The organism is Kitasatospora sp. NPDC056138 (assembly GCF_042264695.1).
Classification (GTDB): domain Bacteria; phylum Actinomycetota; class Actinomycetes; order Streptomycetales; family Streptomycetaceae; genus Kitasatospora.
The window spans coordinates 13,766-71,436 of the sequence record NZ_JBHJVK010000038.1 but is presented as its reverse complement, the minus strand read 5'-3'; the positions used below and the strand labels follow the sequence as shown (position 1 = coordinate 71,436).

At 68.5% G+C, this 57,671-nt stretch carries 28 protein-coding genes and 2 pseudogenes; 12 read left to right on the top strand and 18 right to left on the bottom strand.

Annotated elements, in window-relative coordinates; translation table 11 throughout:
* Positions 1-92: 92 nt before the first annotated feature.
* From ACFC1R_RS22670 to ACFC1R_RS22645, 6 genes are all read right to left on the bottom strand, one after another.
* Positions 93-6,434, bottom strand: a complete 6,342-nt coding sequence (locus ACFC1R_RS22670; protein WP_375941305.1) for an SDR family NAD(P)-dependent oxidoreductase — start codon at positions 6,432-6,434, stop codon at positions 93-95.
* The gene (locus ACFC1R_RS22665) at positions 6,427-7,851 is read right to left on the bottom strand and encodes a cytochrome P450 (RefSeq protein ID WP_375941303.1); all 1,425 of its coding nucleotides are present in this window, start codon (positions 7,849-7,851) and stop codon (positions 6,427-6,429) included. Before ACFC1R_RS22665 ends, ACFC1R_RS22670 begins: the two co-directional genes overlap by 8 nt.
* A gap of 31 nt (positions 7,852-7,882) precedes the next feature.
* A complete protein-coding gene (locus ACFC1R_RS22660) occupies positions 7,883-8,113 on the bottom strand; it encodes a hypothetical protein (protein ID WP_375941301.1) in 231 nt (76 codons plus the stop codon).
* A gap of 426 nt (positions 8,114-8,539) precedes the next feature.
* Positions 8,540-9,241, bottom strand: a complete 702-nt coding sequence (locus tag ACFC1R_RS22655) for a transposase (RefSeq protein WP_375941299.1) — start codon at positions 9,239-9,241, stop codon at positions 8,540-8,542.
* A 444-nt stretch (positions 9,242-9,685) separates the two neighbouring features.
* The gene (locus tag ACFC1R_RS22650) at positions 9,686-10,582 is read right to left on the bottom strand and encodes a hypothetical protein (protein ID WP_375941297.1); all 897 of its coding nucleotides are present in this window, start codon (positions 10,580-10,582) and stop codon (positions 9,686-9,688) included.
* 940 nt (positions 10,583-11,522) lie between these two features.
* Complete coding sequence (locus ACFC1R_RS22645) at positions 11,523-12,575, bottom strand: LuxR C-terminal-related transcriptional regulator (protein ID WP_375941295.1); 1,053 nt, start codon at positions 12,573-12,575, stop codon at positions 11,523-11,525.
* 906 nt (positions 12,576-13,481) lie between these two features.
* Here ACFC1R_RS22645 and ACFC1R_RS22640 point away from each other — a divergent pair.
* Together ACFC1R_RS22640 and ACFC1R_RS22635 are read left to right on the top strand one after the other, a co-directional pair.
* Positions 13,482-13,829, top strand: a complete 348-nt coding sequence (locus ACFC1R_RS22640; protein WP_375941293.1) for an RNase A-like domain-containing protein — start codon at positions 13,482-13,484, stop codon at positions 13,827-13,829.
* 82 nt (positions 13,830-13,911) lie between these two features.
* Positions 13,912-14,571: a hypothetical protein gene (locus tag ACFC1R_RS22635; protein ID WP_375941291.1), complete on the top strand. Its 660-nt coding sequence runs from the start codon at positions 13,912-13,914 to the stop codon at positions 14,569-14,571.
* A gap of 234 nt (positions 14,572-14,805) precedes the next feature.
* Here ACFC1R_RS22635 and ACFC1R_RS22630 read toward each other — a convergent pair whose 3' ends face one another.
* Entirely contained in the window at positions 14,806-16,008 is a 1,203-nt protein-coding gene (locus tag ACFC1R_RS22630) for an amidohydrolase family protein (RefSeq protein ID WP_375941289.1), read from the bottom strand.
* A 336-nt stretch (positions 16,009-16,344) separates the two neighbouring features.
* Here ACFC1R_RS22630 and ACFC1R_RS22625 point away from each other — a divergent pair, with 336 nt between their 5' ends.
* The 3 genes from ACFC1R_RS22625 to ACFC1R_RS22615 all read left to right on the top strand — a co-directional run bounded on the left by ACFC1R_RS22625 (position 16,345) and on the right by ACFC1R_RS22615 (position 21,227).
* A complete protein-coding gene (locus tag ACFC1R_RS22625) occupies positions 16,345-16,884 on the top strand; it encodes a hypothetical protein (RefSeq protein WP_375941287.1) in 540 nt (179 codons plus the stop codon).
* A gap of 1,441 nt (positions 16,885-18,325) precedes the next feature.
* The gene (locus tag ACFC1R_RS22620) at positions 18,326-18,904 is read left to right on the top strand and encodes a sigma-70 family RNA polymerase sigma factor (RefSeq protein WP_375941285.1); all 579 of its coding nucleotides are present in this window, start codon (positions 18,326-18,328) and stop codon (positions 18,902-18,904) included.
* A 112-nt stretch (positions 18,905-19,016) separates the two neighbouring features.
* Positions 19,017-21,227, top strand: coding sequence for an MMPL family transporter (locus ACFC1R_RS22615; RefSeq protein ID WP_375941283.1), 2,211 nt, complete (start codon positions 19,017-19,019; stop codon positions 21,225-21,227).
* 128 nt (positions 21,228-21,355) lie between these two features.
* On the opposite strand, the gene ACFC1R_RS22610 is transcribed toward ACFC1R_RS22615, so the two are convergent.
* The gene (locus tag ACFC1R_RS22610) at positions 21,356-21,772 is read right to left on the bottom strand and encodes a response regulator transcription factor (RefSeq protein ID WP_375941333.1); all 417 of its coding nucleotides are present in this window, start codon (positions 21,770-21,772) and stop codon (positions 21,356-21,358) included.
* On the opposite strand from ACFC1R_RS22610, the gene ACFC1R_RS22605 reads away from it, so the two are divergent.
* Both ACFC1R_RS22605 and ACFC1R_RS22600 read left to right on the top strand, forming a co-directional pair.
* The gene (locus tag ACFC1R_RS22605) at positions 21,735-21,932 is read left to right on the top strand and encodes a response regulator transcription factor (RefSeq protein WP_375941331.1); all 198 of its coding nucleotides are present in this window, start codon (positions 21,735-21,737) and stop codon (positions 21,930-21,932) included. The genes ACFC1R_RS22610 and ACFC1R_RS22605 overlap by 38 nt on opposite strands.
* 162 nt (positions 21,933-22,094) lie before the next feature.
* Entirely contained in the window at positions 22,095-23,885 is a 1,791-nt protein-coding gene (locus ACFC1R_RS22600) for an aminotransferase class V-fold PLP-dependent enzyme (protein WP_375941281.1), read from the top strand.
* A 76-nt stretch (positions 23,886-23,961) separates the two neighbouring features.
* Here the strand turns inward: ACFC1R_RS22600 and ACFC1R_RS22595 are convergent, their stop codons facing one another.
* Positions 23,962-26,808 (bottom strand): helix-turn-helix transcriptional regulator, encoded by a 2,847-nt coding sequence (locus ACFC1R_RS22595; RefSeq protein ID WP_375941279.1) that lies wholly within the window; start codon positions 26,806-26,808, stop codon positions 23,962-23,964.
* A 209-nt stretch (positions 26,809-27,017) separates the two neighbouring features.
* Here ACFC1R_RS22595 and ACFC1R_RS22590 point away from each other — a divergent pair, with 209 nt between their 5' ends.
* The 3 genes from ACFC1R_RS22590 to ACFC1R_RS22580 all read left to right on the top strand — a co-directional run bounded on the left by ACFC1R_RS22590 (position 27,018) and on the right by ACFC1R_RS22580 (position 33,898).
* Positions 27,018-29,810 carry an AAA family ATPase gene (locus ACFC1R_RS22590; RefSeq protein ID WP_375941277.1) on the top strand — a complete coding sequence of 931 codons (2,793 nt, stop codon included), beginning with the start codon at positions 27,018-27,020 and terminating at the stop codon, positions 29,808-29,810.
* A gap of 204 nt (positions 29,811-30,014) precedes the next feature.
* Positions 30,015-31,325, top strand: coding sequence for a threonine/serine exporter ThrE family protein (locus ACFC1R_RS22585; RefSeq protein WP_375941275.1), 1,311 nt, complete (start codon positions 30,015-30,017; stop codon positions 31,323-31,325).
* A gap of 1,604 nt (positions 31,326-32,929) precedes the next feature.
* Positions 32,930-33,898: a tyrosine-type recombinase/integrase gene (locus ACFC1R_RS22580; RefSeq protein ID WP_375941329.1), complete on the top strand. Its 969-nt coding sequence runs from the start codon at positions 32,930-32,932 to the stop codon at positions 33,896-33,898.
* A gap of 554 nt (positions 33,899-34,452) precedes the next feature.
* Here the strand turns inward: ACFC1R_RS22580 and ACFC1R_RS22575 are convergent.
* From ACFC1R_RS22575 to ACFC1R_RS22540, 8 genes and pseudogenes are all read right to left on the bottom strand, one after another.
* Positions 34,453-35,111: pseudogene (locus ACFC1R_RS22575) on the bottom strand (IS630 family transposase); the annotation flags it as partial.
* Positions 35,112-35,689: 578 nt separating this feature from the next.
* Complete coding sequence (locus ACFC1R_RS22570) at positions 35,690-36,259, bottom strand: hypothetical protein (RefSeq protein ID WP_375941274.1); 570 nt, start codon at positions 36,257-36,259, stop codon at positions 35,690-35,692.
* 125 nt (positions 36,260-36,384) lie between these two features.
* Positions 36,385-42,045 carry an ATP-binding protein gene (locus ACFC1R_RS22565; RefSeq protein ID WP_375941272.1) on the bottom strand — a complete coding sequence of 1,887 codons (5,661 nt, stop codon included), beginning with the start codon at positions 42,043-42,045 and terminating at the stop codon, positions 36,385-36,387.
* The gene (locus ACFC1R_RS22560; protein WP_375941270.1) at positions 42,042-43,709 is read right to left on the bottom strand and encodes a hypothetical protein; all 1,668 of its coding nucleotides are present in this window, start codon (positions 43,707-43,709) and stop codon (positions 42,042-42,044) included. Before ACFC1R_RS22560 ends, ACFC1R_RS22565 begins: the two co-directional genes overlap by 4 nt.
* Positions 43,700-48,019 (bottom strand): protein kinase, encoded by a 4,320-nt coding sequence (locus ACFC1R_RS22555; protein ID WP_375941268.1) that lies wholly within the window; start codon positions 48,017-48,019, stop codon positions 43,700-43,702. Before ACFC1R_RS22555 ends, ACFC1R_RS22560 begins: the two co-directional genes overlap by 10 nt.
* Positions 48,019-49,449, bottom strand: coding sequence for a restriction endonuclease subunit S (locus tag ACFC1R_RS22550; RefSeq protein WP_375941266.1), 1,431 nt, complete (start codon positions 49,447-49,449; stop codon positions 48,019-48,021). Before ACFC1R_RS22550 ends, ACFC1R_RS22555 begins: the two co-directional genes overlap by 1 nt.
* Positions 49,446-51,671 (bottom strand): restriction endonuclease subunit M, encoded by a 2,226-nt coding sequence (locus tag ACFC1R_RS22545; protein ID WP_375941264.1) that lies wholly within the window; start codon positions 51,669-51,671, stop codon positions 49,446-49,448. Before ACFC1R_RS22545 ends, ACFC1R_RS22550 begins: the two co-directional genes overlap by 4 nt.
* A 161-nt stretch (positions 51,672-51,832) precedes the next feature.
* Positions 51,833-53,953: an AIPR family protein gene (locus ACFC1R_RS22540; protein WP_375941262.1), complete on the bottom strand. Its 2,121-nt coding sequence runs from the start codon at positions 53,951-53,953 to the stop codon at positions 51,833-51,835.
* Between the two features lie 312 nt (positions 53,954-54,265).
* Between ACFC1R_RS22540 and ACFC1R_RS22535 the strand changes: the two are divergent.
* A pseudogene (locus tag ACFC1R_RS22535) lies at positions 54,266-54,870 on the top strand (winged helix-turn-helix domain-containing protein); the annotation flags it as partial.
* A 121-nt stretch (positions 54,871-54,991) separates the two neighbouring features.
* Here the strand turns inward: ACFC1R_RS22535 and ACFC1R_RS22530 are convergent.
* Positions 54,992-56,113 carry a Fic family protein gene (locus ACFC1R_RS22530; protein WP_375941260.1) on the bottom strand — a complete coding sequence of 374 codons (1,122 nt, stop codon included), beginning with the start codon at positions 56,111-56,113 and terminating at the stop codon, positions 54,992-54,994.
* Positions 56,114-56,184: 71 nt separating this feature from the next.
* On the opposite strand from ACFC1R_RS22530, the gene ACFC1R_RS22525 reads away from it, so the two are divergent.
* Positions 56,185-57,453 carry a tyrosine-type recombinase/integrase gene (locus tag ACFC1R_RS22525; protein WP_375941258.1) on the top strand — a complete coding sequence of 423 codons (1,269 nt, stop codon included), beginning with the start codon at positions 56,185-56,187 and terminating at the stop codon, positions 57,451-57,453.
* The last annotated feature ends 218 nt before the right edge of the window (positions 57,454-57,671 follow it).

The window sequence follows — 57,671 nt, the reverse complement described above, 5'->3', positions numbered from 1 at the left end:
CTCCGATGTGCGCTCGGGTGACGATCCCGGTCGGCGGGGGTGGGAGGCCGAAGGACCCCGCCGACCGGGATCAGCGACGGTGGAGCGTCGGGCTACTGAGCCGTTCCGAGGTTGAGCCGGTCGAGGATGCGAGCGGCCAGGGCGGCCAGGGTGGAGTCCTGGCGCATCTGCTTGGGAGTGATGCGCACGTCGAATTCCCTGCCGATGCGGGTGCTCAGCTGGAGCGCCATCAGGGAGTCGAGGCCGTAGTCGGTCAGGGACAGGTCCGGGTCCAGACCGGCCGGGTTGACCCGCAGGATCTCGGCCGCCTGTCCGGTGAGGTGCCGCTCGAGGAAGACCTGCCGGCCGGCCGGGTCGGTGAGCCGCAGCTCGGCCAGGACGGCCTGCTGGGCGGCGTCCGCAGTGGCCTCGGTCGTGTCGGCGGCCGGGATGGCCGCGAAGAAGGGCGAGGTGCGCATCTTCTGCGCGAACATCTGCTGCCAGCCCCGGTCCAGGATGGCCAGGTAGCCGGCCCGGGCCCGGTCGTGGCGCAGCAGGCTGTCGCAGGCCTTGATGCCCTCGTCGGGCTCGATCATGGCGTGGCCGTCGTCCGCAAAGAAGGTGCCGCGCCCGACTTCGGCCCAGGCCCCCCAGTTGACGCTGAGTGCGGGGCTTCCGTGGCCGCGCCGCCAGATGGTGAGGCCGTCGAGGAGGGCGTTGGCGGCGGCGTAGGCGGCCTGACCGGGGAACCCGAGCATCGACGAGGCGGAGGAGAAGCCGAACCACCAGTCGAGCTCGCTGTCCCGGCAGGCGGCGTGCAGCCGCAGGGCGCCGCGCGCCTTGGGGGCCCAGACGCGCTCGACCTGGGCCGCGTCGAGGCCGGCGATCGCGGCGTCGGCGATCACCGCCGCGCCGTGGACGACGCCGCGCAGTGCGAGACCGGTCGCGGTGGCCGCTCCCACGAGCTGCTCCGCGGTGCCGGCCGCGGCGATGTCGCCGCGCACCACCTCGATGTCCGCTCCGCCGGCCCGCAGCTCCGCCAGGGCCGCCTGGACGTCGGGGGAAGGCGCGGAACGGCCGTTGAGGACGATCCGGCCCGCACCCGCCCCGGCGAGCCACCGGGCGAGCAGGATGCCGAGTCCGCCGAGTCCGCCGGTGACGACGTAGGCACCGTCGCCGCGGACCACGGGGACCTCGTCCGGCCGGACGACGGCCCGGCCGTCACCCTCCTGCGGGACGGCGAGGACGACCTTGCCGATGTGGTCCCCGGCGGCCAGCGTGCGGAAGGCCGTGCTGACCTCGTGGATCGGGTGCACCGTGTGCGGTGTGGGCTCCAACGCGCCGGTGGCGAGGAGGTCGTGGACCTCGCGGAGCACACCGCCCAGGTAGTCGTAGTCCAGCACGCCGAGGTCGACGCTGTGCAGCGAGATGTTCCGGCGGAACGGGAAGAGCCCGATGCGCGCGTCGGCGTAGATGTCCTTCTTGCCGAGCTCGACGAAGCGGCCGCCGATCCGGAGCAGATCCAGTCCGGCGCGCTGGGCGGCTCCGGTGAGGGAGTTGAGCACCACGTCGACGCCCTCGCCGTCGGTGAGCTCGCGGATCTGGTCGGCGAACCGGGTGGACCGGGAGTCGAAGACGTGCTCGATGCCGAGGTCGCGCAGGTACTGCCGCTTGGTCTCGGAGCCGGCGGTGGCGAAGATCTCGGCACCGAAGTGCTTGGCGATGGAGATCGCGGCGAGCCCGACACCACCGGTAGCGGAGTGGATCAGCACGCGTTCCCCGGCGCTCAGCCGGCTCAGCCGGTGCAGGGCGTACCAGGTGGTCGCGTACACACTGGGCCGAGCGGCGGCCTCCTCGAAGGTGACGTCGTCGGGGACCGGAACCGCCTTGACGGCGGGCACGATCGCGAAGGAGTGGAACGCCCCGGGGTGCAGGGCCGCCACGCGGTCGCCGACCCGGTGCAAGGTGACACCGTCACCGACGGCGGTCACCACTCCGGCGCAGTCGAACCCGAAGGGCATCGGCCGGCCGTCGAAGGTCTTGTACAGACCCATCGCATTGAGCACGTCGGCGTAGTTCAGGCCGAACGCCGAGGCCTGGATCTCGATCTCCCCCGGGCCGGGCCCGCGCCGCTCGGAGGCGACGAGTTCGAGGCTGCCCAGGTCGCCCGCGTGCCGCCACCCGAGAGCGAAGCGGTCGTGGCCGAAGCGGATCGGCCGGACCTTGCGCTCGTCCTCCTGGAGCGGCGCCACCTTGAGCCGCGCGACGTAGGTGTCGCCGCCGCGCACGGCGATCTCGTCGGCGCTCCCGGTGGAGCGGAGCGCGGCGGCCAGCTGCTCGGCGGTGGTGTCGGTGTCGATGTCGACGCAGCACACCTGAAGTTCGGGGTGCTCGTGGCCGATCACGCGGCACAGGCCGCGCAGCGGCGTCTGCTCCAGGTTCATGCCGTCGCCGCCGTGCACCGCCTGGGCGTCCCGGGTGACCACCCACAGGCGGGGCGGCTGCGCCTCGGAGCGTTCGGCCAGCAGGCGCACCAGCTCGACCAGCCGGTTGACGCGGTGCTCGGCCCGGTCGACGGCTGCTTCGTCGGCCGTCCCGGTGGGGGGCGGGCAGAGCAGCACCAGGCCGTGCAACGGCTCTCCGGTCGCCCGGTCGTCGAGCGCGGCCGCCAGGGCCTGGACGCTGTCGGGGGTCGCGCCGAGGGCCGCCTCGGCGCAGCCGCTGTCGCCGGCCAGCGCCGCGGTGAGGTCGTCGACGAACGCCTCGGGCTCCGCGTCGTCCTCGGTGACGACCAGCCACCGTCCGGTGGACTGCGGCTCGGCGGGCTCGACGCGGTCCCAGCCGATGGTCAGCAGTCGCTCGGCGAGCCGGCGGTCCTGGGTGGCCAGACGCACCCGCTCGATCTCGGCGAGGACGGTGCCGTCCTCGTCCAGGAGCGTGATGTCACCCACGGCCAGGTGGTCGTCGAGGTGACGGAGCCGGGTCAGGCAGTAGCGCCCGCGGTGCGGATCGCCGTGCACGCGCAGGGTGCCGGCGCCGATCGGGAGGGCGTCCCGGGTCAGGGCGGGATGCGCGGCCAGGGCCTGCAGGCAGCCGTCGATCAGCACCGGGTGCATCCCGTAGGAGTTCAGGTGCGAGCGCACCGCGGTGGGAAGCCGGAGCTCGGCGAGGATCGTCTGGTCGATCCCGGTGCCCTCGGACAGGTGCAGGGCGCCGAGGGCGGCGAACGCCTCGCCGTGGTGGACGCCCACCGCCTGGAACTTGGCGTAGACCTCGCGCGGTTCGAGCGTCCCGGGGTGCCGGTCGAGGAGCTCGGCCGGCTCACGGCGCTCCTGCGGGACGGCCGTCGCACGGCGCAGCGATCCGGTGGCGAGGGTGGTCGGCTCGTCGCCGTCGCGACGGGTCATGACCTCGAACCGGACGACGTCCTCGCTGACGGGACGGACCCGGGTGGACACCACGGTGTTCTCGTCCAGGGGCAGCACCTCGTGGATGGTCAGGTCGGTCGCCTCGACGGTGTCCGTACCGAAGACGTCGCGTCCCGCGCTCAGGGCCATCTCGCAGTAGCCGGCACCGGGCATGACCGCCTGTCCGTGGACGCGGTGGTCGCTCAGCCAGCGCAGCTCGCGACCGCTGATGCGGGCCTGCCAGTGGTGCTCCTCCTCGGTGTCCACCGGCGTCAGGTGGGCGCCGAGCAGCGGGTGGGTGGCCACGCTCGATCCGTCCGGCCGCTGCACGGACAGGGCGAGGACCCCGAGGTCGCGCCCCGCCCACGCCGGGAGGGGGACGTCGGCCAGGCTGCCGGTGGGGAACTCGCGCTCCCAGTCGACGGGGACGCCGATGCAGTGCAGGCCGGCCAGCTGCGGCAGGAGACCGAACTGCGTGTCCTGGTCGCGGCGGAGCGTGGGCACGGTGACCGTGTCCCGGCCGATCGCGTGGGCGGTCTCGGTGACCGCGTGGGTGAGCAGCGGGTGCGGGGAGACCTCGACGAACACCCGGTGCCCGTCCAGCACCGCTGCGGTGACGGCGTCGGCGAACCGCACGGGCCGGCGGAGGTTGCCCGCCCAGTAGGCCGCGTCGAATGCCGCCGGCTCCCTCGGGTCGTCCAGCACGGTGCCGTAGACCGGGACGGTCGGCGCGGCGGGGGCCAGGTCGGTCAGCCGCGCGACCAGGTCGTCCAGGATCGGGTCGACGTGCGGGGAGTGCGAGGCGTAGTCCACCGCGACCAGGCGGGTGTGCAGGTCACGGGCCTCCCATCCGGCCACCAGGAGGCGGACCCGCTCGGGGTCGCCCGCCACGACGGTGGAGTTCGCCGAGGCCACCACCGCGACGCTGACGTCCTCGATGCCCGCGGCGGCGAGCTCGGCCCCGACCTCCTTGTGGGGGAGTTCGACGGTCGCCATGGCGCCGCCGCCGGCGATCCGGGTGATCAGGCCGGACCGCCGGCAGATCACCTTCGCGCCGTCCTCGTAGCTCAGCACGCCGGCGACGACCGCTGCGGCCACCTCGCCGAGGGAGTGCCCGATCACGGCCGCGGGCTCGACCCCGCGGGCCCGCCAGGCCGCGGCGAGTGCCACCTGCATCGCGAAGATCGTGGGCTGGACCCGCGCGATCCCGGTGACGGTCGTGTCGCTCACCAGCTCGGCGCGGACCGAGAAGCCCGCCTCCCGGGCGATGAGCGGTTCGAGCTCGTCGATCGCCGCGGCGAACGCGGGCTCGGTCTCCAGCAGGGTCCGCCCCATGCCCGCCCACTGGGAGCCCTGTCCGGAGAACATCCAGACCGGCCCGCCGTCGTGGACGCCGACCGAACCCGACACCACTGCCTCGCCGGCCTCGGAGGCGGCGGCCAGCTTCAGCTGGTCGACGAGCTGGCTGCGGGAGGACGCCATGACGACCAGCCGCTCCTTGCGGTGCTCCCGGCCGCGGGCGAGCGTGAAGCCCACATCGCTCAACGGCACCGACGCGCCGTCGCCGGACAGCCACCGCTCCACCCGGTCGGCCGACTCCGCCAGGGCCTCGGGCGTGCTGGCCGACAGCACGTACGGCCGCGCCCGGTCCTCCGCCGCGGGCGACGCGGTGTGCGACGCGGTGTGTTCGACGGGCCCGGTGGTCTCGGGGGCCTGCTCGACGATGACGTGGACGTTGGTGCCGCTGAACCCGTAGGAGGAGACCGCGGCCAGCCGCGGCCCGCCGGTCACCGGCCACTGACTCAGCTCGGTGGGCACGAACAGCCGGGTCCCCTCCGGCGAGATGTCCGGGTTCCACTCCTTGAAGTGCAGGTTCCCCGGCACCTGGGCGTGCCGCACCGCCATGACCGCCTTGATGAGACCGGCCAGACCGGAGACCGACTCGGTGTGGCCGATGTTGGTCTTCACCGAACCCACGGCGCACGGCTGGTCACCGGGGCCGTAGACGGCGGCGAGCGCCTTGAACTCCACCGGGTCGCCGGCCGGCGTGCCGGGGCCGTGCGCCTCCACCAGACCGATCTGGGCGGGGTCCACGCCGGCTGCGCGCAGGGCGCTGCGCTGCACGGCCTCCTGCGCGGTCGCCGAGGGGACGACGATGTTCTCGGAGCGTCCGTCCTGGTTGGCCGCCGAGCCGCGGATGACGGCGAGGATCCGGCGGCCGTCCCGGATCGCATCGTCCAGCCGCTGCAGCGCGATGACCGCGCTGCCCTCACTGCGGACGAACCCGTCGGCGGAGGCGTCGAACGCGGCGCACCGGCCGTTCGGCGACAGCATGGACCACTGGGAGAACAGCACCCCGACCTCGGGCCCGAGCTGCAGCATCGCCGCACCGGCCAGGGCCAGGTCGGACTCACCGGTGCGCAGGCTCTGGCAGGCCAGGTGGACCGAGAGGAGACCGGAGGAGCAGGCGGTGTCCACGGCCATGGACGGACCGTGCGCGCCCAGCAGGTAGGACACCCGCCCGGTCGCGACCGAGTGCGCGTTCCCGGTCATCACGTACGGGTTGTCCACCAGCGAGTCGTCGAACGTCCGCAGCAGGTAGTCGTGGTGTGCGAGGCCGAAGAACACGCCCGTCTGCGAATCCTTCAGGGAGTTGGGCGCGATACCGGCGTGGCCCAGCGCCTCCCAGGACATCTGCACCAGCATGCGGTGCTGCGGGTCCATCGCCTCGGCCTCGTACGGCGTGATCCCGAAGGCGGCCGTGTCGAACCCGCCGATCTCGTCGAGGAAGCCGCCCCAGCGGGACACGGTCTTGCCCTTCACCCCGGGCTGCGGGTCGTAGACCTCGTCGACGTTCCAGCGCTCCGGCGGAACCTCCGTGACCGCGTTGCCACCCTGTTCGAGCAGACGCCATAACGCGTCCGGGGAGTCGACTCTGCCGGCGAACCGGCACCCGATGCCCACGATGGCGATCGGGTCGGCCTGGGGCCCCTGCTCCTGGACGTCCGACCCGGAGGCGGGAACCCGCTTGTTGGTTCGACTAGACATGGTGAAGATCGCTTCCTTCCTTGTCGACCGCGAGGACGGTCATCGGCAGACTGTTGGGACGGGGCATGGCCGCGGCCACGCGACGGACGGAGTGGCCCCGAGCCGGGACGAGCCGCCACTGGCCGAGGATGGTCGCCAGTGCGATCACCGCCTCGGCCTGGGCGTAGCCTTCGCCGATGCAGCGGCGGTTGCCGGCGCCGAACGGGATGAAGGCGTCCCGCGGAGGCAGGCGGTCCTGGTCCGTCAGCCACCGCTCAGGGTCGAACCGGTCCGGGCCCGGGAACGGGCGGGCATCACGGTGCAAGTCGGACTGACTGAACATCACATCGGCGCCGGCGGGCAGTTCGACCCCGCCGACGACGACCGGCACGGTCGCGCGCCGGAACAGCATCAGCAGCGAGTACTGCCGCAACGACTCGCTCACCACGGCGCGGGTGTAGGGCAGGGCGGCGATGTCGTCGTAGCCGACCTGTCGGCCGCCCAACACGTCCCGCAGCTCGGCCCGGAGCCGTTCTTCGATGTGGGGGTTCTGGGCGAGCTCGTGGAACGTCCAGGCCAGGGTCGCCGCCGTGGTCTCGGTTCCGGCCATCATGATCGAGACGAGTTCGTCCCGGATGAGGTCGTCACTCATCGGCTCGCCCGTCTCCGGATCACGGGCCGCGCGCAGGTGGGACAGCAGGTTGCTGCCCTCCACACCGTCGGGGTGGTCGCTCTGGATGACCTCGTCGACGGCCGACCGCAGCCGTCCCGCCGCGGCCAGGAAGCGCTTGTCGAACCCGCTGACCCGGCACAGCCAGGCCGGGAGCACGGTCCTGGCGACCATGCCGCGGGTGAAGACCGGCAGCGAGCGGAGGATGTCCGCCGTCACGGCTCGGGGCAGCTGCCCGGAGAACATCGACCGGACCAGCGTCCGCAACGTCAGCTCGACCATGACCTCGTCGACGGGGACGGTCTGCCCGGGGCGCCAGGAATCCGCCAGCGCCTGGGCCTCGATGGTCATCGTCTCGGAGTAGAGCTTGATCATGTCCTTGTGGAACAAGGGCTGCAGGATGCGCCGCTGGCGACGGTGCAGCTCACGTCCGGAAGCCAGCAGCCCGTTGCCACTCAACGGGTGGACGGCCTCGTAGACCATGCCCTTGTCGAAGAAGCGCGCCTTCTCGACCAGGACCTGGTGTGCGAGCCGCGCCGTGGTGAGGACGTAGATCGGGCGCGGGCCGATGAAGATGCGGACGATTTCACCGTGCCGGCGAAGCGACTCGAAGAACTTGAACGGATCCCGCATGAGTGGCCACGTGTGCCCGATCATGGGCAGGCGACCAGGCGCGGTGTGGGCGGGCCTCGGGCGGTCTTCCTGCTCTGGCGCCCTCCTGCTGACAGGACACGCTGACGGCGGATTCGCCGGCGATTCGTCACTCATTCGCCTTGCTCACCTTTCAGGGCTATTTCGATCAGAGACTCAATTGGTTCTCTTCGAGGGCGTAGCGGACCTGTGGGCCGCCGAGGCAGCCGCGGACGATGCAGGGTCGGCGCTGATGACTCCAGACGAAGCGCCGGGCCTCGGCGGTCGACTCGGGCTGCTCCCGAGCCCGGCCGTGCGCGGGCAGACTGCGTTCGAGGTCCGTGTTGACCGGCCCGTCCGGGCCCGGTTCCGGCGAGTACGACGGCAGGAGCGCGGCCACCGGCCGCAGCCGCAACGCTTCCTACGCCGGCAGCGACAAATGCCGTGTGTCCCGCACCAGTTCGCTCATGCGGCGTTCAACGACCCGAAATCCCCTACGGTTTCGGACCGGAAAGAACACCCGGTAATCCGACGGCAACCGGCCCGACGCCGGACCGGCCTGGGATGGGGCGACGCCTGCCACGTCCGAATGTCCCCCCACCATGGAATCGGCGTCACATCGACGCCTTGAACCAGCGTGACGACATTCGCTACCACCAGCCGTTGATGAGAGTCTCCACGATTCCCCCCTTCGGAATTCTGTGGGCGGCACTTCTTTCCGCTCACTGCTTCGCGCCCCAATACTCCGCCACCTCATGGGGCACGTCCAGGGATTCCGAGGGCGAGCAATTGCCTTGGCAGCCTGGGGACTCCGGCCCCGTTCGTCTCACATTTCAAGACGCGCCATGTGCGCGACTGCCGCCACGGCCACCGGCGGAAGGTGTCGCACCGTCAGGAGCGGTCTTCGTCGCGGGTGCGAGCGCAGGCTGCCGCAACGTGGTGTGATCCTGTGAGTGTGCTGGCCAGAGCCGTGGTCGCGAGGTGCGTGCCCAAGGCAACGAAGCGCCGTTGGAGCAGGTGACCCTCCCGAGCTGCCCGTGCGCTGCGGAGCTTCGGCGTGTCGGCAGCCTGTCGTGACCCTTCCGCGCGAGAGGGCGGTACATGAGCTGATGTCCGTTTCGGCGCTGCGGAGTCGGTCGTGGGTCCGCAGGGCGGTTGCGGTCGTGGCCGGGTGGACGAACCGGGCCGGGGAACGAACCCGGCGTCCACCGGGTTGCGCTGACCGCCTCGACCGTCTCGACCTCGATGCCCGTTTTCGCGCCCCGCGGGCCACGGCGGTGTTCTTGAATCCCTGGTCCGCCGCGGCTTTCCCGACCGCGTCGGGCTCGGCAGCGGCCTTGTCCAGCAGGGCGGTGCCGGCGGTGCCGTCCTGGGCAGAGGCGGCCGGCACCACCGCCGCGATCACCAGGCCCAGCGCGTCAACAGCCGGGCCGTGCTTACGATCTGGCGCTTTCTTCGCCGCGTCCCGTCCCGTCGTGTACGCGGGCACCCCGGCCGCCGCGCGAAGGCTCTGGGCGTCGAGCAGCACCCGGCCGGGGTCGGCCGATCGGTCCCGCTTCCCGCGGACCTACCCGCGCAGCAGGGCGTGGACGACCTGGTCGGTGCCGTCGCCGCGCCACTGGCGAAGCGGTAGTGCACCGCGCCGCGCGGTGGCGGGTCGTGCGGCAGGTGGTCCCGCCGGCAGCCGGCGCAGCTCCGGCAGAGCAGCGCGTCGACGATTCCCAGGTGGCGGTGCGGGAGAGCATCCGGACCGCTGCGGGCCGGCTCAGTGAGCGGTCCTGGTCGGACGTCGCATCAGCTCGCGCACCGGCTTTCGGCGCCACCGCATGGGAACGACCGGCCGTCATCGCGTGACACCGATCGGGTGGTGCCACCCTGAACCGTGGCTCCGCCTGTGCCATCGGCACAGGTGGTGCCACCCTGAACCGTGGCTCCGCCTGTGCCATCGGCACAAGCCGCACCAACTTCTCCGCTACGTTGACGGATTCAGCAAGGTCATGGCGGTCGCAAGCCCCCGGCTCAGAGCGAAGGCCGACTTCTCGGGCTGGCGGCCGGCAAGCAGGGCATCGGCCATCTCGTGATAGACCGCCATGTGAAGCTCCGACATGGTGGGTGTCTTCCGCGTGCGTGTGGTCGACCGGTCCGAAATCCTCAGCGTCCCGCCGTCCAAGGTGAACCGGCGTTCCGCGTCGAGAACCTCCAGCCGCTGGACCGGGTTGACCGAGTTGATGGTCACGGCGATCGACAGCTGTGCCCCGGAGGTGAAGCGAGCGCTCCCGGCGGCCGTGCCCCTCTCGACCCCGTCCAGACGGATCGCCACCGGCTCGCCCAGCAACTGGCACGCCAGGTCCAGATACGGCGCCAGCAGTGCGACAACGGCGCCTTCCTGCCACGAGCGGCCGGTCGAGGCCCACAGCGGATCATCATGGCTGGCCTCTGGAACGAACCGCGACAGCTCAAGACTTCCGCACGTGACCGGACTCGAACCGACGGGCCACTGGCCGGCGTCGAGCAGCATGCGAAGGGGCAGCATCACACCGAGCGGCGTGTCAGCGGACTGTCTGGCCGATAACGCATCGAACTCCGTCAGGGATGCCGGTACGAGTCCGTCCAGCAGGACCGCCTTGTTGGCCGCAAGCACGGCACTGGCCGGCTCGAGCAGATCGGCAGGCGGCAGGCACAGCGCCACGAAGTCGACGTCGGGCCTGCTGAGTACGCTGCGCCACCGCCTTTCGGTGAGCTCCGAGCCGTCCCCGGCCGGACAGCCCTCCAACAGGGAGAGGACTTCGTAAGCGCCTGAGCGTCTCAGACCTTCAGCCATCCGACGGGCAGCAGGCCCCCGGCCGACCACAGCGGTCCCGATCCTCATCTGTACTCCTTGCCGAGGGCTGACGGTCCAGATTGCGCCCGCGGAATCAATTCTCGGCGCCAGGCGCGGCTTTCTGGGTACGCGGATGGACAGCATGCCCTGAGGTGTCCATGACCAGCGTGGGACAGGTGAGGCGTGTGGAGATTCGGAGCGAACGGAGCGGGGTGACCCAATCCGCGCCTCAGAGCCATGCAAGACGCTTTATACCTCTTGTGGTCGACATGGCGGTAGCCAGCCAGGTAAACCGACGGCAACTCCCTGGTCATGTGTCTTACATGCTGAGAATGCGGTTGGCCGTGGCGGAGAGTGGCCATGGCGTGCGTACCCGGCCGGATGAGCTGGACTCCGTCGGCGACGGTCGGTGAGGATGAACCGTCCATCCGAAAAGGGCCGAGTCACCGGAAGGCGACCGTGTCCGATCGCACTATTGTGGCGCCGGGTTCCTGGACCGTTCCGAAGAAGCACTACCTGACGGTGCTCCAGACGCTGCGGCACCGGAATCCGCCCCTGCCGCAGGACGTGCATACGGACCGGACGGCAACCCAGCGGCCCCTTCCACCGGGCGTTCGACCCCGAGGACGCCTCCGAAGCACTCGGCGCGAAGCTCCTGTCCGGCATCGGCGAGACCGCCGGTCCGGGAGAGCGGCACACCACCGGGCAGGAGCTGGAACGCGCGCTTCAGCTGCACGACGGGCCGGCCCAGGACTACGAGCGGTATCCGACCATGGAGGAGCGACACCCACTCCGCACCTCCGGGTTCGGTCCTGGCGTGGAGCACCTCCTGCCCGTGGAGCACCTCCTGCTCGTGGAGCACTTCCCGCTCATGGAGCACTTCCTGCTCCGGGCAACCCGGCACGACGACATTCGCGACCTCGCCCTGCTCCTTCGTCTCAACGGCGAGGAAGTCCTCCCCTGCGCCAGTACTGCGGCACAGTGCGGCTCACGCGGAGCTTCGCTCACCGCCGATTCCGGGCCGAAGGTCCTTTCGGGGATCGGGCTTCGGCAGGGGTATCGGAGAGTCCAGCATCCCGGCCCGGACGAGTTTGGCCCCGGCCTCGAACCGGGTCTGGACGCCCAGATCCTGCAGAAGTTTCGAAATCGCCCGACTGAAGGTCCTTTTGGAGATGCCCAGCTGGCGCGCTATGGCGTCGTCCTTCATCCCGATCGCCAGCATGCGTGCGATCGTCTGACCTTGGGGGCCCAGGGGCTCTTCTGGCGCGGCGTCCGGGAAACACTCGTCGAGCGGCAGTGACATGGCCCAGTGATGCGCAAATATCGTGTGCAGGCTCCTGGATATTTCCTCGCTCTGGACAGCGAATGCCCCACGCGAGGTGTCCTGGGGATCAAGTGGCAGGATCGCGAGGTCCTGGTCGATCAGGATCATCCGGAGCGGCAGGTAGTCGGAGACCCGAATATCCGCACCGTGGTGAGCGACCTCCGTCAGGTAGTCGCGCATGTAGGCGACCTCGGTGAGGTGACGGGCGTAGAGGCCCTGGACCTTGACGCCCTGGGTGAGGACCTCCATGTCGCGCAAGAGCATGTCGTCCACGTATTCCAGGGGAGGAACACCACCGGGATGCATGGCGAGCTCCTGGGTCAGGATCCCGTCGAGGCGGTCCTCGAGGTAGGAATGGATCTTGGACGGGGTCGGCAGCATCTCGACGTGCACGCTCCCGCCGGCCGTTCCGGGCAGCGGGAACTCGCGGAGGAGGGAATTCACCCGCTGCCGGTGATCGGCCAGCTGTTGGTGCCAGACCCCGGTCAGATCCTCCTCCAGGGCCAGCAGGCGGGACAACGCGGCGTCGGGCCGGACGGCCGAGTAGCCGCTCGGATCGGTCGGGGACGGGACGAGCAGCCCGAGATCGAGCAGCCGCTCCAGGGCCGCTTCGACGTCGAGGATTTGCGTATTCATCTCCTCGGATATCGCGGCAGGGGCCCAGGAGAGACGGCGGTCCGCTGTTCGATACAGCATGCGGGCCAGCGTTTCCACCATCCCACCGTGGGGCTCCATGCGCACCATCCCCCTGTCGAGTTGAGTGATCCGAATGTCGCAACCAATCGAACGATACGCCCCGAGCGGTCGACCTGCAGTGAAATCCCTTGCAAATGGCCGGGTTTGCCACCGTTCGACGCCCAATGCGTTGCAGACGTGACATTATGACGCTGCGACATATGTCAGGGGTTTCCATTGGGCCTGAACGGTTGATGCCGGAGCCGTTCGACCGGTGGCGGCTGGACAGCTTCGACAGGTCGGGTTGTGAGGCACGCGCAGGGCGGCGGCTCGACCAACGCCGTGAGGGCCGCGCGGGAGCGGATCCGGCCGCAGGCACTCAGCCGCTTCGAGTTGGCCCGGACGTCGGCGGACGCTGCGCTTGGCTGGCACTGCGGGGACGTTCCTCCGCCGTGAGAAACCGCGTGACCCTCGCGTTGCGCCACGAGGTGACAGTGCTGCAGCACCAGGTCGGGCGGCCGCTGATGTCGTGGGCGGACCATGCGGTGCTCGCGGCACTCGTGCGACAGCTGCCCACCGCACTGGGCCGGCAGCGGCTCGTCACCCCGGCGCCCTGCCGGCCTGGCACCGCAAACCGGTCCGCTGGAAGTGGCGCCGGCTGCCGACCCAGCCAGGCCGGCCACCACTGTCCGACGAACTCACCGCGCTCATCCATCGCCTCGCCACGGAGAATCCGACCTGGGATCCGTCGGGATCCAGCGCGAACTACCTGCACACCAGCGACCAGCTGCGTGCAGAGGACGGCACGCTCCACCTCATCCGCGGCCTCCGCGACCGCGCCTACCTTGCGCCGCAGACGGTCTACGACCTGACGGTTGACGATCTGCACACCTTCTACGTGCGTACCGCCGACCGCAGGACCTGCTGGTCCACAACTGCCTTGACATCGTGGCCGACGAGGGAGACAAGCACGGTGCCCACACCCTCAAGGACCACGTCCTCAGCGACGCGGACGCACAGACGAGGGCAGACGACATCGGAACGGCGACCAAGTGGAAGGACCAGGACACCGCAGTCCGGGCTGTCGGCAAGGCATACCAGCAGTGGATCGCAAAGCCCGCCAACCTGAAGAGGTTGGAGAGTTGGATGGCGCAACAGTCCAAGCGCGGAGGTGCCTTCGACCCACGTCTGACCTGCTCCCGATCACCTGGGAGGTCAGAGACGAGGGCCAACTCGGTAGCGTGTTCACGAAGGGCGGCCCCACCGGGGGCACGCCGACCGGGAGTACCGTGCTGATCTTCCTGAAGTACGTCGGAAAGAGCCACAAGCCGACAAAGTTCGTTGTCTACACGGCGTACCCGAAGTAAGGACTGTATCGATGACCAAACCGCATGATGCCTACTTCGAGGACTTCGGACTCAGCGGGCTGACCAAGTACTTCCGCCATCCCGTGGCCCGGAACACGGCGGCAGGCCTCGACCTCGCCGGTACGCTGACGGAGCGGTACGGTCCGGTTTACGTCCAGGACATCCTGACGGATATTCAGCGACTAGCTCCCCTGCCGGACGAGGTACTCAACACCCTCTGGCTGGCGGCGACAGAGGCGTACGTCGACCCGGTGAGCGAGGGATACGACATCCGAACCTGGCTAGGTCGGATCGCGGACATCTGCGTCACCCGGATCCGCCAGAACGACCCCTCCCTCATATCCGCTGCCCCGGCCCCCGAGCCGGACCCTGACCTGAGGGAGGCCGTCCTAGCAGAGATCCGGGAAACCGCACCAGCGCTGACGGAGAAAGCCGTAACCAGCATCTACGCCGCACCCCTGCCGGACGTGACACCGGCACTCGAGCGGGCGGTCACCGAGGTCGACCCCGACCTCGGGTTCCGGCTCTACCTGCGGGCCCTGAAAGCGTACTTCGTACCCATCAGCGAGGCCCGATACGACCGATTCATTTCACTCGGCGAGCGGTTCGGCTACCACGAGCTCGTCGTCGACGACGGAAACCTCAACATCTGGTCGGACCTCGTGGACTGATCGCGGCACGAAAGAACCGAGGCCGCGTGTCCGGTTCCTAGCGACCGTCCGCGGTCCTAGCGGGCTCATGGCGTCACGGGATACAGGGCCGACATCGCTTCAGCGCGATGATCCGGAAGTCCTGTGCACCGAATATGCATTCGCCCGGGACCAGTCGGCGACTGCCGGCACTGGTCCCGGGCGTGCGTGGGTCCTGGTTGGTCAGCCTCTACAGGGCGAGCAGAGCTGACGCGCTCACGAGCCGTCGACTGCTCCGTTGCCGTACGGACGTCCTGCTGCCATGACGAGACGTGTGGCGTGCAGGGCGCTCAGGTCACGCAGCGGGTCGCCGTCAACGACGAGCAGGTCGGCGCGGTAGCCGGCGGCGAGCCGCCCGGTGTCAGCGTCGATTCCGAGGGCGCGGGCGGCGTCGGTGGTGGCCATGTCGATGACGCGGTCCAGGGAGAGGCCCAGGTGTTCATAGAGCTCGAGAGCGCCCACGAAGCCGTCGAACACGGAGCCCGGCACCCCGGCATCCGTTCCGACCACCAGGCGGACCCCTTGTTCGGCCATCCACCGTATCTGGCCGAACAGTTGCTCGGCCCGCTCGGTTCCGAAGTACTCGGCGAAGCGCCGCCAGTTGTGGCTGGCCGCCGGGCAGACGTGGATCTCCTTGGCGGCGATGTCGGCGACCACGTCGGCGCGCAGCTCGAAGCCTCCGTCGACCATCCAGGTGCAGTGCTCGATGGTGTCCACTCCGGCGGCGACCGCGGCGGCGATACCGTCCGCGCCATGGGCGTGGGCCGCGACCGGCAGACCGGCCCGGCGGGCCTCCGCCACCACCGCGTGCAGTTCCTCGGTGGTGAACTGGGACTGCCAGGTTGCCGCCCCGCCCTTGGTCAGGCTGCCCCCCGTGGCCATGACCTTGATCACGTCGGCGCCGCTCGCGGCGTTGCGCCTCACCCGGTCCCGGATGGCCTCCTCTCCGGACACCTCGCCTCCGAGGAACCAGCAGTGTCCGCCGGGCGGGGTGAGGGGGGCCGTCGCCGCCAGGATCCGCGGACCAGGCAACACTCCCGCCGCGATGGCGTCACGCAGACGCACCGAGAGCCCACCCCGGTCGCCCAGGTCCCGCACCGTGGTCACACCCGCGGCCAGAGCCTGCTGCGCCCGGCCGGCCATGCCGAGTAGCAGACTCGTGTTGTCTGCCTCCTGCAACGAAGTTATCGGGTCCGGCCCGGCGTCGAAGGCTAGATGGACGTGGCAGTTGATCAGGCCCGGGAGGACGGTGCCTTCGGGGAAGGACGCCCTCCGCACGCCGTCGGGGGCGACCTGTTCGACCTCGTCGCGTGTCCCGACCGCAGCGATGGAACCTCCGCTGACGAGTACGGCCCCATCGTCCACGCATTCGCCACCAGGGCCCGTGAGCACCCGCCCGGCTGAGATCAACAGCTCCATCATCCGTCTCCTTGATCCAATCGTGTTTGTCTGCCACGAACCGAGTGCCGCCCCCGAGCCGACGACCCGGCTCTGACCTGTGGATGCAATGTGCCCACCGAGACGGGGCGCTGAACGGCGTCGGGGTGGACCGGCCCGCCATCGAGTCGTCATCCGGGCCGCGCACCTGCGGGCAGGTGTGGGGCTCACCGGGCACAGATGCGACGTGCTAGGCGGATCTCACCGCATCTGCCAGTGCCACGAGTTGTCGTACGTCGGCGTCAAGGTCGTCGCCGAGCGGTATCGCTATCGGAACCGCCGTCGAAGTTGTCGAGCCGCCTGACGCGTAGGTTTGGAGTGCCGTTCGCAGGTGCTCGGCCAGCGTCGCCGGCGAGGGAGGGGCGGCAGATCCTGCACCGCTACGCGGCCTGGCACCTGATCCGCCGGATTCGCCGCCGAAGCCGCGGCTACGACATCACGCACACCCAGCTCAACGTCGTACGTGCGCACCTACGAGCCGCTGTCTATCTCCTGGACTGGCTCACGGACCAGAACCTGACCCTGGCCAGCTGCCGCCAAAACGACCTCGGACACTGGATGACCCACGACGAGATCCAACTCCGAAGAGAAGCAAGCCACTTCGTGCGCTGGGCGCTCCCTCACAAGATCGCCCGTGACCTCAGCTTCCCAGCTGTGAAGTGGAACGGACCGTCCCAGGCGATGGACGACGACGCCCGCTGGGCCACCGCCCGCCGCCTGCTGCACGACGACACCATCCGGACCGAAAACCGCCTGGCCGGCCTGCTGTTGCTTCTCTATGCCCAGTGGCCAGCGGCGATTACGTCATCTCGTTCTTCATCGACAACGAGAGGGACGACCCACGACAGCCCACCCTGACCATCGGATACAACACCGAAGCTCAGTTCTGAAGCAGCATCGCGGCCGCCTCCGACGAGGCGGAAGCCCGCTGGAACTACGCCTTCTGGCTCCAGAACGAGCTCACCGTCATCGGCGACCTCACCCGCGACCCCGACGGAGCCGCAGCACGCCACCAGTGGATCAGCGAACTCGGACTTTGGTACGACGAGCCCACCCGCCCCGAGGACTGGATCACAACTGTCGGGCCGACCGCCGCACTGATCGAGGCCAACTTCAACCAGGCATGCGTCCGGCACGCGCGCAACCTCCACAACGATGGCGTCATCGAGAGCACGATCGGCAAGCCAGTGCCCGTGATCCTCCACGAGCTGGAGTACTACGAGGGGATCGCCCGCCGGACCGCGGCCGCCAACCCGCCCGGACTCGCCGACGAGTTCACGGTGTGGGTCCGCACCGGCTGAGGCATTCAGGAAGTTCCAATACCCGACTCCACCATCACACCCCGACCTCCGCTCGATCGAGCTGGCAGGGCAGGCGCTGAGCACGTACCTCACGGCCGGGCGTGAGACCGCTGGTCCCCAAGGGCGCCGGTACACGGCACCTCCGACTGGTCAGGTGAAGACCCGCACCAACGAGAAGAAGCCCGCTGACCTGGATACCTCCAGATCGGCGGGCTTCCGACATTTCTGTCGGGACGACAGGATTTGAACCTGCAACCCCGTGACCCCCAGCGGCCGAAAGGGTGTGACGGTCCGTCCACTCAGTCCAGAACCCGCAGGTCAGGGCCTGTCACGTTTCGCCGCCCATGACGCCTTGTACCACCCCATGACACGCGATCCGTGAGAGGCGCGTGAGGGGCAGTGAACAGCCAAGGCTTCGAGAGTGATTTGCCTCACAGCCCTATTGCAGGACTCACTCAGACTGACTGAACGCCCTCTTCGTTTCGCCAAGTCCGTTGACAGTCCTACGCCCGAGTCCCCTTGTCCTCCATCGAGGAAAGCCAGGGCGAGGTGGCCACCCGGTCCACCGCGGCCCGGTTCGGCCCTGACGGGTCCACGCCCACCGCGACCCATCGGATCATCGCCGGCACTTCCGCACCGCGTCGTCCGGCCCCGCCCTCAGGCTATGCCGCTCACCAAACGAGCACCCGCCCACCTGACCCTGGCGACAGGCCTGCCGCGTCGCCCGGCGCCGCGCCCGACTCGGCCTGAGTGCGCGGATGCGCCAGCTATCCGCCAGTCGGCGCAAAAGCACAGGTCAGATGGCTTGTGCCGGGGAGTCGCCGGGTGCTGCCGGCGTAGCCGATGTCAAGCCGGACCGCCCCGGCCTTGTCCCCACCTGCCTACCGACCGACTGCCCAGGCGTGCCTGGCTGGCGGATGTTTCCCTCTTTCCCGCCATGCAAACCTCGATCGTCGGCACGACCGGCACAACTCCCTGATCGACGCGCGAGGACCTTCATGAGAACGCTCACCCACAACAGGCCCACGCGGGTGAACGGTTCCCCGGCCGTCCGGGCCCGGATGCCCGAGGTCGCGTTCCGCCGACTGAGCGCCATGCACCGCCCCGCGGTCCTCTCCTTCCTCGCCAAGCGCACCTTCGGGGATCCGCAGCTGGCCGAGGACCTCACGCAGGAGACCTTCCTCCGCGCGTTGCACCATCCCGAGGTGCTGTCGTCCGACCACCAGAGCGCGCTGCCGTGGCTCTACCGGGTGGCCGGGAACCTGCTCATCGATCACCTGCGCTCGCGCCGGTACCGGCCCGTCGAGGTCGGCTTCGACGCCCCCGACACGCTCTTCGACGAGAGCGCGGCCACGAACGAGATCGACCTGCTCCTGACGACCTGGTCGGTTCGCTCGGCGCTGGCGTCCCTGAGCGATCAGCACCGCGCCGTGGTCACGCAGGTCTTCTTCGAGGACCGCTCCATCAACGCCACCGCCGAGATCCTCGGCGTACCTCCCGGCACCGTCAAATCCCGCTACCACTACGCGCTCCGCTCGCTTCGGACGACCCTGCGAGAGCACCGGTCGGTCGCATAGCCGACCCGACGCGATGCGTGCGGCCCTCCGGCGGACATCGGGGACGCACACCACCACGACGAGAACCACGCCTGCCCACACCCGCTTTCGGCTGCCCCCACGGAGGCCCCGCATGACCACGACCGACCACCCGCACGCCCCGCACCACGACCCGGTGCGCCACCCTCCCCGCCCGACGGAGGGCGGGCGTGAGAGCCGTCGTCCCGAACGAAGCGGACCATCGGGCCTCCTGGGCCGTCTCGGTCTCTGGGCTGCCGACCGCCTGCGGCTGGTCGCCGTACTCTGGCTCGTCGTGGTCGCCGGGCTCGGCGCCTTCGCCCCGCAGGTGACCTCCGCACTGGCCGGCGCGGGCTGGCAGGCCAACGGCTCGGAGTCGGTCCGCGTCCGCGAGCTCGCTCAGCAGCACTTCGACGGCAACGCCTCCTCGGCCCTTCAGATCGTCATCGCCGCTGACCGACCGGTGACCGACCCCGCCGTTCAGCAGGTCGTCGATCAGGCGGTGGCGCTGCTGAAGACCGACCCGCGCATCGGCGAGGTGGTGCCGCCCCAACCCGGCGCCACGATCAGCCCCGACGGGCGCACCGCGGTCGTGCTGGCCGGCGCGAAGGCCGACACCAACGCCATGGTCCGTGCGGCGGACGACCTCAAGGGTCCGCTCGGGGCGCTGTCCGGAGGTGGCGTCCAGGTGAGCGCCACGGGCGCCTCCGTCCTGTGGAGCGACTTCAACGCCGCCAACCACGACGCGATGATGCAGTCGGAGATGTTGTCGTGGCCGGTGACCCTCGCGATCCTGGTGCTGGCTTTCGGCTCGCTGGTCGCCGCCGGGCTCCCGCTGCTGCTGACCATGGCGGGACTGGCGGCCTCCGCGGGTGCGCTGGTGCTGCTCAACCACCTGACACCGACGTCCATCTGGGCGATGAACTTCGCGATGATGTTCGCCCTCGCCCTGGGCATCGACTACGCCCTGTTCATCGTCGTGCGGTTCCGTGGGGCGCTCGCCCGACACGGCGCCGCCCGGCACGCCGTCGGCGAGACCATGGACACCGCCGGCAAGGCCGTCGCGCTGTCCGGCGCCACCGTCCTGGTCAGCCTTTCCGCGGTTCTGCTCGTCCCGTCACCCGCGTTCCGGTCCATGGCGCTGGGCATCATGATCGCGGTCGCGTTCGTTCTGGCCGCGACCCTGACGCTGTTGCCGGCGGTCCTCGGAAGCCTCGGCCTCCGGGTCAACGCCGCGCCCCTGCCGTTCACCCGTCCCGCGGACCCCGCCGGCTCGCCCCGCTTCTCCCGCTGGGCCGAACGTCTGTGGGCACACCCCCTGCGGTACGGCGTCCCCGCCCTGATCGCCCTGCTGGCACTCGCCCTGCCGGTGATCGGGCTGCGGACCGCCATGCCGTCCGTCACCGTCATCCCCGCAGACTCCTCCGCGCGGACGGGCTACGTCGCGGTTCAGCAGGCGTTCGGCCCCGGTGCTCCCGGCGCCCTCCAGATCGTGACGCCGATCTCCCAGGCCGAGACCGCCGCCGCGGTCCTCAAGAACAACCCCGGGATCGCGGCTGTGATGCCGGCGACGAACGCGGCCGACCGTTCCGACCTCGCGCTCATCCAGGCCGTCCCGGCCGCCGACCCCGCGGACCCCACCCTGAGGACGACCGTCGCCGAACTGCGCGGGCACCTGCCCCAGCAGACGCTGGTCGGCGGCGCCGCGGTCGAGAACCTCGACCTGCAGGACGTCCTGAACGCCAAGACCCCCCTGGTCGTCGGGGTCATCCTGGCGCTCGGATTCGTCCTGCTCCTGCTCGCCCTGCAAGCCCCACTGGTCGCGCTGATCGGCACCGTCACCAACCTGCTCGCCACCACGGCCGCCTTCGGCGCCGCCCGTCTCGTCTTCCAGGACGGGCACGGGGCAGGACTGCTCGGTTTCACCCCGCAGGGCTTCCTCGACGGGTGGGCGCCGGTCTTCTTCTTCGCCATGATCTTCGCGATCGCGATGGACTACACCGTCTTCCTCCTCGCCTCGGCCAAGGGGCACTACGAGCGCAGCGGCGACCCCCGCACGGCCATGGTCGCCTCGCTGACCCACTCGGGCCGGGTCGTCTTCGCGGCCGCCGCCGTCATGGTCGCCGTGTTCTTCACCTTCGCCCTCTCCGGCCCGCTGCCCCCGAAGGAGATGGGCATCGTCCTGGGCCTGGCCGTCCTGCTCGACGCCGCCCTCGTCCGGCTGGTCCTGCTGCCCGTCCTGCTCCGGCTGACCGGCCGTGCCGCATGGTGGACCCCGGCCTGGCTCGGCAGGATCCTGCCGACCCTCCGGTTCTCCCACAACTGACGCGGGTCGGGACCGCAGCCGAGACCCGGCGGGACCGGAAGCGGGACAGGAAGACGATCCCGCCGGTCTTGCACGGTGCGCGCCGATCCATCCCCCGAAAGGGACGGATCGGCGCGCAGCCGCGCTGCTCACCGGGGCTGTCGCGACGTCGCCGCCACGGCAAGCCCCACCCGCGAGGACCCGCCGAGCTTCGCCATGATGCGCGACACGTGCACCTGAACCGTCCGGCGGGACATGTACAGCCGCTCGGAGATCTGCGGGTTGGAGCAGCCTTCCGCGATCACGGCCAGCACGGTGCGCTCGGTCGCGCTCAGGGCCTCCCAGCCCGTCTCACTCCTGGCGACCGTCCGTCGGTTCCTGACGGTGATCCCTGCCGCCCGCAGGCGCTGCCGGGTGCGGCGGGCGTCCCACGAGGCGCCGAGTGCGCGATAGCCGTCGACGGCTTCGGCCGCGGCGGCGGCGGCTCGGCCCGACAAGCCGGCGCGGGCCGCCTCCGGCTGGCAGAGCCTGACACCGGCGGAGCTGCGCGTCGCCCGGGGGATCACCGACGGCGGCTCCAATCCGGAGATCGCCGCCGAGTTGATGCTCTCCACCCGGACGGTCCAGACGCACGTCTCGCACATCCTCGCCAAGTTCTCCTTCCGGTCGCGGGTCGAGATCGCCGCCGAGGCCGCCCGGCAGAGCCGTGTTGGCCAGGAGGCCTGACGAGCGCGGGGAAACACGCCGTACGCGGCGCCCGTGACCAGCGTCACGTTGAACCTTCGGTCGAACACCGTCGTAAGGCTTTGCGTGGAAAAGAGCACTGTCATCACGGCCCTCAGGAAACCGTTCGGGCTGATCGGCCGGTCCCGCCGGAACGAGCCGGGCATGCGTCAGGACGCCTCGGACGGGAGCAAGGCGACCGGACGCACGGCCGCTGACCGGTCAGACGCAGAGGCAACGTCGCGCGCTGCCACGGCGCGGCTGGCCCGGATCCGGCGCGGCCTCATCGGTGACGGCGACGTACTGCCGGGCCCCTACGGGCCGCGGCGCATCACCTACGCCGACTACACGGCCTCCGGGCGTTCGCTGGACTTCATCGAGGACTGGCTCCGCGCGACGGTCCTCCCCCAGTACGCCAACACCCACACGGAGAGCTCCGCCACCGGTCTGCAGACATCCAGCCTGCGCGAGGAGGCCCGCGAGCTCATCCACCGCGCGGTCGGCGGCACCGACGACCACGTCGTGCTCTTCTGCGGTTCGGGAACCACAGCCGCGGTGAACAAGCTCGTCGGCCTTCTGGAGCTGCAGAGCCCGGTCGGGCTGGCCGAACAGCACGGTCCGGCGCACGCCATAGCAGCGGATCAGCGGCCGGTCGTCTTCGTCGGCCCCTACGAACACCACTCGAACGAACTGCCCTGGCGGGAATCGATCGCCGATGTCGTGGTCATCAAGATGGATTCGAACGGCCAGATCGACGAGGACGATCTGCGTACCCAACTCGGCCGCTACGCGGACCGGCCACTACGCATCGGCAGCTTCTCGGCAGCCTCCAACGTGACCGGCATCCTCACCGACACCGACCGCATCGCCTCCCTGTTGCACGCTCACGGAGCCCTGTCCTTCTGGGACTTCGCGACGGCGGGGCCGTACGTGCCGATCCGTGTCGCCGAGTCGGCACCGGGCCGCATCGATCACAAGGACGCCGTCTTCCTGTCGCCCCACAAGTTCGTCGGAGGCCCGCAGTCTCCGGGAGTGCTCATCGTTCGGCGGAGCCTGGTCCGCAATCGGGTACCCACCATGCCGGGCGGCGGCACCGTGGCCTTCGTGGATCCCCAGCATCAGTACTACCTCGACGACGTGGTCGCCCGGGAAGAAGGCGGCACGCCGGCCATCGTCGAGTCGATCCGCGCCGGCCTCGCCTTCGGGGTCAAGGAGATGGTCGGTACCGAGCTGATCCACGCCAGGGAGGAGCGATCCTGGAACGCGGTCCTGGCCCGCTGGCAGAACAACCCGAACATCGTCATCCTCGGCACCACCCACGTGCCACGCCTGCCGATCGTCTCGTTCCTGATCCGACACGGCGACCGCTATCTTCACCACAACTTCGTGGTCGCACTGCTCAACGACCTGTTCGGCATCCAGGCCCGCGGCGGCTGCTCCTGCGCCGGCCCGTACGGGCACCGTCTGCTGAGGATCGACGACGACCATTCGGCGGCACTGCGCGACGAGATCGTCACACACGGCCACGAAGGCATCAAGCCCGGCTGGACGCGAGTCAGCTTTCCGTACTTCATGTCCGACACGGTCCGGGACTTCATCATCGACGCGGTCGATTTCATAGCCACGGACGGTCATCGCCTGCTTCCCGACTACCGCTTCACTCCGGGCGCCGGCCTCTGGCGCCACGAGGGCGGCCCGGTGGAACCCCCGTTGAGCCTCGCCGACTTCCGCTTCTACACCCTGGACGGCCCCGACTGGAACCGCGCCGACAGACCGGCCCGCCACGGCGAGAAGTCCCTGGCGGGCTACCTCGCCCACGCACGTCGCCTCGTCGCCGAACGTCCGAGCGGTGTTGCCGAAGGCCACCTCGACCTGCCTGAAGGCTTCGAGGCCCTCCGTCACTTCGCCATTGCCGAGGCATGCTTGCAGCCACACCCCGATGGCACGGATTCGTGAGCCGATACCCGACTCGTCCGCACCACCCAGCTGACTCGGTACCGGGGACAACTCACCCACGCTCGGGGGCTCCGAGTCATCCTCCCCCTTCGGTGAGCCCTCGCCTCGCGGCTTCGCCGGCGATCTCCACCCTTGATCTGAACGAGAGCTTGGCCAGGATGTGCGAGACATGGCTCTGGACGGTGCGGGCGGAAAGCAGCATTTCGGCGGCAATCTCCGGATTGGATCGGCCGACGGCGACCAGGTTGGCGACCCGCAGCTCGGTCGCTGTCAGGCTGGCCCAGCCGGAGGTTGCCCTTACCCGGGGGCCACGGGCCCCTTGCCGAATCCCACGGGCGCGCAGCCTTGCTCGGGCACGCCGGGCGTCCCAGAGCGCACCAAGACCCGTGTACGCGGCCACGGCATCGTCCAGCCGGCGCTTGGCTTCGATCGGCGATCCTTGGGAGGCCAGCAGCTCCGCCGCATCCTCCAGCGCGTTGGCCTGCCGCAACGGGCGGGAGGACGACGCGTAGTAGTCCGCGGCGGCGACGAGTGCGGCAGAGTCACCTGCCAGAAGGCCGGCGCAGTGCAGGGCCGCGTGGTGCCGGTAAGCGGTACTCGGCTCGGTCGGGCCTGGCGGCCGGACCGCCGCGGCAGCTTCGGCCGTAGCGCGATCGCCGATCGCCAGGGCCAGCCGCACAATGATCGGAAGCCAGTCGCAGGGGTCCTCCAGGACAGCCGCGATCTTCGGGTCGAGGACGGGACGCAGCGCCGCGAGCGCCTGTTCCGCGAGCCCGGATCGTTCGGCGGCGACGGAGCGTGCCATCAGCAACCACTGTGCGGCCTCATGGCCGGCCGGAGCTTCCGGACGGTGATCGCGCATCAGGTGCAACTGCGCCTCGCAGGTTGCTCTGTCGTCGCGATGGGCAGCCACCAGCGCGGTCAGGCCGCGCGACAGTACAGCCGCGTGTTCGTACACGTTCTCATTCAGGCGATCAAGCTCGACCAGTGCGTCATCCCACTGCCCCGTCCTGAAGCGGTGGGCGGCGATGGCTGCGGTCGCCCCCGGGTCCGGGGCCGCCAGCCGGTCGCTGACCCGACGGATCTCCGTGATTTCCTGTTCGGCTTCAACGAGCCGGTCCAGGGCGCCCGTGATCATGACCCGTTCGGTCCGGATCAACCGCTCGATCCGTGGATGGGTACCGTCTGCGCAAAGCGCCAGTCCCCGTGTGCTGAGCTCCAGTGCAGCAGCAAGGTTGCCGTCGTGGACCCGAGCCATCACCACCTGCATCCAGCGTGCGTAGGCCAGGGCGAAGCTCTCCCCGGAGCGTTCACCGCTGATCACAGCCTGGGCGGCTGCTTCGATTGCCTCGACGGGCCGGTCTGACCAGAACAGATGGAAAGCGCTCTCGGCAAGCAGTCGAGCCGAACAGCGCTCGCTCATGCCATCGATCCTGGTAGCGGCGGTGACGACTTCGGCCGCGTCATGCAACCCGCCACCGCTCAGGGCCTGCGCGTGGAGTGCACGAGCGAGCAGCCACGACGCTTCGGCTGCGTCGTCAGGCTCGATGGAGCCTTCGGCCAGAACTTCTCGCGCAAGCGCCTCGGCCTCTTCGGGCCTGGCCGAGGCGATGAGCGCCTCGACTGTACGCAGCCGCAGGGCCGTGAGGTCCACTGCCGGCAATCTCACGGCGACGGCACGCGCCAGCAACCCCACTGCGACCGTGGGCGAACGATCGACCAGCTCCCGGGCATGGCCCGCTGTCCAACCGACCGCCCACGCATCGCTGCCCGCATCGTCGGCTTGGAGTAGTTGCGACGCCACCTGCTCAAGTGGCGCGCCGGTCCGGGCCAGCGCCTCAGCCACCTGCTTGTGCAGAACCCCGCGTAGCGCAGCTGGGATGCTGTCCGCGAACGCCAGCCAGATCAGATGGTGCCGAAAGCTCAGCCGCTCGCCCGCAGGAACGAGCACACCCGCAGCCAGGGCTTCGTCCACGATGGGTAGAAGACCGACCAGCGGCCGGCCTGACACGGTCGAAAGGTCCGTGAGCTGGAACTCGGGCCCCAGCACAGCCGCGACTCCGAGCATCTCGCGAAGCTCTGCGGAGAGGTGCTGGATGCGATCGGTGATCGTCGCTCCCAGTGACAGGTCATGGCGCCCCGGGCCGACCTCAAGCCCGTGCGGGCCCGTTGCCAGAGCGCCGTTCTCACGGAGCAGCGCCAGCAACTCGGTGACGTGAAGGGGATTTCCACCAGCCCGGCCCAGCTCCCGCAGCAGGGACGGGGCAGCAGGACCGGTCAGCTGGTTGTTGGCGAGCGCCATCACCGCATGGTCGGACAGCGGCCCAAGACGGATGGTCAGGCCGTTGCCGCGTTCCAGTCCGCGAAGGACGGCACTCACCTCACCCTCGCCCGCACCGGAGCGCACAGCCGCTGCCATGACCAGCGGCAACTGCTTCGCTTGGCGTGCCAGTCGTATCCAGAGCGCCGCTGACATCTCGTCCGCCCACTGGAGGTCATCCAGGACCAGGAGCACCGGACCCCCGGCGCATTGGCGCTCCACTGCCTGGAACAGTCGTTCTGCCACGGCCGGCACCGGATCCGCCATCGCGTCGGCGCTGTGCTGTCGCAGCGCTGCCACGGCCGCTCGATACTCCTGGCGCAACTGGCCGGCGGATGAACTGCCGGTCCTGAGCAGCTCCAGGAACGGCCACAGCGGGAACTGCTGCTCGATTTCACTTGCCGAGCCCCGGAGCACCGTGAAACCCGCCCGCTCGGCTTGATCAGCGCATGCCGTCAGAAGCGCGGACTTCCCGATCCCGGCCTCCCCGCACACCACCACTGCTCGGCCGGAACCAGTCAGAGCTGTCGACAACACCATGCCGAGCTGGGCTGACTCGGCCGCCCGGCCGACCAGAGTTGCTGCCGACCTGCTGATTCCCATCCCGAGAAGGTACCTCACCGGCTGTAGCGGGGGTGCGCTGTGCCAGCGACGGACGGCCGGGGTAGCATCGCGCGTTCTGACCCGATTTGCCGTCTAGGGGACTGGGCGCCCGCCGGGTGCCGTATTCGGGCCGCTGCAGGGATCGCCTGCCGGGGCGGCTCATGGCGAGCTCCGTGATGGTCGGATGACAGGAAGACAACGGAGACTTGATGGCGACTACTCTGCGTGGCCGTGACGGCGAGCAGGCCCGGTTGGATCTGCTGGTTCAACAGGTGGCCGCAGGGCAGGGCCGGGCGATGGTGCTCCGGGGGGAGCCCGGGATCGGGAAGTCCGCCATGCTCGACGTGGCCGAGGCCTTCTGCCGCAGGGCAGGGATCTCCGTGCTGCGCGGGCAGGCCAGTGAGATGGATCACTGGCTGCCGTTCGCCGCGCTGAGTGATTGCCTCGGTACGGACACAGCGGAGCGTCCGGGTCTTGCACGGATCCGGAGTCTGCTGCGAGGTGACGAGCGGGTAGGCACGCTGGCCGGAGCCGCCGGCCAGGAGTTCTTGATTGCCGAGGCGATCCTCTCTTCGCTGGACGACTGGTGCTCGGCGGGGCCGGTCGCGCTGTTGGTGGACGACGTGCACTGGGCGGACACGGCGAGTCTGGCCGTCATCCACCGCCTCGTCAGGGCGCTGGATCAGCTGCCGCTTCTCGTGCTGCTGACCAGCCGTCCGGTTCCGGAACCCAGTCCGGGCAGTCGGCTCCTGGTGAGTCTGGAGGAGCACGAGGTTCCGACCGTCACGCTCGGGCCCCTGGACGAGGACAAGGTTGCCGAGCTAGTCGCGGAGCTCACGGGCGCTTGCCCGGGGGACCGTCTCCGAGACCTGGTGGCGGGCGCGGCAGGCAATCCGCTCTACGTGATCGAGCTGATCTCGGCACTGTCCGGTACCGACCGCCTCGATGCCGGGGGTCCGATCGAGGAGGTCGACGGCGGGGACTCATTGGTGCCGGGCTCGCTCAACGCGGCGATATTTCAGCGGCTCGGGTCCCTCAACGCCGGCACCCGCGAGATGCTGAGAATCGTTGCACTACTCGGCCGCGCCTTCAGCGCGGCAGAGATGACCGCTGTCCTCCAGCGCCCGGTGACCGAGTTGCTGGCACCGGTGGCAGAGGCGATCACGGCGGGCGTGTTGGAGGAACGCGGCGGTCTGCTGGCGTTCCGGCACGACCTGATCCGCCGAGCTGTGGTGCAGAGCTACTCACATGCCGTCCGTACGGCCCTGCACCAGCAGATCGGTGTCGCACTGGCTGCGATGAACGCTCCCGTCGAGCGTGTCGCCGAGCATCTTCTGGAAACCTCGCAGCTCGGCGAACGGGACGTGGAGTGGCTGCGCGGCGCGCTGGATTCGCTGGTGATCCGCGCGCCGAGACTTGCTGTTGAGCTGTTGCGCCGCGCACGGGACCGCTCGGCGTCGGACGAACTGGACTTCGAGCTCGTCCGCGCCCTGCTGTGGGCCGGACAACTTCCCGAGGCCGAGCAGGCCGCTCACCTACTCCTCACCCGGCCGTTGCCGGTCGAACAGGAGGGAGTGGCGCGATGGTGGCTCGCCCAGGCAGTCCTGCAGCAAGGGCGAGTACTGGAGACGGTGGCGGTCGTCCGCGCGGCAGCGGAACTGGAGGGCGTTCCGCTTGCGCAAGTCGCACGGTTCCATGCGCTTGAGGCACAGGCGCTGCATCTCATGGTTCGGCTGGACGAGGCCGAGTGCGCTGCCAGCCTCGCTGTGAGTGGCGGACGGCAGAGCGGCGATGCCTACGCGACCGCGTACGGTCTCACCACGCGCTCGGCCGTCCTGCTGGTCACGAGACGTGTCGAAGAGGCCCTCGATCTCGTCGATGAGGCGTTCGTCGCACTGGGCGGCCGCGAGACCCAGCCCGATGTCCAGCTCTCCCCGCATCTGGCACGTGGATACTGTCTGGCCGACCTCGATCGGGCGACCGAGGCGTACGAGGACTTCCGTGAAGGTGTCCGCCAGAGCGAGCGAGCCGGGGGAGCCTTCCTGACGTGGCATCAGTCTGCCATCGCCAACCTCGAGTTCCTGCGCGGAAACTGGGACGACGCGCTGACCGCGATCCAGACCGGCCTGGACGCAAGTGACCCCCTCGACGTCGGGCCCGACCTCCGGGCACTGGGCGCGATGATCAACATCCGCAGAGGCCAGTGGACGGAGCACACCGAGTTCGTCAGTACCGCACCGCTGGATCTCCGGGCGTACTCGTACACGGAGTATCTCCACTGGTGGGCACGGGCCATGGCCCGTGACGCGGACGGTGATTCGGAGGGCGCCTTCCACCTGCTCGAGACGCTCCTGTGGGAGTCGGACCGCCTGACGAACCTGGTGACGCTCGACCACCTCTTCCCGGACGCCGCGCGGCTCGCCTTCTGCCTGGGGCGCGCGGACCGGCTCGCGGCGCTCGAAGCATCCGCGCGCGAGATCGCCGCCTTCCAGCCCAGCCCGAACAAGCGCGGGACTGCGGCTCTCTGCCGCGGGCTCGCTGAAGCGGACTGCTCGCTGCTGACCGAATCCGCCGACGCCTACCAAACTGCGGGCCGCCCGCTGTTCATGGCCTTTGCTCAGGAAAACGAAGCTGTGCTTCGAGCCCGTGCAGGCCGTCTGAACCAAGCCCGTACTCTCCTGTCCCAAGCCGTGCAGACCTATGTCACGCTCGGTGCTGACTGGGACGCCCGCAGGGCGGAAGACCGGCTTTCGCGCGAAGGGCTCAAGCTCGAAAGTCGAAGAGCACCGACCAAAGCAGCGACCGGTTGGGACGCTCTGACAACGACGGAGCGACTCGTCCTGTCGATGGTCGCCGAAGGCTGTTCGAATCCACAAATAGCCGAGCGACTGTACGTTTCCCGCCGGACAGCGCAGACCCACGTGTCGCGTGTCATGGCCAAACTCGGAAAGTCTTCGCGCGCCGAACTCGCCGTGGCGGCAATGTTGCGAACGGAGGCGTGAGGCCACCGAGCACCGGGAAAATCCGCGCGTGATCGTGCGCCGAGACGCACATCACGTTGAACCTTTTGCCGGAACTGCTCGTAAGGCCTCCCGTGAGCTCGCTGAACCAGTGGGTCGATCTGTGACCAGGGACCGGCAGAGCGCCGAAAACGTATTCCAGCTGCTCCAGCGGCTGCTCGACGAGAACACGATCCGATGACCACCATGCACGAGCCCCTGACCGTCCGCGGGTTCGCCCGCCGTACCACCCCGGCACACGAGGACGCCGGCGAACTTCTGCTACTCGCCCTGCGCACCGGCGAACTGCTGCTGGCCGGCGGCGCGCCGGCGGCCGACGTCGTGGCGACGACGACCGCGATGGCGGCAGCCCTGGGACTGCACGGCTGCACGGCGGACGTCACCGCCGGCTCCCTCACGCTGTCCTACCGCAGCGGGCCGCGAGCGCTACCCCTGACCGAGATCCGGGTTGTGCGCAGCGCTGCCCTTGACTACTCGCGCATCGATGCCGTCCACCACCTCGTCGAACTGGTCGGGCGGGGCGCCCTGGATGTCCACGGCGCGCGGTCCCGCCTGGCGCAGATCGAGGCTGCCCGACCGGCCCACCCCGCCTGGCAGGTCACCTTGGCCTGGGCGGCCCTGGGCGGCTTCTTCACCGTGATGCTGGGCGGTGGGCCGACTGCGTTCGCCGCGGCCGCCGCAGTGGCCGCCTTCATCGATCGCGCCAACCAGCACCTGTCGCACCGCGGCGTGCCCGGCTTCCACCAGGTGGTCCTGGGGGGAGCCGTGGCCACCGCCACCGCGACGGCGCTCTTCCTCATCGACGCGACCACCCAGGCACCGCTCGTCGTCGCGGGCGGAATCGCGATGCTGTTGCCGGGTCTGGCTTTCGTCAGCGGAGTGCAGGACGCCATAGCCGGGTACCTGGTCACCGCCGCAGCACGCGCCCTGGAAGTGGCGATGACCGTCGCCGCGATCGTCGCTGGAGTGGGAGCGGTCCTCTACACGGCGGTGCGCTCCGGGCTGCGGGCCCCACAGGTCCAGCCGGGAGACTTCGCCCTGCACGGCTGGGCCGCGCTCCTCCTGGAGGTCCCGGCCGCGATGATGGTCTGCGTCTGCCTCGCCTTCTGCCTCCAGGCGACCCGGTGGAACCTGCTCACCGCAGGCCTGGCCGGCGCCCTGGCCTGGACCGTCTACCTGGTGCTCTGGCAGGAGTGCCGCTTCCCGCCGCCACTGGCCGCAGCGGTCGCGGCCACCCTCGTCGGCCTCGGCACCCAGGCCCTCGCACACCGCACCGATACCCCGGCCCTGCTGCTCACCGTCGCGGGCATCGCACCGCTCGCCCCCGGTTACACCATCTACCAGGGCATGCTCTGCCTCAGCCACGGCCAACTCGCCCTCGGCCTGCTGACCATCGGCCAAGCCGCGGCCATCGGCCTGGCCATCGCAGGTGGCCTCACACTCGGTTACACCACCGCCGACCAGCTCGCCCCCAGACCCGCACACCGGCACTCGTGAACACCCACAAGCCGTGATCCGAGTGGAAGACCGTGCCTGCGGACGCATATCGCCGATGCCGCCTGCCCTTGACCAGCCTGTCGGTGGTCGCGTCCGAGGACGCTCCGGGATCGCTGGAACAACTGACCGACGCGCCTGACCCGCGTGATCGACGCGGCCGGCCACCGCTCCGCGAGCCGCTCACTCCCGCGGAACTCTCGCCACTCGTACGTGTGAGACTCACCTGCCCCTTCCTCTGCCCCTCTCGCTCCCAAGATGACTACATGAAGCTCGGGGCTGTCGGCAGCGGCCCAATCGATTGGGAGCCGCTCGGAGCCCGCCCGGCGAGCACTCGCCGGGCACCGGTCGCGCGCGGAGGGGTACCCGCTTGCGCAGCAGGCAGACACTTGACGCCGCGTCAGAAGCATCGCAGCCCCGTCGCGCCGCCCCTTCCATCGGGGCAGCTGTAGCTGCCCCGGTCGCCGCCCAACGCGCTCGGCACTTGGGCAGCCGCCGGGCCCGCCGGCGCGCACTTGATCGATGGCAGATGCGTCAAGTGCGAACCCTCTGACCAGAATCGCCGATCACGGTGGGCAATCATCCAACCCATTGCAGTGATCAACAAATCCGACACAAGGGAGAGGGGCGCCTACAGCCACAGGCGCGCAACGCCGAGCCAGTCCCCCGACTCGCCGTCGAACCGCGAAAACCGTGAGACGAATGTGAGAGGCAGACCCCGGATTACGCCAAAGGCCGCTTCCTCGCGAACGAGAAAACGGCCTCTGACCTGCGACTTTGGAGCGAACTCCAGTCGGGACGACAGGATTTGAACCTGCGACCCCTTGACCCCCAGTCAAGGGACTTCACCAACGTGCTCATTGGCCTCCTGCTCGACGAGTCCCGAACAGGGGGACAACCTGCTGTTCAAACAAGGAAGTTGAGACAAAAGGGCTGCTCGTACGATTCACGCGACCTGACGGAGGCCCAGGTGTTACCTCGGTCGGATACGTCCAGATCCGTCCACATGTGCCCACCGGCGCTCAATGCGCCTGGTCCCAAAGTGGTCCCAAGGGGCCGGACACTGCGAGTAACGGCCCTCCAGGCGCCACGCGCCGATGAGCTGCCGAGACCTCCACCAGCCGGTCCACCTGCCGCGAAGTCCGGGGACGAATCAGAGCCGCCTACCCACCGGTCACGTGCCGTGATCTCCCGAGCGGCGTGTCGTCCCGCGCGTGTCGTCGCCGACCAGCTACGGCGCGCTTCGCGCCCCGCTCTCCACGTCCTGCCGACACGCCGAACAGGCCAGCCGACCTTGGTGCCAGAGAGCACCGAGTGTGAGGAGGGGTTCATGGGACAGCGTTCACAGCGGGGAAGGGTGTACCGGCGGTGCGGCTGCTCGGACAGCAACGGCAAACAGTTGGGACCGTGGTGCCCGCAGCTGGCCGCGGACGTGAAGCACGGGAAGTGGACGTACTGCGTCGACCTCGCCCCGACGAAGGACGACGCCGCACCCGCCGGCGGGGCGGCTTCGTCTCCCGCGCCAAGGCGGCACGGGAGATGGCCGCGGTCCTGGACGGCGAGCTGCACAGGGTGTACAAGGACCGGCGGGTGACCGTGGCGCCTATCTGCGGGAGTGGCTCGCGTCGATGAAGAGTGAGCTGGCGCCGAACACCTACGCCGGGTACGCGGACTGCGTGGAGCGGGACCTGGTTCCGGCGTTCGGTCGGCACAGGCTCCCAGATCTAGGCCCGAAGCACATCGAGGACTGGATCCGCGCCCAGCAGGAGGCCGACCGGGGGCGTGTGACCGTGTACCGGGTGGTGGCGACGCTGCGCAACGCACTGAGCGCGGCCGTGCGGTCCTGGCGGCTGCGCTACAACCCCGCCGAGCACCCCGTCCCGCCCAAACCCCGCGCCGCCGAACGCGTCTGCTGGACCCCGGACGAGGCGGCCGCATTCCTTCGGCACAACAAGGAGCACTACGCAGACCAGCTCACCGACCTGTTCGAGGTCATGCTCGGCACCGGCATGCGCCGCGGCGAGATCCTCGCCATGCACTGGTCCGACGTCCACCTCATGGACCGTAAGCTCTACGTCCGCTGGACCCTCGCCGCCGTCAACAATGGCGAGTTGACGTTCGGCGAACCCAAGACCGAGGCCAGCCGCGCCTGGATCAGCCTCTCCCACAGGACAATGACAGCCCTCCACCGCCAGGCCGCCCTCCAGATGGCCGCCCACCGCCGACACCGGCTCGAAGGCCTCGTCTTCCCCCGCCCAGACGGCCAACCCCTGTGCCCACAATGGCTCTTGGACCAGCTCCGCAAACGCACCGCCGAACTCGGCCTGCCCGTCATCGGCCTGCACGACCTGCGCCACACCGCAGCCAGCATCATGATCGCCGAGAACGTCCCCGTCGCCGTGGTCTCCAAGACCCTCCGCCACACCACTCTCGCCATCACCATCAACCTCTACAGCCACCTCCTCAAAGACTCCGCCGACCAAGCCGTCGCCGCGCTCAGCAGCGCGCTCGACCAGGCAGACAGACGCCGCGGGGGCAACACCGGTACGGGACGGGGCAGCCCTCTCGCCGCCTGATCCTGTGCAGCTAGAAGTGCCGGAAATCCGTGCGGTGTTGTCCGGGGTCACCGGCATCCTCCCGGTGCGGTCTACGCATGGGCCGCCGACCCGCAGTATCGGGCACGAAGGGGTCCTCGTGATAGATCCCAGCAAATACGAGCTGGTCTGGCCTGCCGATCTGTTCGTTGCCGAAGCCAGCCGCATCGCGATGTCCGGGCGACGGGACTGGGTGTCGCGGCCGAATGGCTGCTCACGGAGGCGTTCTAGGGATCGAGTTCATGCTCGGACTTCGAGAACCTACCCTCCACCACACCGAAGACCGACGACTCTTGGGAAGCCAGCGCCGATCCGTGAGACCAGGCCCCGGTACTTACTCAGCAGATGTGGTTCCGCGAACTGATCGGCCGAGCACAGGAGATCCGCCAGTTCACGGAGCCCCACCCTTACTAGCCGCACCGCAACGGGCAGGTCGCCCCGACGGCGTCGGCTGATCCGGCTTCTGTGCGGCTGGGCTTCGCACGGCTGGTCATGGAGCTGCACAAAAACGGCTACCTCGCCCAGCACTTCGGCTCGAGGAAGCAGCACATGACCTTCGCGTCGAAGGTGTCGATGAAGACCATGCAATGCATGCGACCCTTGGTGCTGATCGCGGACATGGCGTTGACCGAGAAGCGGTTCCCGGCGCGGCGCACGATCGGGATCCGCCCCTTGGCGCCCCAGGTTCGGCCGGTGACCTGGTCGGAACGGATGACGACCTGGTCGGCGAACAGCACCTCGGCGCCCTCGGCCTTCGCCTTCGCGCGGATCGCCGACCACGTCTCCTCCAGCCAGCCACGCACCGCCTCGGGATCCTGCTCGACGGCCCGCCTGTCCCGACGCTGGAACGACAGCCCCCAACGACGCAGGTACTTGCCCACTCCCGGCTCGGTCAGCCGGACCCGATACAGCTTCGCGATCAGCGCGCCAAGCTGGGAACGCGTCCACAACTGCCCCGGAAACCCCAGGTCACATGGCTGGTGGCGAATACGGCCTGCCGCGCCGCCGCCTGCTCGGCCTCGGACAACACCTGATGCTCCCCGACCCGCCGCCCGCGCGGACGCCCGATCAGCGCCTCACGCCCGCCGTCCAGCCACTTCGCCCATCAGCCGTCCACCGCCTTCAGCGAGACCTTGAACACCGCTGCGACGTCCTCACGGTCCCGGCCCTCCGCCACCGCGGCCACCGCCCGCAGCCGCAACCCTTCCTGCGCCGACGGTGACAAGTCCCGCGCGTCCCCAACCAGTTCACTCACGCGGTGTTCAACGACCGAGAACCCCTACCGTGTCCGATCAGTAGCATGCCGCATAGGGTAGTCAGGCGCTGGGGGCTCAGTTGGGCGTGGGGAATGCTCCTTGATTTGGTTTCAGGTTAAGTGGTCAGGGCTGTGGTGATGGTCTCGTCGGGGTTGTTCTCTCGATCGGGTGGAGGTGGTAGCGGCCGAGGATCTCGGCTGCTACGACATCCAGCACCGCCGGGTCGGCCAGTCGGCGCGCCCCGCCTCTCGCAGGGGCGCCCGGACGCCCATCGGCTGAGCAGCCGCCCACTTCTTCCTGCGTCGTTCCGGGCGCGCGCCCGCGGTGGACCCAGTTCTGCAACGTGCTCGGCTGGACGCCCAAGGTCCTGCGCGACGCCCGTGGCCGACTTGCCGGTTCCGTCACGTACTGCCCGGCGCGGAACCTCGACCGACCAGCGCTTCTGTCCTCCAGAGCTCGACGAGGAGGGGGGTGGCGGCACGGATCTTCCAGGCAAGGCACCAAGGCGGACGGTCGATCAATTCGCGACTGCGGGTACCACCTGCCCTCCGGTGGCCTCGGTCAGGAGGCTCTGGGTGCCGGGGTGCCGCTGATAGACAGCATTGATCTCTCTGGAGGCGGCCGCTTCGTTGAAAGGCAGGCCAATCTGCCGGGCGACTGCGCTCCTGAGCGCGTCGGCAAGCCCTGCTTCCAGATCGACAACGCGTAGGCCCTCGACGATTCCGGTCCCTGAATCGACCAGCACCATGTACGCGGGGAAGGGGTCACCCGCTCTGCCGGGTACTCCGACGACTCGATCGCGCTGCCGGTGAGCCTCCCAGGGCGAGTCTCCCCAGCCGAGCGACTCGGGGTGGCCTCCCGGTCGCGTCGGCGCTTCGAACCGGTAGCACCACATGAGATGTCTGTCTCCGGGAACGACCGCGAAGGCTGCCGCGCCGGTGTTGAACGCGAGCTTCTCGCCGGTCGTGAGGCCATCGAACGCGTAGATGATCTCCACATACGCGCTACTGAGCACGAGATTGGCCGCAGATTTCGGCCAGTTGACCTGCTTCGGGTAGGGAACGCCTACCTCTAGCGAGTACCCCATGATTCATCCTTTCCCCCAGAACCGATCCTCTGCTCCAGACGTTCGGTTGCGCAATGCTGTCGCGGCTTGACACGGAGCCGCTCGGAGACAAACGGAATCATCTCTCCGGGCGGCTCGCTGCCGACCTACTGCCCGCCGGACGCAGTCTTCGTTCCTCCACCGTGCCGGGTCACCCGAGGACGACACCGCACACGGACAGCGCCATGAGTGAACGCCGGGTCGGTGGACTTACTCGCCCACACGTACGCTTCTCCAGGCTGGAGCTGTGCCATCTGCTCCGAGCGCAGCCCGGCAAAGGCAGTGTTCGCCTTCTGGAGGTGCTTCAGCCAGGCGGGTGATATGAACTTATGCAGGATAACATGGTCGGAAAGCTCGATCAGAGAGATCGGCACTGAAGGCGGGTCCTGGCTGGCGACCAGGATGCTCATGCCCTTGTGGCGCATCTCGCGGACCGTCTCGACGAGGCCGGCGACGAGGTCGGGGCTGTCGATGTACTTGTGCGCTTCGTCGAAGACGACCAGCTTGTTGAAGTGTTCATCTCCGTTACGGGCTTCGGCGAAGAGCTGCATCAGGACGAGAAAGAGGCCGAGCGCCTCGTCCTTCTCGATGTACTCGTCGCGAAGGTCAACGATGATCAGTCGCCCGGGTCGGATGAGGCTGGTGAGCTGCGCGCTGTCGTCAATGTAGTCCTCGGCCAGCTTGAGCCGTTCCAGAGCCAACTGCTTGATGTGGTCGGGCATGCCGGAATCTGCCACACCTTGCCGAATGACGCCGAGACTCAGGTTGTTGCGGTTCGACCGCATGATGCGGGTCAGTTGCCGGATGTACGTTGACTGGTTGCCGACCGCTCCCATGAGGAAGCGCCAGTGGGATGCCTGGAGTTCGCCAGAGGAGAAGGCCAGCGGCCGGACGTCGATGCTGGGGAATTCCCTTTGGCGGTCAGCGACTTGATCGACGGGGGCGAGCAGCAGGACGTCCGACAGCGCCTGAGGTTCGGCTCCGTAGCGCTCTTTCAGGACCTCCAGCTGCGCCCGGTCGTCGTTCGGTAGCGCCATGGAGGTGAATTCTGGGGCGTAATCCATGGTCCGGCTGTAGTGAAACACCACGGTCGCGAGGGGATGGGGAAGCTCGTTGACCGGCGGCGCGGGCAAGGACGCCATTTCAATAATGCTGCCCAGGGTGTAGCTCTTGCCACCGCCTTGTACGCCGAAGAGGCTGATGGTGTGGGTCTCGTCGAGGTCGACCGCGACCTTCCGCCCGGCCGCTTCACCGAGTACACCATGCTGCAGGGAAGGACGAGTGACGCCGAGGAAGATTTCGGGAGCTCCCCCTTGAGGAGCCGAGCCCTGCGTCACTGGGGTGGGCTGGGCATCGATGGTCGGGGCATCGTGAAAGCCGCGCCGGTCGAGGACAGTCTCCGTTCGTTGCGGAGCTTTGTCCTCATCGGAGGGAGGAACGACCGATGAGGCAACGTCCGGGACGGCGAGCGCCGAATCGGGTACTTCTGCCACGGGCGTGGGCTCTGCATCCGAGCCGTCCACACGGTGAGACTGCCCATGTCCGGTGGAGGCCGCGGAAACATCGTCGAGCACAGATGTGCTCTCGTCTGCATCCGTGGCGGTTTCCGCTTCGCCTTCTCCGGCCCGGTTGCTCACCGATTCCCGGGCGTCTTCCGCATCAGGCGCGCGGAAGCCCGCGTCGGTGAGCCGTGGCACAGCCAGCTGCAACAGGGCCAAGGTGGGGGCGGTAGCAGCTTCGCCCGCGTGCGGCCTGTCCTCCTCCTGCTCCTCGACAGACGCATCCGTCAACACAGCGACGCCCGGCCGCTCGGTGGGAATCGCGTCGATCAGCTCGGTGATCAAGTCGCGACCGATCCGGTGGTACTCCACTCCGTCTTCCGACTCGCGATCGGTACCACTTCGAGCGAGGTCGAAGATCAGGCCGCTGCGTGTGAAGTCAAGGCGGTAGCCGTCGTCGAGGCTGTCGAGGAGGGCGTGAGCCGAGACTCGGGGCGCCTGGCCCATGGTGCCGTGGCGCGCCGCGCGCTCCAGGTAGAAGCGGAGCATGGAGCCGAGGGCGAGGTTCTTGACCGGGCGGTCGATGCGGTCCGGAGTAGTGCGGGCAGAATCGAAGGACTCGGCCAGGATGCTCTCGCTCTGTCCCAACTGCTGGGCGATCTTGGCTTTGAGGCGCTGGTAGGCGCCGATGTCGTCGAGCGCGGTGTAGCACTTGACCTCGACGAGACGGCAAGTGACGGTCCGTGTCCGCACGTTGAGGTGGAACAGCGCGAGGTCGCTGCGCTGGAAGGAGAGCGAGTCACCGAGCTCGCGGGACTGGCGGCGTACTTCTGTGTACAGCTCGGGGTGGGCGTCGAGCGGGACGACGATCTGATTGTGGAGGGCGTTCTGGTAGTCCAGGTAGAGCCGGGCCAGGGAGAGGCCGAGGACTTCGGTGCGCTGGTTGGGGGCGGTGGAGGCCAGCTTGAAGGCGAGGCTGCCGGAGAGCAGGCGCAGCTGGTCGAAGAACGTGTTGAGGTGCCGCTCCTCCACCTCGATCCCGTGCTGCTGGGCGGTCGGGCCGAACAGGGTACGCAGTTCGTCGACCGAGTTCGAGCTGACCATGATCTGGTGGCCGAGGCTGCTGTCGAGCGACGGCGCGTAGTCGATGACGTACTCGGGGCGGCCGCGCTGTCCGGCGTGGTCGAAGTACTCAAGGCCGAGGGTGCGGTCGATGGTGACGACCCAGTCGCTGATCTGATGGGCTTGGTAGAGCAGGGCGCGGTCGTCGTTGTCGAGGGAGAGAACGGTGCAGGGCACGTTTCGTGGCGCCTGCCCGGCTGTGGCGACGTTGGCGGCCGCACTGGCGAGCAAGCCGGGCAGGCGGCTCAGGAGAGTGGCGAGGTCTTCGGAGTCCTCAGTGGGCAGGGCAGTTCCGTGGCGCGGGACAGTTCGCCAGACGATCTGCTGCTCGGTGTCCTCGTACGCGGCGGAGGTTGCCTGGATGAGTCCGTGTACCGGCGCGTTGACGATGTCGTGCCGCTTAACGGAGCTGTGCTGCTCGCCCCCGAAGGCATCGATGAGGACGGCCAGGTGGGCGTCGAACTCGGTGGACGGCTTTCTGAATTCCTCGACGGAGCGGACGGAGTAGACGAGCTTCGCGTTCCGGGTATCGCCCGCCGTATGCAGGAAGGCTTCCGCCTCGGCCGAGGAGATCTGGTTCTGGGCGCTGAGCAGTTCATCCAGCGCCGCTCCGGTCTCCGGGGTCTCCGGGTCGGTGACGCACAGCCGGATGTCGTACGTGAGGTCGCGGGTGGCGGGGCGCCGCTGGAGTTCGAGGAGGGCGTCGGCGACGATTTCGGCCCGGCCTGCATTGACGACGTTCATGACGAGGGTGCGAACGTACGGGTGCAGGCGTACGTAGCGCTCTATGCGGTCGGCCAGGGCTGTGCCGGACAGTGCACTGGAGCCGCTTGCCATGCGTGTGCCGGTGGTGGGGAGATTCAGCGCGGCGGTGAGCCGGCCGAGCAGTCCGCGGGGGTCGGCGGTCTCGCTGGGGAGGTAGGCACCCCAGTACGGGGTGAGATTGTCAATGGCTGCCATGAGGCGTCCGTCCTGGCGCGGGATCGCGAAGGGGAACCCGAGCGGGGAGAGCGCTTCGAGGAGGGAGTCGCGGGCGGAGATGATGCGGCGCTTGTCCTCGCCGCCGAGTCGGCTGGTCCACTCCTGGCCCATGGCAGACCAGGTGGCCAGCCAGAGGGCGCGTAGCGGGTGGGTGGGTGAGGCGAGCAGGACGGTGTCGCATCGGCCGAGGCCGTCCGTGAGGGTGACGGCAACACAGTCGATCTGCTGGAGCCGGGCCAGCGCCACAAGAGCGGCGCCGCGTGCGTCGTCGCCTGCCCGCTCGGCCTGGAGCGACTGGGCCTCCACCAGTTCGGCGTACGCCTCGGCGTAGGCGGCGAGGTCATCGCGTACGGTCTCGAAGTCGATGGCCTCACTCACCAGGAGCTCGGCCGGTTCCATCGCGTCACCGTTCCGACTGCTCACGGCGGCGAAGTAGGCACTCCGTGCAGCGAGGAAGACGTCGTACGCCTCGGCGGCCCGCCCGGTCAGGTCGCTAGCCACGTCGTCGTCATCACCGGCGGGCATCTCAGCGGTGCCATTGGGGTTCAGCACGAGACGGCGCAGCGAGGTGTCTTCAGGCTGTGCGAGCAGATCTTGCTGGGCCTGTACGAGCAGGGGGGAGAGGCGGATCTCGGCGCTGCCTGCCGGATGGATCCTGGCGTTGAGGGCCCGCTGGGGGCCGCGCAGAGTGGTCGCCTTCCACCGGATGTCGTTCAGCGTGACGCGGGTCGGGTCGTCCCCGGCGGCGAGGGCATCGAACTGCAGGGACCGGAGTGCCTGGGCGACTCCGTCGTGGCGGCCTGCGCTGCGCTCCGGCGGTTCGTCGGCCTCGGCGTCGGGGATGACGTAGAAGCGCTCGCTCTCTCCGCCCGGCTGTTCGTGGGCGCTGGGAGCGACGTCGAGCGCGTCGCCCGACACGGAGAGCGGGGTGACCCGGACGTAGTGCCACCCCTCCTCCCAGTCAATCTTGTTCAGCCGGGTCAGCTTGACCTTGTACTCGGGCTTCACCCGAGTCCCCTTGCCGATGTGGGCCGCCCTTCCGATTGGCCCGCCGTTCTCCGAGACGATCTCCACTCGGAAACATTCAAGCCCATCCACCTTGAGCGGGGAGGGCTGGACGGCGAAGCGGGCCGTCAGCTCGCGTGCGCCCTTCTCGCCGGCGAGAAGGTAGGGCTGGCCCACCATCGCCTGGAGCGCCTGATAGGACTTCAGTTCCTCGGCGTTGTCACCGGCGGTGGGCAGCCCGAGCTCGCGCACGTCGATGGCAACGGTGGCCCGCCGACGTTCGTCAATGCGCCAGTTCCCGAAGGAGAGCCCCCAATTCTCGCGGTCGACGACGACACGGCGGGTCCACGCCACCGGGTCCTCCAGACCGCAGCGGGTGGCGAATCCCGCGAGCTTGGCGGCGAAGCCGGCGTCGCTCAGGCCAAGGTCCAGGACGCGCTGGCGCTCCGAACGGTTCGACGAGGTCAGCTTGTCGATCAGTCCCCGGTTCCGCTCGACCCGGTCCTTGACGAGTGTGGGGTCGGCGTACAGGTCGAAGTCGGGGACGAGGCCGAAGTGGTAGATCGCCGCGCCGGAGACCTGTTCACGGTAGCCGTTGGTCTGGAGCGTCAGCAGGTACGTGGCGACCGCGCGGTCGTTCACCCGCCGGTCGGAGTGGTTGCGGAGGGCGGCGAGCAGCTCGTCGACGCCCTGGCGCAGCCGGTCCGGCACCTGCTGAAGGAGGTGGTCGACCAGCTGGGCGTAGGCGTCGCCGAGTGGGACCTCTTCGAAGGTCGCGATGCCGAAGGAGTCCTCGGCGCTCACACGTGTGCCCGGTGGCACGAAGACGAGGAGCGGCCCGGGAAGGGTCCCCTCGCGTTCCGTACGGTTGCGGAGCTCGACCAGCTTGGTGCTGGTGACGGTCACGTCATGGAAGGGTCGGTCCCGGGCCAGGTCGTCCGCCGGTCCGAGGACGCAGACGGTGGCGGCGATGCCGAGCGCCCCGCGCAGCCGGCGCACCAGGGGCGCCGCCAGTTCGGCCTCCACCTCGGTGACCCGCATGCAGTGTCCGGCGTCCCGCTCCCCGACCAGCTTGGCGAGCCGGGGGACGAGGACGCCTTCCAGCGCTTCCCGGAGGTCCTTAGCTGTGGGCTCCGTCAGTCCGGTGGTGCTGGTGCTCATCGGGCCGCCGCTCCCGTCGTCGCCTCGGTCCCGATGGTGTACCGGGGAGTGATGGTCTGCGTCAGATAGGCGTCGGACATGTCCTGGTAATAGCCGATCTCGCGAAGCCGGTTGAGGAAGGCCGCCGCGTTTGCCCGCAGGGCGGCTTGGTCGTCCAGGTGCGCGCCGGAGAAGCCGTCGGCGTCCGGCAGTTGGTCGATGTGGAGCCCGTACCGGTCGCGCAGCAGGGCGAGGAACTCGTCCACCCGCATCGGCGAGGTCCGCAGATTTCCGGTTCCGTCGTCGCCTTCCCTGAGCAGGGACACCTGAAGAAGCACTTCGAGGAGGCGGGCGTCGAGGACGAAACGGCGGGCGGAGCTCCTGCCGTTGGAACGCCCGCCGCGCGGCTGGGCGAGCAGTGCACCGGGACGGTGCTTGAGGAGCATCGTGTCGAGGCACTCGATGAAGTAGTTACGGTAGTGACGCCCCTTGTAGTGCATCAGCATCTCAATGTACTCGTCGAAGGGGTCGAGTCCGAGCTGGGTGATCTGCTTCAGTTCGGCGGGAAGGTCCTCCTCCTCGTCCCGTACTCGGTTGACCCGCTGGAGGAAGAAGGCATCCCGGTCCTTTGTATACGACTTTCCAAGCCGCTGCAGGGCCTCTTCCGGGGTGAAGTAGCTCCGCCCGGCCGGGTGGCTCAGCTTGGTGGTCTTGAGCGCCAGGTGATCGGAGAACTCGTCGAGTTTCTTCACTTGGTAGGTCGCCTGAATGAAGCGAGGGACGCGCCGGTACCAGATCTCCGCGCTGCGTTCGGCCAGCGCGGCGGCCGGGGTTCCGGGCACTCCTTGGACATCAAGGAAGAGCCGTACTCGGTACGGGCAGCGGTCTGCGGCCTCCCTGCCCTCGTGGCCCTTGCGGCAGGCAGCGGAGGCCGCGCCGGCCTCGACCACCGCAGGGAGCAGCTTCATCATCCGCAGGTGGTAGAGAGACAGGTGGAAGGCGAAGAGGATCTTCAAGTAGTCCACGAGGACGGTGCGGGGCATGTGGTCCTGGTGATACAGCAGCCGCATGACGTCCTGGCAGAGTTGCCGCGCCGGTTCCGCGCACAGCGGCGGGTAGGGCGTGCGGGGCCGTCTGGTGTCGGCCTGGTCCTGCATCTGCTTGCCCGCCTGCTGTACGAGGTGGAGCAGCGCCTGCGTCTCCACATCGGTACCCGGACCAGGAGTGATCTCGCCGGTGGAGCGGTCCACGTCGGAGAAGAAGAACTCACGGAGCTCCTTCAACGCGCCCTCGTTCTCCGCAAGCATCTCGTACAGCTGCTCGTCGGCCCCGTACGGGCGGGACTTGCGGCTGTTGCGGAAGCGATAGGTGAATCCGTGCAGCGGCCGGGGGCCGGCCACGGCCTCGGTCACCTTTCCCCGGTTGACCAGGTCCAGGAGGTGCGTGGATGTCCAGCGGGTGGTGGTTTCCCGGTCGAAGCCGTCGAACACCTCCGGATGCTGCAGGAACAGCTTGACGAACACGTCGACGTCGAGGGTGTTCGCCCGGCTGATTTTGCTGGGCATGCCCCCGTGCCACAGGCGGGCCAGGAGCGCGGTGAGCACGCGGTCCATGTCCAGCGCCTTGTAGTCGATCCGGCTGATGCCGGGATGGGCGAACGTTCCCAGGGATCCGCTCAGCGCCATGTCGTCTCCTCCACCCCGGCGGCGTCCGCACCCGGCTGCTCGCCATGGTCCGTCCGAACCGCCAGTTCTTCCATGTGCAGTACGGAGTCCTCAGTGCGGTGGATCCGCCGCAGGTCGTGTCCGTGCGTGGTGAGGAGGACCTCCTGGTATGGGACCGCGGCCAGCCGGTTCTTGAAGACGGCGAGGGCGAGCTGCTGTCCCTGCAGGTCGGTGACCGAGGGCCGGTAGCCGCGCTCGAAGCGCTGGAGCAGTTCGAACAGGTCTAGCCGGATGTCCAGTTCGGCCGTGCCGCCCTGGTTGCCGGCCGGGTCCCGATAGCTGAGGCGCAGCGAGGTGCGGCCGGACTCGATGTACGGCGAGGCCGGGGCCGCCCCGGGTTCGAGGCGGAACCCTTCGGCGGGGAACCGGCGGAAGCTGCGGATCGTGCCGCCTGGAACGTCACGTACCTTCAGCGCGAGGGCGTCCCCGATCCGCTCGGGTGCGACGAGCCCTTCACCGCGGTTGAGCGCCCGCAGGATGCTGTCCCGTTCCTCGGTGCCAGCGTCCGTGGGGCAGGAGAGCAGCTCCATGAAGCGCAGCACGGAGGGGTAGGGGAGCATCCGCTGGGCCCGCTCCTCGTCATGGAGCTCGAAGTACAGCAGACGGCGGGCCGTGTCCACGTACCGGCGGTGGGTGGCGGCCTGGGAGGCACGCTCGGCGGCCGACCGGCCGAGCTGCGCGAACTCCTGGCCGAGCAGGACGCGGTCGCGGTCGCCGCGCCCGTCGACGGTGACCAGCGCCCCGTCCTCGAGCAGCCCGGCGTAGTCGAGCCGCCGGTCCAACTGAGGCTGGGGCACCGCCGCGACGTCGGCCTCGCGCAGCAGGGAGAGCAGCCGGTCGCGTTCCAGCGGAGTGCCGTCGGAGGCTGGCGGGGTGCCCAGGTGGGCGGAGAAGTAGAAGCTGTCCAGGATCTGCTGGGTCTCGCCGGCCGCGTACAGCTGGTGGATCTCGGCGCAGTCGCGGCCCGAGGTGAGGGTGTAGGCGAGCGCGGAGCGCAGGTCTCGCAGGGTGATGTGGAGCTTCCCGCGGAGTTGGGTGAGCTCGTAGACGCGTCGCAGCCGCCGCCCGGCCTGGGGACCGGCGGCGGGGTGCTGGAAGGTCTGGGCGTTGTGCCGGGCGTAGCAGATGGCGGCGAGGTCGCAGTTCTCGCAGTCCTCCCAGAACCGGTCCTGCGTCATCCGGTCGAGCATGCGCTCGAGCAGCGACTCCCCGTCCTGCGGCCCACCGGTGCCGTCGACCGGGCGGGCAGCGACATCCCGCGCGTTGAGGTTCACCACGGCGACAGCCTGCCCCGTGGCGCTTCCCGCCAGGCCGAGGTTGGCGAGCTTGGCGAGGTGCGGGAAGCGGTCGTGGTGATGGCTGAGGAAGTCGACCAGCCGTCCCTCGTTGATGGCGATCAGCCGGGTCTCGCTCCCGACCGGCCAGGCCGTCTCGTCGGCCCCGGCGAACGGTGCGAAGAACTCCTCCAGGACGTCGTCGCCGCTGGTATCGCCCTCGTCCTGGCTTCCGTCGTGGTTGGTGCGGAACCGGTGCCCGGCCAGAGTGAAGTCGGTGCCGTTGGAGCGGGACGGCCCGAACTCGGCGCCGAGCTCGCGGGCCTGACGTTCGAAGCTCTCCAGGAAGGCGGTCTTGCCGTCCCCCGCGTTGCCGGTCACCACGACCAGCGCGTGCCGGCCCGCCCTGAGCGCGGGAACGAGCTCGCGGTCCAGAGCCGTCTCGACGTACACGGACATGGAGTGCGGGTCGAGGCCACGGGTGCCCCGGTTGCTGCGGCGACTCTGGCTGTAGAGCGTCTGCAGGTGAGCGACGAACGGGTTGCTGTTCGGCTCCGGCGGAGTGTCCTGACCACCGGCGGTAACCGCTGGCGGCGCGGGCGGTCGCTGTTCGAGTACGGGCAGCGGCGCCGGTGCGGGAGCGACGCGCGCCGACTCCAGAGCTTCCAGCGCGCCGAGCAGTTCCTCGGCCGTGGTGAACCGCTCGCCCCGGTACGGGGAGATCGCCCGCAGCATGATCTCGGCGAACCCGGGCGACAGGTCACCGAATCCGCTGAACGCGGTGCGCGGATCGAGCGGCCGTACCCCGGGCGATGGCTGTCCGACTCCCTCCCAGGGGTACTGGCCGCCGGTCAGCGCCTCGTACAGGGTGACTCCGAGACCGAACAGGTCTCGGTCGGTGTACCCGGTACCGTTCGCGGGGACCTGGTCGAGGTCGGGCGGGGTATAGCGCGGACTGGTGTAACTGTGCCCCTCGGAGGAGTCCGAGGTCTTCGCGATCCCGAAGTCGATCAGCTTGACGCCATCGTCGGTCCACAGCAGGTTGCTCGGCTTGATGTCACAATGCCACACCCCGCGCTCGTGGATGTGGCGAAGCCCCCGGGCCGTGTCGATCGCGAGCCGCAGCACGTCCGCCGCGCCCATCCGACCACCGCGGATCACCTCGGCGACGTCCTTGCCGTCGACGAACTCGAAGACCAGGTACGGGTACTCGTCCGGCGGCAGCAACCGGTCCGCGTCGACCATCGCCACCACGTTCGGGTGCGGCGCGTGCTGCAGCCGCTGCAGCACGTCCGCCTCGCGGCGCAGCCGCTCCAGGACGGAGTCCCGGTCCCGCAGGACCAGCTTCACCGCCCTGTCGACACTCCTTATCGTGTCGTAGACCCGGTACGCCACCCCGAACGAACCGGGACGCCCCAACCGGTTGCGCACCAGGTACTTCGTGCCGAGCTGAAAGTCGGTTGGGAGTTCCTTGAAGACCTCCGGGCCTCGCGGACCGTCCGGTGCATGCGGCGCGGGGGCCTGCGGCCGTGCGGCAGACGAGGAGGAGCCGATCCGCTTGGCCGGCGCGTTCCGCGCACCCATGACGAGATCGAGCCGCCGCAGCGCCTCAACGGCGGTCGGCCGCTCGTCCGGAGCTGTCGCGCACAGCTTCTGCAGCCAGTGCGCCAGCTCGACCCGGACCTGCGCGGCCTCCAGACCACTGGCCGGTAGCCGCCCGGCCGCACCAGCCTGCTCGGTCGCCGAGGTGAAGGGCAGCTCGCCGGTAAGCAGTTGGTACCCGATGACGCCGACGGAGTAGATGTCGGCCTTCCTCCCCATCGCGGAGGGGTCGGCGTGGCACTCAGGCGCCAGGTACGCGCGGTCGGCCGCCTGGTGTGCCTCCCGTATCACGGTGTGCGCGCGGCGTTGCGCTGTCTTCGCGTACTCGAAACCGGTCAGCATCGCCCGGCCGTCCTGCGCGATCAGGACGGTGGACGGGTTCAGCTCCCGGTGCGCGATGTGCCGGTGGTGCGTGTGCGCGAGGCCCATCAGGATGTGCCGGATCGTTCGCAGCTTCGCGTCCGCGGTCAGCGGGTCGGCAGCCCCGGTCAGGTGTAGCGTCAGCGCGTGCCCGGGCACGTCGTCGTAGACGGTGACGAAGACGCCCTCGTCGTCATTGGGGAAGAAGTCCCGCACGCCGACGATGTTGGGGTGCGAGGGCAGCTTGCCGAGCGCCTCGTACGCGATGCCGATCCGCTTCTGCTGCAGCAGCCGCTCCGCCTCCGGGGCGTACGGGTCAGCCTTGCGGACGGAGAGCCGGACCGTGCCCGACCCCTGCGGTGCGATGGCGTTCTTGGCCCGGTACTCGCGGAGGATGCCATCCCCGCTCTCCTCAGGCGAGGTCTCGCCGAGCCGCTCGATCACCTCCCAGCTGCCGAACCGCAGTGGGCCGGAAGGCGGTCGCGACGAGCCCTGGATCGTGCGCACGATCAGCTCGAGGTGCGCGGAGATCTCCGTGTCGAACCGGTTGGTGGAGGTGGGGACGCGGCTCACGTCCGCGAGTCGGGCGATCAGGTCCGGCAGCGTCACGGTGTCGTGAGCGTCCAGTTGTCGGGGAGTCCGGTCGACGAGCAGGGCGTCCGGCGCAGGCAACACCACGAGGGCATCGGTGTAGATCCGGGACAGCTGTCGGTGAGCCGTCTCAAGGATCGTCTTCAGCTGCCTCGCGTGCCCGCGCAGCTTCGGCAGCGGGGAGCGGAACGGCGCCCAGCGGGACGGATGCCACTTCCTGCCGTCGACCTCGATGCGGCCCCGGGTGCCCTTGACGTCGATGACGTACACGCAGTGCCCGGTGACCACGACGAGGTCGACCTCGAACAGCTCGTTCCGGTGGTGCGGAATCTCGACGGAGTGCAGGACCGTCCAGTCGTCGGGGGCGTGATCACGCAGGTGCGCGATCACCCTCCGCTCGGCATCGTTGACGGCCTCCCCAACTGCAACGATCCTGGCACCCATCAGCCGGCGGCCTCCTCGATGGCGGTGGTGAGCAGCGCGAGGGCCTTGTCCTCCAGGATGTCGGCGCGGTCGCGGTTCTGGTAGGCGTTGCGGACGATGCCTTCAATTCGCTCACGGTCAGCGGGGGCGGAAATAGGAACAGGCATCTCGGCAACGAGTTCACTGTGTATGCTCTGCTGACCTCCCCCCGTCAACATGCTTCGAATCAACCTCATTGCCACTGTCGACCGGAAGAAGCTCAACAGGTACGCACCCGATACGTCATCCGTTCCCGAGGTGACCCGCAAGAAGTCCTGACTGTACGCATGGCGCAGCCACCGCCCGGTCACCAAGGTGGCCTTTCCGAAGAGTCCGCTCTCACTCGGCATGCCGTGCCCCCCGATCATGACCGTCTCGTCAGGGACGAAGACGCCTGCCGGCGTGTGCTTAGGGCTGATTACTCGGCCGTCTTCCGGGCGAATCCACCAGCCCTGCCGCTGCCCGACCAGCAGCCGCCCACCATGATCGAGGTCACTGTCGACACGCTTGAAGATTGGGCCGTACCGCAATTGCCCAGCGGTACAGATATCGCCGAGTGGTCGGTGCGGAACAGAACTCAACTTAGCCTTCAACTGCCGAGCCCTTTCCCCATAACTCATTGCCCGCAGCGACAAGGGGGATAGCTGGCTGACTTCGAAGCCTAGGTCCCGGCTCTGCTGGTGCCACTGGTATTCAGCCAGATCAGGCAACCCTGCACTCTTGAAGAAATCTTCGGAGGCGCTGACCAAGTCCGCTTGAAATCCGGCACGCAACCGTGCGCACTCCTCTACCAGGTCATGAATCTGCCCCTCGACCTGTGTGCCGAGCCGTGGCACCGGAATCCCCGCGATGTGATGCGGCTCAATGTGCTTCACCGCCGACCCGTACACCGATCCGCGAACGAGCGACTCGCCGAACCGACTGAGGAGGAAGGCGTACAGATAGCCGGACTTGATCTTCTCCGGATCGGGTTCAACCTTAACGATATCCTCCGACGCCCAACAATCACCCATGTCGGGGCGAGTGTAGGCCCTTCTGCCAGCGTTAAATCCTGATCGTGAGATCAGGGACATACCGGGCTTGAGCTGAAGGTAGGACAGTGTCGCCGACACGGCGTCAGTCTTCCGTAGGCGGGGTAGACCGGTCAGGTCGGCCGTCATCATGTCCTTCGTGCCGAGGAAGGGCACGCTGTGCTCAGGATCAGTGAGGAAGACCCTCCGGAACATGGGGCCACTGAAGATTCCTCCCTTGTATCCCGTTGTCAGATTCGCCAGCGGCTCGGTCTTCGGCAGCTGTTCCAACAGCTTCTTGGTCTTCAGCGAGCCCGCGACATACGGCGAGGCATCCAGCCTGAGCCCCTGCTCCGCGAGCCAGCTGGACATCACTGGGTTGGAGAGGCTTGTGATCTTCACGCGCCCACCCCCGCAACCATGCGCGCGTCCACACCCGGCACCGGATGCTTCGCCCGGAACTCCCGGTATTTCTCCGCGATCACCGGCAAGTCGTTGTCGATGACCGGCTTGCTGCGCCTGAGCGGCCGGGTCACTTCCTTACCCCGGATACGGAGCCGTTCCATCACGACCTCCGTTTTCACGACGATGTCCCCGTTGGGCTCACGCTTGTAAAGGTCGTTGCCCCGCCGGTCGAAGCCGACCTTCTCGGCCACCGCCATGAAGACCGGGTACGGCTTCTCCGTCCCCATCCGGTGGTTGCGAACCTCCTGTTCGGTCTTCCGCTTCAGGAAGAGGAGCGTGGTGAGGATGTTGACATTGGCGTCGACGACGAACGTCTCCACAGGCAGCTCGACGCTCGCGAGCACCCAGCAGTGTTCCAGGATGTACCGGCGGATCGCCTCGTCGGTCGGCCCGGGGTTCGACAGGATGCCGTTGGGCAGGACGATGCCGATCCTGCCGCCGGGCTTGACCCACTCGATGGCCCGCTGGATGAACAGCTGCTCCGGCGCCATGCTCGTCGGCGTACTGGTGCTGCTCGCCTCGACCTCGCCGGTCTCCTTGTTCCGTCCCCATGACTTGGCGATGCCGTCACGGAACGAACCGAGGACTGATTCGTCACTGACCGGGATGTCCGCTCCGAACGGCGGGTTGGTCAGCAGCACGTCGACGATCTTGCCCAGTGGAACCTTTTTCTTCGCCGGCTCCACACCGGCGAGGTGGCCACGCGGAAATGCGAGGGAGTCCATGTGGAAGACGTTGCCGGTGGTTTGCGCGAGCGTCATGATCGCCATGGTCGTCGCGCGCACCAGGAACGGATCGAAGTCCGCGCCAACCAGGTGCTTCTCCGCGTACGCCTTGAGCCGGTCGCCGTAGCGCTCGCGCTCCTCCTCGGTGTCGGGGAAGCCGAAGGTGCCGGCTCCCTTCTTCCAGCTGTCGCGCAGGTGCTTGAGCGTGGCCTGGAGGAAGCCGCCGGTGCCGCACGTCGGGTCGAGAACGGTCTCGTCCTCCTGAGGATCGAGCATCTCCACCATCAGGTTGACCGCGCCGCGCGGGGTGAAGTACTGGCCCCGGTCGCCGCGCAGGTTGGTGCCGACTAGCTCCTGGTAGGCGATGCCCTTGGCGTCGACATCGGTGCCGGTCAGGTCGTACGGGGCAAGCTCACTGACGATGAAGGCGAGCGCACGGTCGGACAGGGTGATCTCGTCGCTCGGCTTGAAGACGTCCTTGTACTCGATCTTGACGTCTTCGAAGAGCTCCTTGACGCGGGTGCTGATGGCGGCGCGTCCGTCCTGGTCGAACATCTCCTTCAGGCCGGTACGGAACCGTCCCCGCCCGGTGCCGCGGCTGACCCGCTCGTCGTACATCTTGGAGAACAGCAGGTAGAGGAACTGCCAGAACGCGGCGTCCTTCGGCATGCCCTCGTTGCCGTGGATGTAGTTGTGGCAGCGCCGGAAGGCGATCTTGAGCATTTCCGGGTCGGCATGGCGCAGCCGTTGGTGCGAGGCGACGGTCCGGCTACCGATGGTGCCGTCGGCGACCTCCCAGTCGCTGCGGTCCTCGAAGGTCACCCCGAAGTCGCCGACCACCTTCTTGAGAAAGAAGAAGTCGACGCCGTCGGTCCACATGCCGTCTGCGCAGTTGGGCCGGTCCTCGTTGCCCATCAGCTCCTGGAGCTCATCGAGATCCTTCTTCGCCTGCTCGGGCTCGCGGATCTTCACGACATTCTTGCCGCGATTGGGCTCCTGCTTACAGACGACGACTCGGCGCAGGTTGGCCGTGGTACGCGGCATGCCGGACTCGAAGATCGCGATGTCGGCCTTCTTCGTCCGCTTGCGCGGGGCACCTTCTTCGCTCACCGTGACGGGGAAGTCGCGAGCCATGTCATGAGGGTCGATACCGTGTTCGTGGACGAGGGCCCGGGCGATGCGCTGGCGCACCTTCTCCTTCGCCGTCTCCTTGATCGCGCTACCGCTGATGTAGTCGACGACCTGGCCCTCTTCCAGGGCCGTGACCAGGGGCTGGGTGTCCTCCGCCGCAGGCTCCGCACCGTCCTCGGGCTGCTGCGGGATGTCCAGGTCCAAGGTCAGTTCCTCCATCGGCGTGCTGCTCTTCTTCCTTGTACTCGTTGGTGCCGGCGGCCCGATCAGGCAGGTCTGCGGGTGCGCGATCAGAACCGCCACCTGTGATCCTACGGCCGGGGCGGCATGCCCGACTGCGCTTCCGGCCGGACCACGATCAATCTGGGCGGTGGCGCGGCGCGAACTTACTTCGAGGCACTGACAATGCCGAGGAACCGGTTGTCGCGTCGTCGTCGCCGCTGCCACCGCACACGCCGTGAAAGTCAGCTACCCACCGGCTCGTCTCCCACGTCCAACCCTTCGTCCAGCCGGACCGCCAACGCCAGCTCATCGAGAGACCCCTCACCCGGGACGAACCAGCGCAGCGTGCCTTGGACGGACGACGTCGTTCCGGACGCCAGGCGGCGCATCTCCTTGGCGAGACCACTGGGCGAGTACCACCCCTCGTCCGCGTGCCACTGCAGGGGCTGACGGCGGTTTGCGTTGCTCCACGTAGCCAACGACCGCCTGGGGTCCTCCGCCAGCCACTCCGCCATGTCGCGACGCTCGGGCTTGCTGTACGGCCGGAACTCCAGGACCGTGCCGTCCGCGATGCGGCCGTTCGCGATCAGGGTGGTGACGGCGTTGACCTGCCGACCTCGCGTTTCGACCTCGGTGACCTGGTAGTCCTCTCCCAGGGCTGGAGCTCCACGATCGGAGTCGAGCCCGCGCAGGGCGGCCCGAACGACCCGCTCGATCCGCTCCGTGTTCCGCACCGCGGCGATGATGTGGCTGGACTTTCCGTACTCCTCGTCGATCGCGGCGAGTGACCAGGCAAGAGTGTCCCGCACCAGTGCGGGAACCTTAGCGAGCTCCCGTGGCCAGTAGTAGGCCGGGTCCTCGATGGACCGGGTGTCCAGTCGGCGGAAGACGATGTGGGTGACCAGGAGATCTCCGTAGAAGGCCGCCGCGTCAGCCCTCCACAGCAGGCCGTCCCGGAGATTCTGGAGCTGAGCCCGCACCTCGCGGAGGAGCTCTACCGAGCGCCACACCCGGAAGGCATTCGGGGCCGGCCCGAAGATCTCCTGGTAGATCTTGTCCTCCCAGAGGCCGGCGAGATTCTGATCACGCTTGGCCAATGCGGCGAGCTGTGCGTTCGGGTTCGTGGCGGCCAGCGCCTCGGCGGCCTCCGCCATCGAGCAGCCGTGCTCCGGCGGCGGCACGGCCTCGCCCCGCTTGATCACATAGCTGAGATGCAGCATCAGGGCGAAGTCGTCACGGAGCTGGACCTGCACCTTGTCGAGGGACTTGAAGTCGCGCTCCTCGATTGGGTTCTGCGTGTTCGTGTTCGTGGTGACGTGATCGCCGAAGCCGGGAGGGCAGTCCTCCAGGGAGATCAGGCGCACCATGACCCTGCCGTACTGGGCGGTGTCCGGATCAGCGGTGTACGCTCGGTGAATGGCGCTCACCGTCTGTGCGCCGTTGACCACGCTGGCGCCGATGAGTTGGAAGTCCCCGACCTTGCCAGGGACCGCCTTGCCGACCGGCTTGATCGTCTCACAGAGCATGGTGATGCCGTTGCTGAAGTACCAGAAGTGCTCCGGCTCCTCCAGCAAGGTGTTCCTGATCTTGATGTTGACGTCGGTCAGATCGAGGTTGTCGCGGATGTTGCGTGCGAAGAGGCCGCGCCGGTGCTCGCTGTAGAGGTCGGCGAGATCTGCGGCGGTCATGGTCCCGTACAGGGCCTTGTACGGAGTCGATTCCTGTACGAAGCCGTCCAGCCGAACCCGGGCGTCGATCCTCGGGGCGGCCGCGTCCCCGAGGATGGCACGGTGGAAATCGCGCAGGTCCAGGACCTTGTAGTCGACCATCTCCTCGACCTGGTTCAGCTCGGCGAGCTTCTCCTTGATGAGCTCCCGGGTGCCCTCGTCGAGTGGAGCGGTACGCATCAGTGCGAGAACCAGCGTGATCTTCGGTGTGCCGATCTCGAAGGCCTGCTCGATCTCGGGGACGAACTGCTGGAAACGGCTGTTGAACTTGGAGTACTGAAGGTCGAGCATCCTGTTCAGGCCGCGGAACATCCGGTCGACCTCGGTCTCTCCGAAACCACCCTTCAGGTTGTCGCTCCACTTGGCCTGGACCAGGCAGATCCTCGGCTGCGGAGCCCTCACCTCGACGGCGATGGCGTCGAGGCCGCGGTCGTCGTCGCCATCGAAGATCCTGGTCGCTGCGATGCGGTCACTGCAGGGGTGCTCGATCTGCACGGCGAGTGCGGCCAGCCCGCGGCTGAGGAACGCCTGGACGTGGTCCTTCTCCGCGACCTTCGCCTTGTCCTTCATGTCGATGAGGTCGGTGAACCGGTCCTCGATCGCCTTGCGGACGTACCTGACGTGCAGCTTGCTCATGTCCCACCCCTGTCAATGCACCAGATCGTCAACACCTTATCGAGGCAATGGCCTTGATACTGACTGAACGTCACTCGTCGTAGTTGACCGTCCGTAAAGGCTCGCTACCTGTGATGGGCAGCACGGTCGCTCCGGTAAGCCAGCCGATTTCTGTCGAGGTACGCCGGCCCGGCGGCAGATGTCGGGGCGGACCCTGGGGATGGCAAGTTCGATCGTCCGAAACGGTAGGGGTTCTCGGTCGTTGAATACCGCGTGAGTGAACTGTTCGGGGAAGCGCGGTACTTGTCACCGTCGGCGCAAGAAGCGTTGCGGCTGCGGACGGTGGCCGCGCTGGCGGAGGGCCCGGACCGTGAGGACGTCACAGCGGTGTTCAAGGTCTCGCTGAAGGGCGGAGGACGGCTGCTGGGCGAAGTGGCTGGACGGCGGGCGTGAGGCGCTGATCAGGCGTCCGCGCGGGCGGCGGGTCGGGGAGCATCAGGTGCTGTCCGAGGCCAAGCGGGCTGCGGTGAGGCAGGCCGCACTCGACCACCAGCCCTGTGAACTGGTGCTTTCGGGGCGATTGTGGACGCGTTCCCAGGTGGGTGCGCTGATCGCGAACCTGTACTGGGTCCGGCGACCGAGCCCGGGGTAGGCAAGCACCTGCGCCGCTGGGGCCGTCGTTCAAGCGTCCGGACAAGCGGCCCGTCGAGCAGGATCCCGAGGCAATGCGTGGCTGATTGGAGGAGACCTGGCCGGCGATCCGCGTGAAGGCAAAGGCCGATGGCGCCGAGGTGCTGTCCGCCGACCAGGTCGGCATCCGCTCCGACCATGTCACCGGCCGAACCTGGGGCGCCAAGGGACGGACCCCGATCGTGCGCCGCGCCGGGAACCGCTTCTCGGTCAACGCCATTTCCGCGATCAGCACCAAGGGGCACATGGCTGGAAGCGGGCTCGATCAACCGGAAATTCACACCCGAGGCTCGCCTTGCGATGAGCTGATGGTAGTACAGTCGTCGCGTCATACAGCCATGCCGATCCCCCTCTTGCCGCCATCAACGCCTATGCGTACGGGTCGCGCAGCGGTCGGGGCTCACGCACCCCTCGCGTGATCCCCTCGGGCAGGTCCAGACCGGCGGTGTAGTAGCGGCCCTGGGCCTCGCCCTTGGCGGCGAGCCAGCCGGCGCGGACGAGTTCGCGGATGTCGCGTTGGGCCTGCTGCTCGCTGAGCTCGGCGTCGGCCTGGTAGGTGGCGCGGCGCAGGCGGTTGCCCATGGCCGCAGGGTAGAGGGCGTACAGCATGCGGTCGGGCCAGCCGCACTGCTCGACGGCCTCGTCGAGGGCGGTCCAGACCTCGCGGGTGGTGTTCACCTGCCGCTCGACGCTCTGGGCCTGCTGGTGGTGGGCGCGCAGGCAGAACCGCACCCAGGGCAGGGTGTCCCGCTCCGGAGTCCAGACAGGGCCGCCGACCTCAGCGAGGATGTCGTAGTAGCGGTAGGTGTTGCGGGCGCGGCCGAGCCATTCCTCGATGCTGGAGAACTCCGGCGCCATGATCCCCTCCCGGGCCAGGACCAGGGTGTGCAGGGCGCGGGACATCCGGCCGTTGCCGTCCGACCACGGGTGGATCGCGACCAGGTTCAGGTGCGCCATCGAGGCCCGCACCAGTCCCGGAGCGTTCAGGTCGCCCTCGTTCAGCCACTCGACCAGCTCGTCAGTCAGTACTGCCAACTGCTGGGCATCGGGGGCGGTATAGGCAGCGATGGTCGGGTCTTCGGCGGAGGTGACGTACACCGGCCCGGCACGCCACCAGCCGGGCCGTTTGATCAGGTGGTGGCCCTGCATCATGAAGTGCAGCGCGTTGAGCAGGCCTTTGCTGTAGGCGAAGTCGTCGCCCGCTTCGGCGAGGCGCTGGATGTAGGTCATCGCCTGCCGATAGCCCTCGATCTCGGCCGTGACGGTGTCGTTCGCATCGATCGGCGCTTCGCCGACCATGATGTCCTCGACGTCCGACACGCTCGCGGCGTAGCCCTCGATCGTGTTCGATCCTGCGATCGCCCGCGCCGTGAGGTTACGCCGCAGCTGCCCTTCCCAGCGACGTGAAGTGCGCAGATGGAGACGCAGCCGGTCGCGCATCTCGTCGATCTCCGCGAGGACGGACTGGTCGATGTCCTGCAGCGATGGCACACCATAGAGCATGAAGCCATGACACCATGACGGCATCAAACAAGCAAGGTGAATCGGCGCAACCATGGTGCATGAGTACTGCAATGCATCCCTGGAAATCAGCCGCCCCGGATCCGTTCAGCGAGATCACCACCGCCGACCCTCCCGCTCCGCCGAGCGCCCTGCGCTCGCAGTGCCGCACTTCACCGCTCACCAACCCCCGCCCGCCGGCCGCCCAGGCCACCCCGGCCCAGGCGCAGGCCTGGGCCAGCTTCCTGGCAGGGGCCGTCCACAATGGGCTCGACCCGACACTGGTCACCCAATGGCTGACCATCCTGGCCGACGCCACCGGCAGCCCCGTCCTCCCGTCCCTGGCCTCCATGCCGTTGGGCGACTACGTCAACCTCCGCCTCCCGGTCATCCTGACCGGCCTGGAAACCACCACACATGCCCCCTACCTCGCCGGCTGGCACCTGCGGATCGAGCCCGAGCTCGGGCGGCTCCCCCTCCGCCTGATTACCACCGCTCTCATCACTGCGGCAGTTCTCGGCTGGATCGCCGATGGCTGCAGCCGCTCCACGATCAAGAACACCCTCGCCATGCTCTCTCGCATCTTCGAGCAAGCCATAGTGGACGGCATCCTCGAACACAACCCCGCCCACATCACCGGCTGGCAGCGCGAATACCAGCAAGTCGAAGATGACCTGCAGGATCCCCGCTCCCTCGCCCTGCGCGACTGGGACGCCCTCACCGAACTCGCCGATGCCCTGGTCGCGGCCTCATACAACCGCTATCGCGGATGGGGTGATGTCGTCGTCCACAGCGCCTGCACTGCCACAAGGATCGGCGAGGTCTCCGGAGTCCGGGCCCGCGACGTCGATACCGACAAGTGGCTCCTGACCTGCCGCCGACAGACCACCCCCGCTCCCGGCGGCCTGGTCGACAAGCACACCAAGGGTAGGGTCGCCCGCCTCATCCCGATCATCGAACCATTGCGCCCGCTCATCATCAGGCGGCTCCAAGTGACGCGAGGCGACCCGGACGCCCGCCTCTACACCGGCCCGCGCGGCGGTCGCATCAGCACCGCAGTCCTGCGCGACGCCACCCACTGGGACGACGTCACCCGGGACCTCGACTACGAACACCTGCGCCGCCACGACCTGCGCCACACCAGCCTGACCTGGATGGCCGACGCCGGCATCCTTCCGCACATCCTCAAGGAAATCGCAGGCCACCGGCTCATCACCACCACCCAGCACTACTTCCACCCCGACGTGCTCCGGATCCTGGAAGCCGGCCAAGCCCTCACTCATCACCTCGAGAAGCTCCAACGCGATGGCCAGATCACCCGCCGCTGGTAACACGCCGTAACTGCCATCGCCTCGAAATGGCCGCTGACAAGCCGCTCCGATGCTGCCCGAGTCACGCCACGGCAAGCAGTAGGCGCCAGAAAGGCCTTGGAAATGCCCCGATATGAACCAGTTTGACCCACTTGACCCGCGGCCGGGGGGGGGCGGGGGAGGGGGGAATGGGGGCGCACCCAACCCAACCCCCAAACACAAAAAATAAGAAAAAAAAC

What these genes read in the sequence shown, in the direction of transcription:
- ACFC1R_RS22670 (WP_375941305.1), bottom strand. Translation starts at nt 6,434, where the DNA reads ATGTCTAGTCGAACCAACAAGCGGGTTCCCGCCTCCGGGTCGGACGTC.
- ACFC1R_RS22665 (WP_375941303.1), bottom strand. Translation starts at nt 7,851, where the DNA reads ATGAGTGACGAATCGCCGGCGAATCCGCCGTCAGCGTGTCCTGTCAGC.
- ACFC1R_RS22650 (WP_375941297.1), bottom strand. Translation starts at nt 10,582, where the DNA reads ATGAGGATCGGGACCGCTGTGGTCGGCCGGGGGCCTGCTGCCCGTCGG.
- ACFC1R_RS22645 (WP_375941295.1), bottom strand. Translation starts at nt 12,575, where the DNA reads ATGGTGGAAACGCTGGCCCGCATGCTGTATCGAACAGCGGACCGCCGT.
- ACFC1R_RS22635 (WP_375941291.1), top strand. Translation starts at nt 13,912, where the DNA reads ATGACCAAACCGCATGATGCCTACTTCGAGGACTTCGGACTCAGCGGG.
- ACFC1R_RS22630 (WP_375941289.1), bottom strand. Translation starts at nt 16,008, where the DNA reads ATGGAGCTGTTGATCTCAGCCGGGCGGGTGCTCACGGGCCCTGGTGGC.
- ACFC1R_RS22620 (WP_375941285.1), top strand. Translation starts at nt 18,326, where the DNA reads ATGAGAACGCTCACCCACAACAGGCCCACGCGGGTGAACGGTTCCCCG.
- ACFC1R_RS22615 (WP_375941283.1), top strand. Translation starts at nt 19,017, where the DNA reads ATGACCACGACCGACCACCCGCACGCCCCGCACCACGACCCGGTGCGC.
- ACFC1R_RS22600 (WP_375941281.1), top strand. Translation starts at nt 22,095, where the DNA reads ATGCGTCAGGACGCCTCGGACGGGAGCAAGGCGACCGGACGCACGGCC.
- ACFC1R_RS22595 (WP_375941279.1), bottom strand. Translation starts at nt 26,808, where the DNA reads ATGGGAATCAGCAGGTCGGCAGCAACTCTGGTCGGCCGGGCGGCCGAG.
- ACFC1R_RS22590 (WP_375941277.1), top strand. Translation starts at nt 27,018, where the DNA reads ATGGCGACTACTCTGCGTGGCCGTGACGGCGAGCAGGCCCGGTTGGAT.
- ACFC1R_RS22585 (WP_375941275.1), top strand. Translation starts at nt 30,015, where the DNA reads ATGCACGAGCCCCTGACCGTCCGCGGGTTCGCCCGCCGTACCACCCCG.
- ACFC1R_RS22570 (WP_375941274.1), bottom strand. Translation starts at nt 36,259, where the DNA reads ATGGGGTACTCGCTAGAGGTAGGCGTTCCCTACCCGAAGCAGGTCAAC.
- ACFC1R_RS22565 (WP_375941272.1), bottom strand. Translation starts at nt 42,045, where the DNA reads ATGAGCACCAGCACCACCGGACTGACGGAGCCCACAGCTAAGGACCTC.
- ACFC1R_RS22560 (WP_375941270.1), bottom strand. Translation starts at nt 43,709, where the DNA reads ATGGCGCTGAGCGGATCCCTGGGAACGTTCGCCCATCCCGGCATCAGC.
- ACFC1R_RS22555 (WP_375941268.1), bottom strand. Translation starts at nt 48,019, where the DNA reads ATGGGTGCCAGGATCGTTGCAGTTGGGGAGGCCGTCAACGATGCCGAG.
- ACFC1R_RS22540 (WP_375941262.1), bottom strand. Translation starts at nt 53,953, where the DNA reads ATGAGCAAGCTGCACGTCAGGTACGTCCGCAAGGCGATCGAGGACCGG.
- ACFC1R_RS22525 (WP_375941258.1), top strand. Translation starts at nt 56,185, where the DNA reads ATGAGTACTGCAATGCATCCCTGGAAATCAGCCGCCCCGGATCCGTTC.